Source organism: Sulfitobacter sp. (genome assembly GCF_041552635.1).
GTDB lineage: Bacteria > Pseudomonadota > Alphaproteobacteria > Rhodobacterales > Rhodobacteraceae > Sulfitobacter.
Genome location: NZ_JBFEKM010000005.1, coordinates 1 through 46,603, shown reverse-complemented (window position 1 = coordinate 46,603; position 46,603 = coordinate 1). Strand labels below are relative to the sequence as shown.

The following is a 46,603-nucleotide window of genomic DNA, read 5'->3' as shown; positions in this document are numbered from 1 at the left end:
ATGGTGTCGACGTTGCGTTGCAGTGCCATCCGGTCAAGCGTGGCAATCGGCAGGTTTACGAAAATCGAAATCCGGCTGCGTAACATTCTGTAAGTTTCCGCAAAGGCGAGACGCTTGACCGCTTCCGATCCTTCGGCCTTTACCGGATCGGGCACACCCCAATGGGCTGTCATGGGCATGCCAGGCCAGAAAGGGCATTCTTCGGCCGCAGCATTGTCGCAGACCGTAAAGACGAAATCCATTTTCGGCGCATCTGGCCCGCTGAATTCATCCCAGCTTTTCGAGCGTGCAAAGCCGATGTCGTGGTTCAACCCTTCCAGCAGATCCAAAGTATTTGGGGGCGGTGCGGTCCCCGGCTTGGAAACGGCGGAATAGGCTTTGAATTTGCCCGCGCCTTCCTGGTTCAGGATGGCTTCGGCGATGATCGACCGGGCAGAATTCCCGGTGCAGAGAAACAAAACATTATAGCGGTCTTTGGTCATGATAGCGTCCTAACAGGCACAGGCGAGTTCATTGATGACCGGTTGGCACAATTCTGGCCGGCCGCCGCAGCAGTCCTCCATCAGAAAGGCCAGCAAGCCGCGCATGCCTTCCATGTCAGCAAAGTAGCGGATGCTGCGGCCTTCGCGGGTGCTGCGGATCAGACCGGCGCGGTGCAAGATCGCAAGGTTGGCCGACATGGTATTCTGGCGCACGCCTAAGGAATCGCTGATATCGCCGGCCAGCATGCCGGCTTCCCCGACCTTGATCAAAAGGCGGAAGACATCAAGCCGGGTGTCTTGGCTAAGCGCGGAGAAAGCGTTGAGAGCGTAATTTTTATCCATAAATCGAGAATTATTGATATAAAGGGCGTCGGTCAAGTTTTTTCCGGCGTATTCAGTCGCAAATGATGCGCTGACCTCGGCCGTCTTGTGGTCCCTTCATTCTAGGGTCCGCCCTGACGGGGGCCATCGCAGCAGTGTTAGCCCAAGTAGATCTGCCCGGCTGGGTATTTCACCCTTGGCGTGCTGCGTGTGGCAAGGAAAAAACCAATCGCGAGCGGCCCGACCCGACCGATGAACATGATGGCCATAATGATTGCCCGCCCGATACCGTCAAGATCGCCGGTGGTCCCGCGCGACAGACCGACCGTACCGAAGGCCGAGGTGACCTCGAAAGCGAGGTCGATAAACGCGCCATCGTGGTTGATCGAGGTGACGAATATTCCAGACAGGACAAGCAGCATCGAAATCGTCGTCAGCGCGAGGACTTTCATGACCTCATCGACCCCCAATGACCTGCCAAAGGCATGCAACGTCGTTTGCCGCTTGAAAAACGCAACCGTGGCAAGCAGCAACACGCACAGCGTGGTGACCTTGATCCCGCCGGCCGTCGACGTGCTGCCGCCGCCAACCAGCATCAGCGTCATTGTCAGTATCGTGGCGCTGTCGTGCATCCCGCCAATCTCGATCGTGTTGAAGCCGGCAGTGCGTGGCGTGACGCCTTGAAACCAGCTGGCCCACAGCTTGTCACCCGTGCTGAGGGTGCCAAGCGTCTCCGGGTTTGACCATTCCAAAGCGCCAAACATTACGGTGCCCCAGACAATCAAAATGGCTGTCCCCACCAGCATCAATTTGGAATGGAGGGTCAGTTTTCGCCATTTCCGTTTTTGGTAAATGTCCCCGACGACAACGAACCCAAGCCCGCCCAGAATAAAAAGCGCGGGGATCACGATGTTGATCACCGGATTGCCGACCCACCGTGAAAGACTGTCGGGATGGAGGGCAAATCCTGCGTTGTTGAAGGCGGAAATCGAATGGAAAACCGCTTGCCAGACACCATTCCAGCCAAATTCAGGCACAAAGACAAAGGCCAGCAATGCGGCACCGATCCCTTCGCAGATCAGGGCAATAATCATGATGATGCGGGCAAGGTAGGTCAGATTTGACAGCGAGGTCTGGTTCAGGTCTTCGCGCAGGATCAGGCGCTGCGGCATGCCCACCGGAATGCCAAGCGCCCCCAGCAAAAGCACCGCAAAGGTCATCAAACCCAAACCGCCGAGCTGGATAAGCACCGCAATCACAACCTGTCCGAAACCTGTGAAAGCGGCCCCCGTATCGGCCAACACAAGACCCGTGACGGTGACGGCAGACGTCGACGTAAACAGCGCTTCGCCCAGTCCCATGTCGCCGGTATGAGCGATGGGCAACCAGAGCAAAATGCCACCCAAGATAATGAACGAGATGTAGAAAATGGCCAGTACGGCGGGGGGCGACATTCGAAGCGTTCTTATATGTTTGACCAGTTTAGCAAGCGGAAACCCCATGATCAAAGGCTGGCTGCGAAGCTGCGCAGATCTTTGCGTTGTCCCAGCAGCAACAGCAGATCGTCCCGCTCCAGCTCGCAGCCTGTCGAATCCTGTCCGATATATTCGGTGCCCCGCATGACCCCGATACAGCGCAGGTTGAACTTTTCAGCATGTGGCAAATCCTTGAGGCGTTTGCCCTCAAGGCTTTGGGGAATGCGGAAATTCACAACGTGATACCCGTTACCCAAACTGACATAGTCGCGCACAAGCGGGTTGTGCAGAACTTGCGCAATATGTTGGCCAACTTCGACCTCGGGGTGAACAATCCGGTCAACGCCTAGCTTGCTTAGGATACGGTGATGGGTTTTGGTCGTGGCCTTGGCCCAAACAACCGGAACCCCAAGAAGTTTCAGGTTGATGGACGCAAGAATACTGGCCTCTAGCTCTGCGCCAATGGCCACGACAGCAACATCGCATTCCCCAAAACCGGCTTCGCGCAGTGCAGCATCATCACGCGCATCGACGATCATCGCCTGCGAAAGCGTATCGGCAAGGTTTGCGACGCGGGCTTCGGAAATGTCGATGCCTATGACGTGGTTGCCAAAGCGCTGTAATTCCTTGGCGACCGTGCTGCCAAAGTTCCCCAGACCTACGACGCCAAAAGTGCGGTTGCCGGTGTTAGCCATACTTCAACTTTCCGATACGCTTAGATTTTAGGGACCTTTGCTAGATTGCAGAACGTTGTCAACAAGGGGGCGCGGATGCCGGTACAGGTCAGTCAGCTGCGCGCGCATTGGCCCGTTACCGCTTGGGATCAGCCGGACGTTTCAGCGCCTGAGCGAGCGCCGAGCCCAAAGCACTTTCGCTGTGCGCAGGGGATCGCGGCGCTGCCGAAGATGGGGCCTTGCCGCGCGGCTTTTGCTTTTCCGGGCTGCGCGCGCCTTGCGGTTTCTCATGGCTGTTGTCCTTGCGCATGGTCAGGCCGATGCGCTTGCGCGGCACGTCGACTTCGGTGACGCGGACACGGACCACATCACCGGCTTTGACGACCTCGTGCGGGTCTTTGACAAAGCGGTCGGCCAGCTGGCTGACATGGACCAGCCCGTCCTGATGTACCCCAATGTCAACAAATGCACCAAACGCGGCGACATTCGTGACCGTGCCTTCCAGCGACATGCCGGGTTTCAGATCAGTGATGCTGTCGACGCCTTCGGCAAAGGTTGCAGTCTTGAAGGCGGGGCGGGGATCACGGCCGGGTTTTTCCAGCTCGGCCAGAATGTCGCGGACCGTGGGCAAGCCAAAGCTGTCATCGACAAATTGCGCGGCGTCCAGACCGGCAAGTGCCGCACTATCCCCCATAATTGCGCGCACATCGCGTCCGCAGGCTTGCACGATCTTGCGCGCCACGCCGTAGGCTTCGGGGTGGACAGAGGACGCATCAAGCGGTTCTTTTCCGTCGGTAATACGCAAGAAACCGGCGCATTGCTGAAACGCCTTCGGGCCCAGACCGGCGACTTTCAGCAGCGCTTTGCGCGTCGCAAAGGCACCGTTTTCATCGCGGTGCGTCACGATATTTTGCGCCAACGATGGCCCAAGACCCGCGATATGCGACAGCAACGGGGCAGAGGCCATGTTCACATCAACCCCGACAGCGTTCACCGCGTCTTCGACCACGGCGGCCAACGACAAGGCCAGATGACGCTGGTCAACGTCGTGCTGATACTGACCAACCCCGATCGCTTGTGGTTCGATCTTGACCAGCTCAGCCAGCGGGTCCTGCAACCGCCGCGCAATGGAAACGGCCCCGCGAATGGACACATCGACATCGGGAAACTCTTGCGATGCAAGTTCCGAGGCGGAATAGACCGAAGCCCCGGCTTCGGAGACAATCACCGGCGTCGGGCGGGCAACCCCCGCTGGCAGGCGCTTGAGAACATCCGCGATCAGGCGTTCGGATTCCCGGCTGGCGGTGCCGTTGCCAATCGCGATCAAGGCAACGCCATGCTTGCGGATCAAGTGCAGCAACGTTTCTTCGGACCCGCGCAGATCGTTGCGCGGCTGAAAAGGATAAATCGTCGCTGTGTCCAACAGCTTGCCGGTTTCATCCACCACAGCGATCTTGCAGCCGGTCCTGATCCCCGGATCCAGGCCAAGCGTGGCGCGCGCACCGGCAGGGGCGGCCAACAGCAAATCACGCAGATTGCGGGCAAACACCTCGATCGCGGTGGCATGGGCGCGGCGGCGCAAATCGGTCATCAGATCGACGAACATGCTCAGGCTCAGCTTGATGCGCCATGTCCACGCTGCCGCATCATGCAGCCAAAGATCACCCGGACCTTGCCCCGGTATCCCGATCTCGGCCGCAATCATGCCGATGACACGGGGCAGGGTGGTGTCCTCGTCAGGGCCGATGTCGACGCTGACGATGTCTTCTTTCGCGGCCCGCAGAATGGCAAGGGCACGATGCGACGGGATGGTCGCCCATTCCTCCCGATGCGCAAAATAATCCGAGAACTTCGCGCCGACCTCTTCCTTGCCTTTGTTCACCCGCGCCGTGATCAGCGCCTCTTGCTGCATGACCTGCCGCAAACGTCCCAACAGGGATGCGTTTTCCCCCAGCTCTTCGGCCAAAATATCGCGGGCACCGTTTAACGCGTCTTTCTGCGTCGGCACAGCCTCTGAAAGATAGCCCTGCGCCAGCACCGACGGCTCAGCGCTCCGGTCTGCAAGAATACCGCGCAACAGCGGCTCCAATCCGTTTTCCCTTGCAATCATCGCCTTGGTGCGCCGCTTGGGTTTGAAGGGCAGATATAAATCTTCAAGCACAGCTTTGGTATCGGCGGCCGTGATGGCGCGGGCCAGCGCATCTGTCAGTTTTCCCTGACCCTTGATTTCCCCAAGTATACTGGCGCGGCGCTTTTCCAGCTCGCGCAGATATCCCAGCCGCTCTGCCAGCAGACGCAACTGCGTGTCATCCAAGCCGCCGGTGACCTCCTTGCGATACCGCGCGACAAAGGGAACGGTATCACCCCCATCCAACAGAGCGACCGTTGCAATCACCTGCGCAGGACGCGCGTCAATGTCTTTGGCAATCGTGTTTGCAATACGATCAGAAACGTCGGTCATGGTGGGGCTCCCTAAGGTGACAGAAAGGCCGTGATAGCGCCGTTGCCCAAGCAGGCCAAGCCGTATTCCAACCTGTCAGCCGATGTCATGTTTGCGCTCTAAAAACGTCACCAAAGCGGGCAGCCATGATCGAACTGGTTCCTGTTCACCAAGGCTGGATTATCCAGCCAATGAGACCTCAAATCATGCCCGTTCAAGTCCCAAAAGATCAATCCGCACTGTGAGGGGTACAATTCCAAACAGTCGCCAGCCGAGTATTTCCAACGCACGTGCCACAACTTTTTGGCGAATATCGATAGGTTACGGAAAGGGAACTTTAGGCACCCCACAGTGATCAAACGAAAGTTGGATAAAATCTAATATTAACATTTGCGATACAATTCAAGATTGAGTAAATTTTTGTTAATTATAAGTTTATGAACAAGGTTTCTATTTTAATGACGAAAATTGACAATGTAGATGCGCCTCAGACGAGTGTTCCCGCAGGTCAGGCTGATGCCGAAACCCTCAAGAAAATAGCGGCCCTTCGTGCACAAGTGCGCGAGAGCTTTGGCAAAATCGTGATGGCAATGATGGGTCTGCCACGCTACCGCCACCAGTCCTTGATGGACCTTCAACACCTTGTCCTGGACCCATTGATTCGCGATAGGGTTGCGATCGCGCATCCCTCTGACCAAAAACAGGGGCCTCTGACAGATATTTCTGGACTCGCCATATGGGCCAGCGTGTCCGAAGAGGTCGACGCGAAACTGCGCGAGCAGATCAAGGCAGGCACATGGCCCGTCCGCTTGCAGGCCGAAGATTGGGCCAGCGGCGACATCAACTGGTTGATCGACGTAATTGCCGCAGATCAAAAGACGACTGTATCTGTTTTGAGCAATTTCAAACAGGTAGTTAAAGAGGGCGACCTGCGGTTGCACCCGCTTATTGGGCGTTTGGTCGATAAAGACACTCTTGCGAAAATGACTGTAGCCAAGCAAGCCGACGAATAGGTTGAATTCGACCTACGGTGGCCATCTGTAAGTGAAACGATTTATGGCTCCCGATTAAAGCATATCGTAGATGGTATCGGTGGTGATCTTTTTAAATGAGATTTGAGCTTGAGGGGCGTGACCGGTGACTAAATTGAGATGTATTCTCTTGCTTGGCTTCTCAGTCATGGTTGCCACATCTTTTTGGTATCTAACGGATACGACCGATACCTGGCAGCAAGAACTGTCCCTTTACATTTCGACGCCTCAAAGTGAAGTTGTGGCAAGCTCTGTTGTTGCTATTAATGTTTCAAAAAGCCGGTCCGATTTTCTCAATCATTTCGGCGGCAAGGAATGGCTCCTAGAAGGTGAAGGCATCGTTTCTGACCTTGGGGATGGAAAATTTATTTTCTCGCTAATTTATCCACAACGAATTCTTCTGATAGAAGCTATGCAAGACGCGGGCTTGATTTCTGTTGGATCTCACGAGGAAAATATGGATGCTATTCGAAAATCTGATCAAGTAGTGGATGTCGCACTGATCAAGCTCCCAAAGCTAATAGCATTTATGGATATAAATGATCCTTCTTCTGTTGTGGAAGTTCAGCCGAATAACTTGGAAAAAGTATTTGGCAAAGGGTATTTCCTGACCCGAGCCACAATCGAGAAAACAAGTAAAGCGCCCACTCGAGGGCAGCTTGCATATACGCTTCCATGGTGGAAGGAATATCAAAAAAGCGGACGTCATTTTGACGGTGAAATGCATAAGTTAACATTCGTGCATAGTACTCTTCCTCAAATTTTAACTACAAGTGCATTTGCAGCGGGTAGAAAATAATGACAATTTCAAAAGAGCTGTTCCTTGCGATCCTTTCAGTGGATGCCTACAATCGCAGTTACAATTCAGGCATTAATTTGAATAAAGACAAGGTTGGATCTGCAACTAAGTTTAGTGAATCTGCCACCCAAACTGATTTCGAGAGCAATGCAAGTGCTCAAGGCGGTTTCTACGCGGTGTCCTATACTGTTGATGGTGATGTAGAAGGGCTGGCTAGTAATTCTACTATTATTTCTTATCGAGGGACAGACCAAGGACTGCCAGAATTAATATTCGACGATTATAATATCGTGAATGGCAGGTATATTGTTGACCAACTTAGCTTTGCTGGCGAGTTTTTTAGACTGGTGGATGACCTTCGACCTGTAAATGCAGTCACTGGCCATTCACTTGGCGGCGCTCTTGCCGGATTTACGGCTGGTGTCAATCAGACCTACGCATATCTGGTTGATCCAATTGGCTATGGCCAAAGTCTGAATAACTTGGCAACTGACTTCTTGGCAATCCGGAACTACCTTGACTTCGACGACGTGGTAGATGCTCGAACTCAATATTTCGCAGACGGCGGAAGTGTATACTTTTCTATTCCGCAGACATCCTTTGATATTTCGTGGAATACGATGAGAGCGCTTGGTCTTTCGGCGTCCGACGATTTCAATTTTTCGCAAGTCAGTGAGTTTATTAATTCACGTCAGAACGTTGATGGCGCTTTCCTAGAAGGAACCGTCGTTGATGTTTTTGGCTATCGAAAGGCGCTGGATCCAGAAGTCAGAAACTACTTAAATAACGTTTTTCCTGATTACAACGCCATTGGTGTCGGAATGACGCCAGCGCATGATGTTGGGTTGGCTGCGGTACTTCAATTTGGCGAAGACTATTTTGAATTAACTGGTGCAAGTAATAAACTTGGATTTATCGGTGAAGAGATGATGGCGGCATATTTTAATGCCGATATTGCTGTCGCAGCCGGATTTTCCCCAATTTCTGCGGACGGTCGGTTTGACCCCTTGCCGGCAATGAGCCACGCGCTTGCGTATTCGGCGCTTGATGGTCAAGTGGGGCTGGTGTTTGGAAACTCTGCGGTGCGCGCGCTTTTCGATGACGCAAATGAGCTTGGTGCAGTAGTTGAAGCAGATGCGTTAGACGATGTTGTTATAAACGGAATAATGCAGCTGGTCACGCAGTTTGCCGGACAGATGGCCGCGCAAGAAGTCGACTATATCGAACTAAAGAAGAATGCCGAGGCCGACGTAGAGCCTGCAGAAGGTATATTGTCTTTCATCAAAGCTGGAGAATTGGTTCCGAAAACTGAAGGTCTGGATGGCTTTGCTGGTGCCGACATCCTGGTCGTTGATTTATCTCGTGATCTTTGGCTTCTTGAAGGCCGTGCTGCTGACAAGGTCGGCGATCCTGACAGGAAGATTGATTTTGTTGGTGTCCGGACTCTGATTGTCGACCTGTTCAAAACTTTGAATGGCGTGGATAATCTGCCGGGAATTTGGGAAGGTCTATATTTTGCAGATCAAGACCTTCAGGAATTAATATTCGAATGGTATGGCGACCTACCAGATTTTGGCGGCACCGCCGGGCCTGATTTCCTTGACAAAATAATTGATAAAGTGATTGTCCCGCTCGAAATCGGCGCGGATGAACTAACCATTGAGAAGGCTTTCTTGACGCCCCCGCAGCCCTCAGATGAGGACAATCGCGAGGTTACGTTAACCATCAATGCGAACGGTGCCGATGGTTTCTTGGGGTCGGCATCTGATGACATCCTCTTTCTTAAAGGTGGCGAAACCGCGGCACCCGGATTGGGCAGTGACTTGGTATTTGGGGCCAAGGATGCGGACAATCTTATTCAGGATACAATTGCCGGTGCATTGACGGGTGCTGCGGCGGGTGAAGCGACCTCTGCCAAGTATTTTGACGACGTCTATGTCGGGGTGCGTGATAAATTCGACTGGCTTCCAGATTTCTTGATGTGGTGGGTCACGGAGAATGACGGCAATACGGTTGAGTATTCCGCTCTTGCGGATTTGCAGGACCCCGAAACGTTGCGTGCAAAAGGCTTTGATGTTGAAAGGCTAGACGTCAGGAAGCTGTCGCAAAACGCACAAGCGTCCATTGTTGATCTCGGGGTTCGCGATACGAATGCGGGGCAGGTTAGCACGGATAAACTGATGAATATCGACCGCGTGTTGCTGACACAGCGTGCAGACAAAGCAGCGGTTCAGGACGGTTGGCTTCAAGCGCCGTTGTTGTTGGATTTCAACGGGTTCGCGCCCGGCAGCGTGGGCAAGGCCGATTTCGACGAAATCTCGTTTGCTGGTCTGACCAAGGGCATTGATCTGGTCAACGGAGCGATGCAACTGACCGAGGCAAACGCCAAAGACAGCAGCCGCAGTTTCGCGGCAGCCGTAAGCGTCGTGGTGTCGCCCAGTTTGCTGCCGGTCTTGCTTACCGGGTTTTCGCCCGTTGGGGACAAATCGCCGCTCAAGGTTGGGGGCTACGAAAAGGTCATCGGGTCGGACTTTGCGGATAACATGATTTTCGGCGATGTCGGACTGATCAGTTCGGTCTTTGGTGGCTGGCGTGCAAATGACAACCCGCTGCGGTTTGGCGAAATTGACGGGGGCAAAGGCGAAGACAATCTGGCCGTTTACAATGCGCAGTTCATCGAAGCCGGGTCTGCGATCCCGATCGAGTTTCTGGCCGATCCGGAGAAACCGGCGACCGCAGCGCAGGACCTTCGGGTGCAATTGTCGGGTGGTGATGGCAATGACTGGGTATTTGCCTTCGAGGGCGAGAAAGTCATCACGATCGGCGGCAAAGGCCGTGACTGGATCTATAATACCTCCGAAAAAGGCGAGATTTACGGCGACACCTTTGAGGGCGGCGGTGCGAAAGACGGGTTGCCCGGGTCCGAGAATTCGGACCTGATCTGGTGGTCGCCCGGCGTGACCCTGTGGGACCCCGCCAAGAACGATCTTTTGAACTATTTCAACATGCCTTTGGTGGGCGGCGCGCAGAACCTGCCACTGGGATTTCCGGTGACCTTGCTGCTGGATTCTCTGGTGTCAGTGTCCAACCTCGCGACCTATAAACTGCCGTATTATTACGACTTTTTCCTGCCCTTTATCAAATATCAGCAAATCGGCAGCGACCTTTACGTTATCAACCGGATTGATGAATTCTTTGGCAAAGGCGACGGTGAAACCTGGGTGCCGGGCGGGCCAAGCGTGGGCAGTTCCATGCGGCTTAAGAACTTTGATCAGGAAACCGAACTTTGGGGTGCGTCTTTTGCCGCCAACGAGGGCGGCGATATGGGCATGGTGTTCAAGGACTCCAACCCTATCCCTGACCTCGTTGCGATCCTGACCAGCGGTTTTGGCGGCGTCACCGGGGGCAGGTTCCGGTTGTTGCCTATTTTGGAAACCATTCGTGTGCAGCTTTCTGCGGTTGAACGCGCTGCCAAGGCCGCCAAATGGGACGCGGGCGTTGACCCGCTGATCCTTGATCTGGATGGCGACGGGATAGAGACGATCGACATCAGCGAAACTGATATTTCGTTTGATTTCGACGATGATTTCTTTGCTGAACGCACCGGCTGGCTGGGGGCTGACGACGGCTTTTTGGTGTTGGACGCAAATGGCGACGGCAAAATTCTGGGCATCGACGAAATGTTTGGCGGCATCGGCACGTCCGGCTTTGGCGAATTGGCAGAACATGACGACAATGGCGACGGTGTTATCACCATTGACGATGCGATCTTTGGCGATCTGCAAATATGGCAGGACCGAAATCAGAACGCTATTACCGACGAGGGCGAATTATCCTCGCTTGCTGATTTGCAGATCGCGTCGATTGATACGGCGGGCGAAAGCCTTGGGGATTTCGTCACGCCAACCGGTACGCAGTTGCTGCGCAAGGGTGGATTCTCGTTTGAAAACGGATCCATCCGTGATGTCTATGATGCGATTTTCAATGCAAATCAGACCTATACGTTCTTCCTTGGGGAAATTGGCGTAACCCAAGCCCCGGCCATTCAGGCGCGCGGCTATGGCAATCTGGTCAATCTCGAAGTCGCCATGGCCAATGATCTTGAGCTGTCAGAGGCCGCCAAACAGGCCGCCGACGCCATGACCGTGGCAGAAATCCGCAGCTTGCGCGGGCTTGCGGGCGACACCTTGGCGCAGTGGTCCTATGTTCAAAGCGACACGCTTGAACTGACGCCTGTGCAGTTGGTCGATGTGGATGGCATCAGCACCTTGGCAGACCGCGCGATTTGGGTGGAAGACGGCCAAGGCGGCTATTGGACGCTGAACAGTGGCGCACTGGTGTTGGACAGCGAAGGCGTCGACATCGCGCGGCCAACACTTGCCGATATTCTGGCGCAAGGTGACGGCTGGCAGGTCGCGCAGACGTTTTCACCCGCGACGCGGGCTGAACCTTTGGCGGCGCGCAATGCATTGCCGTATCTGGTCGACGTGGTCGACGGCACGGCCACGGTTTTGGATTGGGGCGTTGAGCAGCCCGACGGCAGCTGGACGCTGGCCAGCGGTGCGCCCGTCACCGACGCGGACGGGGCGCTGATCGAACAAGCCACACGGCAAGATATTCTGGCCATGGGCGCGGCTGAAAACCAGTTCTGGCGCGAGGAAAGCTTTGGCCACAACCCCTTGGCCGATCTGCCGGTTGCTGAAATCGGCATCAAGCAGATTGACGGCTTGGTTGTGGATTACACTGTGCAGGTCACAGACGCGGACGGGGCATTTTATGTCTGGGCGCGCAATGTCGATCGCGCGCTGGAACTGCAAACGAAATACGGCACGGCGCGGGACTTTAACCTGCGCAATTACGAGGTCGATTTTGAGACCCTCGACGAGGTGAATTCGACCGATGACAGCCAGTTCCGCGTCGAGCTTTTGACGCCGGGGCAGTTCAACTTTGCGATGGCTTTTGCGGGGCTTGAATTCCAGCCCCAAATGCTGGGCGCGACCCTGGACAGTGCGACGGGTGTCTTGTCCTATACGGTCAGCCCCCTTGAGGATACCGGGATCGTCGGGCCGAACGGTTATGTGTCGGGCATCAACAAGATGATCGACCTGCTGGATTCAGTGCTGATCCAGTACATCGAAACCGCAAATGCCTTTGCCGTGCGCATGGCGTTACAAGGCGGGTTGTCGTCCTTTGCCGAAGGCATCAGCTATGACACCGCCGATGACGCCTATCGTAGCACCACCGACCGGGAATTGATCCCGCTGTTCGAAGCAATCTTCGAGGCGATGCCCGCAGACTATAACAGCGCCGTTGAGTACATGGCCAATTGGGCCGAGGTCGTGGCCCAGATCAAACCGGATTACGTCACAGAATCCGCTGAAACGGCGGGCAGTGTCGGCGTACGTGTCGATGATGTGTTCATGTTGCAGAACGTGATCCCCGCACTAGAGGCCGTCAGCACGCCGCTGGACTTGCGCGCGGTCATGTATGCGATGCGCATCGACGAATCCCGGCTGCGCACCCACGAGGCGACCGATACCGAAGCCGGCGGCACCTCGGGCACTGATTATTTCTATATGACCGACGGTGATCAGACCTATCGCGGCGGTGGTGGCACGGATGTGTATTTCGCCGGGGGCCAGATCGGCCAAGACCGGATCGTCGACTATGATGACGGCAAGCATGACGACCTGCGCCTGACCGACGTGAACCCCGAAGATGTGACGCTGGAACGCGACGGATCAGACCTGATCGTCAGTTTCACCGGTCGTACTGATACGATCCGCGTCGTTGACCAGTTCCTTGGGGAATTGAACCCGATGCTGAGTAAGGGCGGATATCGGGACAGTGGCGTCAACCAGATCGTCTTTGGCGATGGCACGATTTACAACCGCTTCACCATGGCGATGGAAGTCAGCAAAGAGCTGGACAGCAACGACGTGATTGTCGGCTCGGGCTCGGGCGATGTGCTGCGCGGCGGCAAAGGCAATGACGTGATGCGCGGCGGCGCGGGCGGGGATTACTATTTCTACGGTCCCGACGGTGGGCAGGATGTGATCAACGAAGAACTCGGCTTTGGCGATACGTTCGCCCAGCTGGGGATTGGCCCCTTCAAGGCAGGCATTGATTTCCTGTTCTTCCAGGAAGGCATCGACCGTAGCGACCTGCGTCTGGTGCGCGAAGGCGAATCCAATGATCTGATCATCGAAATCATGGACCAAGACGGGCTGGCAACGGGCGACAGCCTGACCATCGTCAACCAGTTCGATGGCATCCGGAATCCGATTCCGGGCTTCTTGGGCGAAATCGATGCCAGTCTCGAATTCGACTTTGTCTCGCCTTACATGATCGAACGGTTTGTCTTTGAGAATGGCAGCACCATGGATCTGCCGCAGATCCTGAGCAGTGTTATTGCATCGGCCAAAACCGACGGCGATGATGCGATTTATGGCTTTTTGAACGACAACCGTCTTGACGGCGGGTTTGGCAATGATTTCCTAAGCGGTCGGGCCGGGTCGGATACCTATGTCTTTGGTGCGGGATATGGCGCGGATCAAATCCGCGACAATGACAACAGCGTGACATTCTTTGGCGAACATGCGCCTGACCAGCTGATATTCCAGGATGACCTGCGCTGGACGGATTTCGATTTCCTGCGCGACGGTCCCAGCGATACGCTGCGCCTCGAAGTCGCGGGCACGGCGGATGCCGTTATTCTCGAAGAGTTCCTCAAATACGCAGACTTTATTGGCTATTATAATCGGATCGAGACCCTTCAGTTTGGTGACGGCACGGTTTGGACATGGGATAAGCTGCTACAGCACTATGTCGATCTGGCGGGCACGGATGGCGATGATACCGTCTATGGCTTTACCGTTGCAGACCGCATAGATGGCGGTGCGGGCGACGATTTTCTTGTCGGGTCGGGCGGAAATGACACCTATATTGTGGCTCCGGGCAAGGGTTCGGACACCATCCTTGATTTCGGGATCAATTTCCTTGGAGATCTGGAAAGTGGCGGGTTTGAACACGTTGAACTGCAAAATGTCGCCTCGACGGATGTTACCTTTGGCCGCACAGCCCTTGATCTGATCATCACGATTGATTCCACCGGTGAACGGATCGTCTTGCAAAACCAGTACGTCCGCGCCGCAGTGCAGGCCTACGCGATCGAGGAGTTCGTTTTTACCGACCGCGTCATGGTCTTTACCGATCTGAATCCCGAAGACATCGACCTTGTCGGCACGTCTGCCGATGAAACCATACTCGGATCCAACTTTGCCGAAGTCCTTGACGGGCGCGGTGGCGATGACCTGCTGATTGGCCGCGATGGCGGGGATATCTACAAATTCGACGTGGGCTATGGTGCCGACGTGATCGTCGACAAACAAGAACAGTCGTCATGGAAAGACCGTCGCTTTGTCATCGATCCGGTGCTGGATACGGTCGAATTTGGCGGTGGTATTACCCGCGAAACCATTGAATTTACCAAAGACGGCAATGATCTGGTGATTACGGTCGACAACCGGCCTGACAGCTTGCGCATTCGTGACCAATTCGCCGAAACCACATCTGGGATCGAAGTTTTCCGCTTTTTTGACCAAAGCGAGATCACGATTTTCGACATCGAGGAATTGTTGCAAATCGAAGGTGGCAATCGCGGTGATAACCTGATTGTGGGCATACCGGATCAGCCCAATGTGCTGGACGGGCGGCAGGGCGATGATACCCTGCGCGGTGGCACACAGGATGATATCTATGCTTTCGGTGCGGGCTATGGCCTTGACCAAATTGAAGAAACCACAGATGTGGCCGGTGTCATCGACCGTGTCGTGTTCGGATCGACCGTGCATCAGGAAACGCTGCTTTTGCGCCGTAATGGCGATGACCTGCTGATTGATCTGGGCAATGGCACAGATGTGTTGACCATCGTGGACGGGCTGGGATCAACCACCGTGGAACGGTTCAGCTTTGCCGACGGCTCTGATCTGACGCTTGAGGAAATGCGCGACCGCTTGTTGATCGGGACAGACGGCGACGATCAGTTGATCGGCTTTGAAGGCCGCGCCGATGTGCTTTCCGGCGGGGCCGGGTCCGACGCGCTAGAAGGGCGCACCGGCGATGACAGCTACCGCTTTGGTTACGGCGATGGTGCCGACAGTGCGCGCGATACCGGCGGCATCGACAAGGTGGTGTTCGGGATAGGGATCGGGCAGGGCGACGTGACCTTCTCCGAGGTCGAGGATGATCTGCTAATCACCCTTGCCGGCACTGACGAGACGCTGGTGATCTTGCAAGGCGCATCTGCCGATGCTTCGGCGTTGATCGAAAGCTTTGAGTTTGAAAACGGGACGGTCCTCAGCCTTGATGACGTGAAGTTGCAGATTTTGAACGGGCGCTCGAACAGCGGCATGGATGTGCTGGATGGCACCGCCTTGGACAGTGATGCGACCTTGCTGCCGGGCGCGGGTTTTGACGCGATCGTGATGGGGCCGGACACGGCGATGGCCTTTGGGCGCGGCGACGGCATTGACCGCGTCACCCCCCCGACCGAGGCCGGTAGCGCCGAGATCATCTTTGACAACCTGACCTCTAGCCAAGTCGCCGTGCGCGTCACCAGCCTGCAAAGTGGCGATCTGGCGTTGGATTTTGCCGAAACAGGCGACCAGATCATCCTTGTGGGCGGCCGTACCGCACCGATTTTGCCGGTGCTGCGTTTTTCCGACGGTATGGTCTGGCAGCGCGCCGATATTTTCGCAGCGTTGATCGCGACGCAGCAGACGGCTGATAGTGATGTGATCTTTGGCTCTGTGCTGGGCGATACGATCGCCGGTGGCACCGGTGATGATGACATGCGCGGCGATGCGGGCGACGATCGCTTTGTCTTTGCGCGCGGTGACGGGCGCGATGTGATCGCGGATTCCGCAGGGACCGACGTGCTGGAAATTCGCGGCTATCTTGCCTCTGAAATGATAGTGCGGTTGCCTGTGGCATCAGCCAGCAGTGGCAGTTGGAATACGGCGGCGCGCAGCGAATTGGTCCTTAGTTTTGCGGGCAGCGACGATGAAATCACGCTGCGCTACGATGCGGATCTGAACGGGGTGGAATCCGTCTTGTTTGGGGATGGCACCACCATCACCCGCGAGACGCTGATTGCACAGGCCGTGGGGCAAGGCACCGATTTTGACGACGATATTTCCGGCACCGCAGGTGACGAGACGTTGGCAGGCGGGCTGGGTGACGACACACTGCGCGGCGATGCAGGTGAGGACACCTATATCGTGCGCCGGGGTGAAGGGCGCGATGTCATCATCGACACGGGCGACCGAACCCAAGAAAACCGTTTGATCCTGCCGGATCACCTGTCATCACAGGTGCGGGTCGTCACGGAACCCTCAAGCTATGTCCCCGATGCGACCCTTGATCTGGGCAATGGCGATCAGGTTGTTCTGGCCAATGCGCTGAACGCGTCGAATGGCCGTGTCACGGTTATTCAGTTTGCCGATGGCAGTGAATGGCGCGCCAGTGATTTGCTGGCTGCAGCTGCACGCGCGACCGTGCAGACCGAACCGGGGCGCGTTGCAGGCACGACGGGCAACGATGTGATCGACGCTACTGCCGCCTCGGAATTTCTGGAAGGCGGGACCGGCGACGACAGCTATGTCTACAGTCGCGGCGACGGCATTGACCGGATCGCGGATGAACCCAGCAGTCGTTTCTCGAACACGCTGCGCATCCAAGGGTATGACAGCAGCACGGCCCAGTTCGCACAATCTGACGCGGACCCAACCGATCTGGTCATCACCTTTGCGGGCAGCGATGACCGGCTGGTCATCAACGATGCGTTCTTTAACGCGGCATATTCATCAGGGTCGTCGGGCGGTGTTTCCTATTTGACCCGCTGGCGGACCATCAAAGAGATCACATTTGATGATGCGGTGATGACCCTCGAGGCGATCCATGCCGGTGTCATGGCGGCGCAGCAAACCGATGGTAACGATCAGATCACGCTGACCGAAATCTTTGAGACGGTCGAAAGCGGTTTGGGCAATGACAGCATCAGCGGCGACATGCGCGGCGATACCATCGTGTTTGAACGCGGCGACGGTCAGGATGTCATTTATCCGTCAAGCGGCACGCGCGGGTACTTTTTGAACCGCGAAGATACCATTCTCGATATCCGTGGTTATTTGCCCGAAGACGTCACCGTTACCCGCGATGTCTATGCGCAGCGCGGCTATATTTTGACGTTTGCGGGCACGGATGACCGGATCGAACTGCGCGGCGACGGCCGCAGCGATGCGGGTGGCATCACGGATGTCCGCTTTATCGGTGAACAATACTGGTCCTTCGCACAGCTTGAAGCCCGCGCCATTTCGCCCTTTGGCGACGCAGGCGGGGCGACCTCTGGCAATGATACGCTGGTGGGCACTGACCAAGCCGAGAGTTTCGAGGGCGGGCGCGGCGATGATGTGATCGAACCGGGCTATTACTATAATGCCACTGACACCATCGTGTTCGCGCGCGGTGACGGGCAGGACCTTGTGTCTGAAGGCGACACTTATTCCTTGCGGCTCCGGCTAGAGCTGACGGGCATCAATCCCGAAGACATCCGGCTGGTGAACGCGCCGCAAAACGCGGACTATGTTATCGTCGAGGTGTTGGGCAGCGATGACCGCATTCTGATTGAGGGTGGCATTGGCCGGCTGACCGAAATTGAATTCGGCAACGGTGATCTTTGGACGGCAAGCAACATTTATAACGCGGTCGAAGATTATCCCGATCCGTTTGGCACTGTAGAAAACGTCAACATTTCACGCTACGGCGGCGTGATCGAAATGGGGCCGGGCGACCAACGCTATACGCTGCCGATGTTTGAACCCATCGGGGCGGCCGATGATGCAATCTCTGCTGCCGGCGACACGCCGATTGAATTCCGCTACGCCCAAGGCGGCGGGCATGACCTGATTTCCGCCGACACGTCACCTTATGCGTCGCCGGTCGATGTGCGGGTGGTTCTTACGGATGTCGCCTTGGCGGATGTGACCCCTTGGCTTGTCACGCTGCAGGCTGATTTTGCCCCCTTGTCCGCTGCATTGGTACTTGATTGGGGCACCGCCTCTGACAGCGTGACCATCACATCTGCACGGGATTCCGGAAACGGGACCGAAGTGCGTATTTTCGAATTCGCAGGCGGCGAAACCCGCAGTCTGGACGAATTGCTTGCCCTTGCCGACGGGGCCGAACAAACCGAGCAACGCAGTTTCAGCGGCAGCTTTGATTTCGCGCGTGGGCTGCAGTCTGGTCGGTATGTGGTCGACTACGAGGCGGATATTCTGGGGCCTGATACCCCCGGTGATCTGGGGGGGCCTTTGCCTGGCAGGCTTGACGGACCCTTGGAGCCGCTTGATCCGGCACCGTCATTCTATCCACTGGGCTATACCGGGCCGGTGCTTGTCATAGATCAGGGTATGGTGAGTTATCCTGACCTTTACGAGGGTCCGATCTTTGACGTTGGCCCCGATGGTCCGGTTTATCCGGTGGGCTATACCGGACCCTATATTCTTCTTGATATGGACGGCCCGATTTACGCGCCTGATTATGACGATATTTACCTTGTGCTTGGCCCCGAAGGTCCGGTCTATCCTGACGGGTATGCGGGTCCGTTGTTTGACGCGACCTATTTTGATCCGACCTATCCGGCGGATTATACCGGTCCCTATTTGCTGGTTGACGGGCTGGGCCCGATTTACCCCGATGGCTATGATGGCCCGATCGAATTTGCCCGCGCCGATGATACGTTCGGCCCCGGCGACCCCGGCGATCCGCTGGATCCCGGCCCGGTTGCGGGGATTACCATCAGTCTGTCAGGGGTCACGGTCGATGAATTGGAACTGGTGCAGCGTTGGGACCGCAATATCCTTGTGGTCGAAGCGCGTGCCGAAGACGGGTCTGACGCGGTTGAAATCTGGCTTGGCTCTGCGTATGACCTTGAGATTACCGCAGTCACCTTGATCGATTCAGGTGTGGTTCTGGAACAGGCCGAGTTGTTGGGTTTGATCCGCCAACCGCAAGCCACGGCGCAGGATGATGTTCTTGAAACCGGCAGCGCTGACGGTGCCCCGGTTACGATCAACGGCCTTGCAGGCGATGACGTGCTAACGTCGCTTGGTGCGAATGCGACCTTTGAATATGCGCGCGGTGATGGCCATGATCTGATCACGGCCCCTGCGGCATATGGTGGGCAGTCGGGCACTGTTATTTCATTGACCGGGATCGACCCCGATGCGGTGTCGCTGGTCTTGCAAGACACAAGCGTGTTGGTGCGCATTGATGAAAGCACCGCAGGGGCCGGTGACGGCGGCACCATCAGGTTCTTCAATGGCTATAGGCTTGCAGACGGGTCGGCGGGCTTGCGGTTGACGTCGATCAGCTTTGCCGGTGGCACGGTGTGGGACACGGGTGATCTGACCGCGCGGCTGGTGCCTGACGTGGCGACAGACGGCAACGATCTTGTCGAAAATCCAGTCACGGCAAACACTTATGAGCTGGGGCTGGGCGATGATGTGATCATCACCTCAGGCTTTGCCGACGTCTATGTCTACAACAATGGTGACGGGCATGATGTGATCGCCGAGGGCGGTTCGGATGGCATCGACGGCGACCGCCTGCGCTTGCCTGATCTGACCGCGCAAGACATCCGGTTCGCCCGCGACGCGGATGACCTGCTGATCGTGATTGACGAAAATGCGACGACAGGCGCGGTTGCGGGCAGCTTGCGGCTGGTGGATGCATTCCTAAGCACCAGCAGTGACAGCACGCTGATCGAGCATATTATTTTCAGCGACGGCAGCATCCTGACCATTGAAGCCGTGATGCAGGGGCTGGTGGATGCCGCTGCTACATCCGCCGATGATGTGATTGCGGGCACGCCGTTTGATGATATCATTTCGGGCGGCACTGGCGACGATGTTCTGGCGGGTGGCGCGGGTAATGATCTCTACCGGTGGCAGCACGGTGATGGCGACGACCGCGTGCTTGAACAATCCTCGGCTAGTTCCGTTCTGGACCGTCTTGAGCTGGTCGGCGTTTCCGCCGCTCAGGTCAGCATCGGGCAAAACACCGAAGGCCTGTTGATCCGGATCGCCGAAAGCGCGCCGGGGGTGGGCGATGGCGGCGATATCACCATCGAGGGCATGTTCACCGGACCCGAGACACCCTATCGCGGCACCTCGATCGGCACGGGGATCGAGACCCTGCAGATTGGCGCGGATACAGTGCTGGATCTTGGCGGAATACGGTCACGTCTGTTGCAGGCGCAGGCCACGATTCTGGATGATATGCTGGTTGGCAGTCAGGGCAACGACACCTTTGGCGGCGGTATTGGCGATGATGTGCTGGTGGGCGACCGTGGCAGCGACACTTATCTTTACACCCGTGGTGACGGCAACGACCTGATCTATGACGCGGTCAACAACAGCGGCTCTGATACCTTGCGGCTGATCGGCATTGCGCCGGGCGATGTGACGCTTAAACCGGGCTACGGCGGCGACCTCGAGATCGTGATTGCGCCAAGCACCCTTGGGGCTGGCGATGGCGGGCGTCTGACGGTCACGGGCGGGTTCAGTGCGAACGGTGCCTACGGCGTTGAACGCATTGTCTTTGATGATGATACTATATGGCTGCGCACGGATTTCCCGACTATGGCCGCCGCAGCCGGGGCCACGGCGACGGCAGGCGATGACCGCTTGGTCGGGTCCGAATTGGCCGACACCATCGCGGGTCTGGAAGGGGATGATCTGTTGCTGGGCAACGGCGGTGCGGATTTGTACCGCTATGCCCGTGGCGATGGGTCTGACGTTATCAATGACGCTGACGGCGTCGGGAATATCATCGAAATCTCGGGCTATACGGCGTCCGAGGTCACCTTTGCCCGCCGGGGCATTGACGGGCCGGACCTGATCATTCGATTGGCCGGTGCGGGCGATGAAATCGTAGTGATCAATGCGCTCAAGGTTGGGGCAACGGCCCTTGCCACGCTGACATTGACCGATGGTGGTGATCTGTTCACCATGGCTGAAATCGCGCGCGACATTGTCGCGGCGCAAGCCACCGAGGGCGATGACATCGTGGTGGGCACGGCTGGCAGCGATACGCTGTCTGGTGGGCTTGGCACTGATCTGATTTCGGGCGAGGGCGGCAGCGATACTTATCTGTTTGCCAAAGGCGATGGCGATGACCGCATCGTTGATACCGGCAGCGATACCGACGACGTTCTACGCCTTGAGGGGTTGAACGTGACCGATCTGGCCTATGCCTTGCGCGCAGGGGCCAACAGCGACGATCTGGTCTTGGTCTTTACCGGTGGTCGCGACCGGATCATCCTGGAAAATGCCCTCGCGACCAGTGATGGCACCGTCTACAACAATCCGCCAACCCGCGGTGTGGACAGCATACTCTTTGCTGACGGCACGGTGTGGAACCGCGCTGATATGCGCGCCCAAGCCTTGGAGCACGCGCAAACCTCCCGCTCGGAATCCGTCTTGGGTTTTGGCGGCAGCGACAGTTTTTCGGGCAGCGCCGGGGCCGATACGCTTGAGGGCGGCTTGGGGTCGGACACCTATGTGATGGCGCGGGGCCACGGCCATGACCGGATCATCGAAATCGCCCATGCGGATCCTTTTGTGGACAATGTCGAATTCCCTGATTTCGTATCCACCGAAGTGTCGGTCACCCGCCTGTTCAAGGGCAGTGACAGCATCCGGTTGACTTTTGCCTCGTCTCCGGATGACAGTCTGATCATTGTGGATGCCTTGGCCGGCAACCGGGCCGGGATCGAACGTTTCGTGTTTTCTGACGGTGTCGTCTGGACGGCTGCCACCTTGGCTGAGCTGCTGTTGAACAACGCGCCTGTCGCCACGGATGACGGTTATTTCAGCGTGACCACAGGCCAAAGCATAACCCTGTCTGCGCAGGCGCTGCTGCGCAACGATTTTGACGCAGATGGTGATGCGCTGTCGATCATCGCAGTTGAAGGCGGCGACGCTGGGTTTGCGGAATTGGATGCCAATGGCAACGTGGTCTTTACCCCGACGGACGGGTTCTTTGGCCCGACACGGTTGATCTATACCTTGTCGGATGGCCGCAATGGTCTGGCGACAGGCAGCGTCGATATGCGCGTGCGCCCCGTGGCCGAAGCCCTTGATGACACAGGGTTCATTGTCGCCGAAGACGATTTTCTTACGATCCGTACTGAACGGCTGCTGTCCAATGATGTGGACGGCGACCGGATGATCGTGGCCCAGGTCAAGGATGCCGTGAACGGCACCGTTAGCCTAAGCAGTGCAGGCGATGTGATCTTTACGCCTGATGAGAATTACAACGGTCCTGCGGGCTTTACCTATGTGGCCAACACGCCCGATGGTGGTGTGGACGAGGCGCGCGTGACCCTGACGGTAACCCCCGTTAACGATGCACCGTCCGCACGTAATGACGGCGAATACGAGACACCCGAGGATCAACCGTTCCTGATTGCGGCCTCCGTTCTGCTGCAAAACGACTATGATGTCGATGGCGATACCCTTCGGCTGGTGTCTGTGACCGGGTCGGAAAACCTGTCCGTCACCCTGACTGATGACGGCTTTGTTCAGGTCACGCCTGCCGCGTATTATTTCGGCACCTCCAGCTTTAGCTACACCGTTGCCGATCCCGATGGGCTGCTGTCTGCGGGCACAGTCACGATCAAGGTTCTGCCGGTTAATAATGCCCCGCTGACCACGGAAGACATCTATACGCAGCGCGAAGACATGCCGCTGGTCATCAGCGTTGCAGACCTGCTTGCCAATGACTTTGACCCCGACGGCGATCCGATGACGATCGTGCAGGTCAGCTCAAGCAGTTTTGTCGGTAACGGCTTTGGCGGCGCGGCAGAACTGCTGGAAAACGGCACAATCCTGTTCACGCCGAACCAGAATTTTGATGGCACAGCGTTCTTCAGCTATGTCGTCGATGACGGGCAAGGTGCTGTCAGCAGCGGCCGCGTGACGATCCAGATGGAACCGGTCAATGACAACCCGATTGCACAGGACGACCGATATTACCCGACCGTTTTCACCGCAGGCAATGAACGCCTGATCGGGACAGAAGACACGCCGCTTGAAATCTCGTTGGTTGATTTGATGCGCAATGACTTTGATGTTGAGGGCTTGGCATTGAAGTTTGAAAATGTGTCCGAGGCGGCGAATGGCACGATTGAGATCACCGACCATGGCACGCTGATCTTTAACCCGGATCAGGATTTCTGGGGCGAGGCCACGTTCAACTATCTTGTGTCCGACCCCGAAGGTGCAGTGGATGATGCGATCGTCACGCTGTTCTTTGAAAACGTCGATGATGCGCCGCCCGTTGCGGGGGATGATGTGGTCGAGGTGTACGAAGATGTGGTCACTATCATTCCACAAGCGCTTTTGCTGGGCAATGATACAGACATCGACCGCGACGTGCTGACCATCACCGGCGCACGCTATCCCGGCCTGTCCGAGATTTGGATCCCCGAGTTCAAAGGATCGCTTGTCCGCAACGAAGACGGCGATTTCGTCTATACGCCGTTGCTGAACAACACCAAGGAATCTGGGTTCTTTTATACTGTCACCGATGGCATTCTGGGCAGCGACGAAGGGTTCGTCGATATCCGGATCATCGCCATAAACGATCAGCCGACGGCGGTGGCCGATACTGTTGCCTCGACCAAGTTGGGCGTGCCTTTGGTGGTGCGGATTTCCGACATCATGGCCAATGATTTCGATGTTGATGATGATCCCTTAACGGGCATCCGTTCGATTTCTTTTGTGGGGATCGATTCCACATCTGTGGGTGTCGCCACCGTGCGCGATGGATTTATCGTGCTGCGGGTGCCCGAAGGTTATTCCGGTCCGGTGGAAATGACCTACCGGATCACCGACACTGATAATGTGCAGGACACGGCCAAGATTACAGCACTGGTCACGGACAGCCACGATCTGGTCATTCAGGGCACCAGCAAGGTCGATCTGTTGATCGGCAGCGCGCAGGGCGAGGCGATTTTTGGCCTGGCCAGCGATGACATTATCGAAGCCGAGGCAGGTGATGACCTGATCGATGGCGGCGATGGTGGTGATGAAATCGACGGTGGCGACGGCTTTGATACGGTCACATTTGACGGGTCAACCATTGGGGTGCGCGCCGATCTGGGCAGCCGGATCGGGCAGGGCGGTTTTGCCCAAGGGGACGTCTATACCAATGTCGAAGCGTTAATCGGCACGGTCTGGAATGACACGCTGGGCGGTGACGAAGGTGCCAACCTGCTTGAAGGTCGCGAAGGGCGCGACCTGATCGAAGGGCACGGCGGCATCGACACCTTGCTGGGTGGTTTGGGCGATGACAGCCTTGTGGGCGGCGCGCAGGGCGATCTGCTGGATGGCGGCGATGGCACCGATACGGCGGATTACCGTGGTTCGGCGCAGGCGGTCACCGTGTCCTTGGCTGATGGCACTGCCTTGGGCGGCGATGCACAGGGCGATACGCTGGTGTCGATCGAAAACCTCAACGGGTCCGATCTTGACGATCAACTGACCGGCAATGACGACGGCAACCGGCTAGATGGCGGGCGCGGGGCCGATACGCTGCTCGGCGGGCTTGGGGATGATACCTTGTCCGGTGGGCGCGGTGCGGATGTGCTGCGCGGCGGTGACGGCGTTGATATTGCGGATTACACGTTCTCTCTGGATGGGGTGCGGGTCGATATGGCCGACGGCGTATCCGGCGGCGGCGATGCCGAGGGCGACACCTTTGAAGACATCGAGATCGTCCAAGGGTCGTATCACGGCGACACGATTTTGGGCAGTGACGCTGACAACATCCTGCGTGGTGGGCGCGGTGCGGATGTTCTGGACGGGCGCGGCGGTTTTGACACGGCTGATTTCTCGACCGCAGATGAAGGCGTGGGCGTTGATCTGTCCACCGGTATGGGCACAGCGGGCGAAGCCCTTGGCGACACCTATGCCGGGATCGAAGCGGTGCGCGGGTCGGTCTGGTCCGATACGATTACGGGCAGCGCCGGTGCCGAAACATTCGATGGCAATTGGGGCGATGACACGGTTGCAGGTGCAGCTGGGTCCGACGCCTATATCTTTGGCTATGACAGCGGCAATGATCTGGTGATCGAGGCCGGTCTTGCCAGCGATATCGACCGCGTAGAATTGACGGCTGAAATCGCCCCCAAGGATATCTCGGTCATTCGCGATGGCGATGATCTGCTGCTGGAACTTGAACGCGGCGACGGTTTCCTGATCGACACGCTGCGCGTTACCGATCACTTTGTATCAGCGGAACTGGGCATCGAAGAAGTCGTCTTTGCTGATGGCACGATTTGGGACCGCGACCAAATTGATGCGCTGCAACGTCTGGGCCGTTTCAACGCGCTGGACGATGTGTACCGCCTTGCGATTGAAGACATCGAGGCGCTGATTGACCCAGCGGATCTGATCGCAAATGACGCCGAAGACGTCACCGGCATCAACGTCATTGCCGTTGAAAATGCTGTGAACGGCACGGTTCGTTTGACGGAAGACGGTCAGATCGCCTTTATCGGGGATCAGGATTATAACGGCGATGCGTTCTTTGACTATGTGCTGCGCGACCAGTTTGGCCGCGAAAGCAGCGCGCGGGTCGAGGTCAACATCGCCCCGGTCAATGACCGTCCCGTCGGCGTTGACGACGGCGTCTTTGTCGGGACCGAGGATACGGTTCTACGGATTTCATATGCGCAACTTGTCGGCAATGACATTGACGTGGATGGCGATAGCCTGACACTTTTGGGCGTGACGCCGATTTACGGCGACGACGGAGAATTTCTGTACCAGATTTTGCCGACCAACAGCGATTTTCCCTACACCAATGACGCGACCAAAGGGATCATATGGCTTGACGGAACCAATGTGAATTTCCGCCCTGCTGCGGATCATTTCGGTTTTGCGGGCTTTGAATATACGCTGGCAGACCCCGACGGGCTGACCAGCACTGCCGAAGTCGAACTGTACTTCACTCCGGTAAACGATGCGCCGCGCAGTGGCGTCAGAAACACGGATCAATTTGAGATCCGTTTCGGTTTGACCACCGACATCTCGTTGTCCAGCTTGCTGGCCAACGATTACGACGTCGAAGGCGATGCGTTTGATATTGATGGCATTCATTCCGCCTTTGGCGGGGCAATGGTGTTTGACCCCGATACGGGTCTTGTTTCCTTTACGCCGAATGCGGTGGGGGATGCGGGCTTTAGCTATGACCTGGAAGACATCTATGGCGCGCGCAGCACGATTTTGGTCGATCTGAACGTAATCCCGTTGAACGACGCGCCGATTGCGCGCGATGACGGTCCTTATGTCACGGATGAAGATACGATCCTTTATCTTGATCCGGCGCAACTGCTGGCCAATGACACGGATAATACCGACCCGCTGGACGAGGTGTTGTTTATCTCGGGGCTTGACCGGTTTGCTGAAAATGGCCGTGTCGAATTGCTGGCCGACGGGCGCATTGCCTTCACGCCGCGTGCGGATTATAACGGCGCTGCCGGCTTCAAGTATCAGGTGGCCGACGGCAATGGTGGCTTTGACATCGGCTATGTCAGCGTCACGGTGCTGCCGACGAATGATGGTCCGGTTTTGCGCGATGACATCGCTTTGGGTTTTGAGGATCAGCCGATCACGATCATTCCGGGCGAAGTGTTTGGCAACGATCTGGACCCCGAAGGCGATGTGATTTTCTATGACGGTCTGGAAATTCTGGGTGTCATCGACGGCGATTATACATCCCGCGATCCGGTCGAGATTTCATACGGCTTTGACATGGCGCGGCTTGACGCCGGGGTTGTCGCCACGGCAACCTTGGCCGATGGGTCTGACCTGCCCGACGGGCTGCTGTTTGATGCGCAAACGTTGACCCTTAGCGGGGCGCTGCCCGCCGGTCAGGTCGCCATGTTGAATGTGCTGGTGACGCTGACCAACCCCCAAGACGGGTCGGTGCATCAAGAACAGGTTGCATTGGCGCTTGAGGATGATCTGGCGGCTGGTGTTACGGTTGTGCCGCAGGTCGCCCTGTTCGAGCTGGGTGCCGGCGATTGGAGCTTGCGCCCCGCAGGCAATCAACCGCTGCCCAATTGGTTGGAATTCAACGCAGAAACCCTGACCCTGACCAAAGTCGGCGATGCCCCAGAGGGCGAAACAGACGCGCTGCGCCTGCAATTGCGCTTTGAGCCAGAGCCGGAACAACTGCCCGACGGCACCTTTGCCTTTGGCCGCGCCGGTTTCACAATCGAGGTGCTGATTGATCCACAAGCGGACATCCCGGATGCGATCAATGCGTTGTTTGCCAATGATGATTTCTTTGCGGGTCAGGGGCTTTATGCCTTGCCGATCAGCGCAGGTGCGTCGGTGCAGGCGCAATCCGAGAACGGCGCGCCGCTTGCCGATTGGCTGAATTTTGACGCCGGCGATCTAAGCTTTGCGGGCACGCCGCCGCCGGTCTTTGTCGGTACGCCGCCCGTCCGTGTGAACGTTTCCGAAGGCGATTTGACCTATAGCGTGCTGACTGAACTGCCCGTTGATGCGACCTACAGCTTGCTGTCCGATCTCGAAGGGTTTTCTGTCAATCTGGGCAGTGACCGGTTCAATTTGGTCACGCCCGAAGACTTCTTTGGTCAGGTCGTGCTGAGCTATACCGCGAAGGATGAAAAAGACGGTATTTCTCTTCAACCTGCTGAAATCGTTGTTAATGTTCTGGATACGCCAGAGGCCCCCGAGGCCGTGGATGACGTGTTCCAAACCCTCGAAGATACGCCCATTACCATCGCGCTGGCGGATCTGCTGGCCAATGACTTTGACGCCGAAGGCGATGCGATCCGAATGATCGCCCTGCGCCATGGTGGCGCGATCGAGGTCAGCCGCGGCGGGCTGCGTCTGATTGATGCGGTAGGCGACGGCACTGACGCTGTTGCGGATACAATCGCTGCGGAAACCGGCGTTGATGCGGGCACCGGCCAAGCCAATTGGGCTTATACGTCCATGACGGCGGGCGCGCAAAGCGGCTTTGGCTTTGCCACGTCGCAGGCCTATAGCACCCATGACGAAAATATCTTTTGTCCGTGCTGCGATTGCGCTGACCACGGCATTGATCCGGAAAATGCGGCCAACGGCAACTTTGCCCCGATCCCCGGTCTGGCGGGTTTTGGCACGCTGGAAACGATGACCGATTTTGTTACCACCGGGTTCTGGGGCACCAGCCCGCGGTTCCACAATGTCACCGACATCGGGCGTGACCCCAATGACGGCGTGATTTTGTACAACGTCACCGGCTGGGAAAACGATGCCGACGGCATCACCGAAGAACGCGCCGAACTGGTGCGAGAGGCCTTTAAGCTGTTCGAGGCGACGCTGGGCATCCAGTTCCGCGAGACAACCGATACCGATCAATCCGTGACCGACATCTTCTTTGGCGACAATGGCGAAGGGGCCAATGCGGCGTCTACCCTATTGGGCGGCGGCGAGATCGGGTATTCGCGGGTCAACATTGCGGCGGATTGGTCGGGCGGCACGTCGACCTATGGCGATTATACCTTGCAGACGATTTTGCACGAAATCGGCCACACCTTGGGTCTGGGCCATCAGGGCCGCTATAACCTGACCGCAGATTACGGCACTGAAAACCAGTTCGATAATGACAGTTGGCAGGCGACGATGATGTCGTATTTCAGCCAGTCTGCAAATTACAACATTCTCTCGGATTTCGCGCTGCTGCAAACACCGATGGCGGTGGATTGGCTCGCCCTCGAGGATATCTATAACCCGCAAGGCTATGGCACGTTCAACGCGTTCACCGAAGACACGGTGTGGGGCTTTAACACCTCTGTCACGTCCGAGGTCAGTGATATCTGGGCCAATTGGTCCGACTGGGCCGATGTGACGGCCTCGACGCTGGTGGATGGCGGCGGTTTGGACACGCTTGATCTGTCAGGCTATGCCAACAACAGCCTGATCAGCCTTGCACCGTCGCTTAGCGCGTCAACGGCACCGTCGTTTTCGAACATCGGGGGATGGTTCGGCAATCTGACCATCGCGGCGGGCACGATCATTGAAAACGCCATCGGTGGGGCCGGGGACGAAGTGTTCTATGGCAACGGTGCGGATAACGTGTTGATGGGCAATGGTGGCCAAGACACGTTCATCGACAGCGACGGCAATGATACCTATATCGGCGGGCTTGGCACCGATCTGGTCGTGTTCACCAAATCCATCGGTGACTATGCCTTTAACCTGTTCGAAGGCGCATTGCAGGTCATCGACGATGCGATTGATCTGGTCGAAAGCTCGGTTGATTTCCTGTCCTTCCTCGATCGCACCCTAAGCTGGCAAACGCTTGTGTCGGAATTCCTGCCGGACAGTGGATTTGTCGCACCGCGCGAGGCCGCCGAGGCGCAAGGCGCGCAAATTGGCGTCACGGCTGACGGCCTGCCAACGCTTGAGGGCGGCGTTTATCTGCTGGCGATGACAGACGGCAGCGACCTGCCTTTCTGGCTGAGCATTGACCGTGACACGGGCGTTATCAAAGGTGATGTGCCGTTCAACCTGGCCATCGATTTGTCGCTTGATGTGACCGTGACGGACGGTGCGCAAAGCTATACCCAGACCATCGCTGTCGCGGCGGATGGCAATGCGGATGCCTATCTGACCTTCACGCCCGAACCCGGCTGGAACGGCACCTATTCCTTCCGCTATGTCATCACCGATGACGCGCAGGGGACCGCCGAAGGTATCGTGGCCATCGAAGTCATTGCCGTGAATGATCCCCCTGAGGCGGTTACCGACCGGGTCACCGCCTATGAGGATCAGGTTCTGGTGTTGACGCCGCGGGATTTGCTGGCCAACGATATTGATATCGACGGGGATACCCTGACGCTGCTGACGGTGGGCAACGCCGAAAACGGCACGGTCGTGTTCGAGAATGGCGAAATCCGCTTTACGCCGACGCTCAATTTCGACGGGGCTGCCAGCTTTACCTATGTGGTGACGGACGGCACCGATGGCGCGTCGCAGGGTCGGGTCGAGGTCAACGTGATTTCGACCAACCAACGCCCCGTTGCGGGTGCCGACCGGTTCACCGGTTTCGAAGACGAACCTATCATCTTTACCCTCGCCGATCTGCTGGCCAATGACAGCGATCCCGATGGTGATGATTTCGGATTTGTCCGGTTTAACAGCAGCATTGAGGGCGGGTCGATCTTTGCCCTGCCCGGCGGGCGTTTCCAGTTTGTCCCTGATCAGAACCTGTTTGGCGCATTCACCACCAGCTATACCATCAACGACGGACGCCTTTCCACGACCGGAACGGTGATTTTTGATCTGGCGGCGGTCAATGATGGCCCGTTGCTGAACGCTGACCCGACGATACTGGCGCGCGAGGACGAGGTGATCACCGTCGTGATGGCTGATCTGCTGGCCAATGACGTCGACATCGAGGGCGACAGCTTTGCCGTGACGTCGGTGTTTGACCCTGAAAACGGTGCCGTCACGCTGGTGGACGGGATTGCGACCTTCACACCGCGGTCGGACTATTTTGGGAATGCAGGCTTTTTCTATCTGGTCGAAGACGCAGGCGGGGCCGTGTCCCAAGGTTTTGTGAACATCACGCTGAACCCCGAAAATGACAAGCCGTTTGCGATCACGGACACGCAGTTCACCACCCTCGAAGATACCCCTCTCGAGATTGATCCGGCGCTCTTGCTGGCCAATGACATTGACCCTGACGGCGATACGCTGACGGTGCTTAGCGTTTACGAAACCCTCGTTGATTTCTTTTCAGGTGCCGTGACCGAAATCCCGTTGGAGCTGCTTGAAAACGGAAATTTCCTGTTCACGCCGTATCAGAATGACTTTGGTGACAGAAGTTTCAGCTACCGGATTTCCGACGGCAAGGGCGGCACGGCCACGACGTCGTTTACCATCGACGTGATACCGGTGGATGACGCGCCGATGCCGCGCGATGACGACTATACCGGCACCGAAGACGTGGCCCAAACGCTGCTGATCTCTGATCTGTTGTCCAATGACGTCGATCCCGATCAAAGCGGGCTGATCTTTACCGGCTTCTCGAACGAGAACGGATTGATGGTGACGAATGACGGTGCGGGTCGGTTGTTGATCACACCTGATGCAGAACGCTATGGTCCGGCGCGGTTCGACTACACGGTGCAAAACGCCAGTGGCTTGACGGCAACGGCGCAGGTTGAAATCATGTTGGCGGCTGTCAATGATGCGCCTGTCATTCCCGTGATCGAACTGGTGGGCGTCGAAGACGAGGTGTTCACCGCAGCGCTTGATCCGACCACCTTTAACGATGCCGAAGGCGACGCGATCACCATTTCGGTACGCGCGCCTGATGGGGGCACATTGCCGGGCTGGCTGGTGTTTGACCCGCTTACCTTGACCTTTACCGGTGAACCGCCTGCGAATTTCAACGGCACCATCATGCTCGAAGTCGTGGCCTTTGACGGCACTGCGGAAACAGTGCGCAGCGTGCCGCTGACCTTTGCTTCGGTCAACGATGCGCCTGTGATTGCGGCGATCATGCTGACGGGAACCGAAGATGCGATGCTGACTGCGGTGTTGGACAGTGCGGCCTTTAGCGACAGCGATGGCGATACGCTGACGATCAGCCTGCGGTCGGCGGGCGGTGCAGCACTGCCTGCGTGGCTTGGCTTTGACGCGGAAACGCTGACCCTGACGGGCCAGCCGCCTGCGGATTTCAACGGTACCGTGATGCTTGAGGCGGTCGCGTTTGACGGCACGGTCGAAACCATCCGCGCCGTGCCGCTGGTTATCGCGCCGGTCAACGACGCGCCTGTGGCCTTCGGGGAAAGCTATGACGCGGGCCAGACCTTGGTGTTTACGGTGTTGGCGGCTGATCTATTGGCCAATGATACCGATGTGGACAGCACAGGTCTGACGATTGTGTCGGTTACCGGTGTGCCGGGCGTACAGGCCATCTTGACGCCAGAGGGCGATATCGCGATCTCGCGCGAGCGGGATCTGGAAGGGCTATTTTCGATCACCTACACCCTCAGTGATGGTGTGTTGACCGATCAGGCCACCTTGGTTGTCGAATTGGAAGCCGCCAACCTTGCACCTGACATCGCGGCCTTTGGCCCGCTGGACGCGGACGAGGACAGCACGATTGATCTGGTGATCCCTGACGGCGCGATCACCGACCCCGAAGGCGATGCGCTGGTGATCAGTGTGACCCGCGCAGGCGGCACGGCCTTGCCCGCGTGGTTGACCTTTGATGCCGCGACCCAACGGTTGTCGGGCACGGCACCGTTGAACTTTAACGGCACATTGGCGCTTGAGGTAACGGCGGGTGACGGATCGTTGCAGACGACACGCGGCTTTGATCTGGTGATCAATCCGGTCAACGATATGCCGACCCTTGGTGCCCCCTTGTCGGACCGCTCCGCGATCGAGGACACGCCGTTCAGCATTCAGTTGCAGCAGGGCATCTATTCAGACGTGGACGGTGACACGCTTGGCTTTGCACTGGTGCAGGCCGACGGGTCGGCGCTGCCTGACTGGATCAGTTTCGATGCCACGACCCTGACGCTAAGCGGGCAGGCACCGCAGGATCTGTTTGGCGATGTGGGGCTGCGGTTGCAGATCTCGGATGGTCAGGCGACGATCTCGGATGATTTCAACCTTGCCATCACGGGCACGCCGGATGCGCCGGTTCTGTTGGCGGCACTACCGGATGTCGCCGCAGACGACAGCGGCGCGGCGTTGGGCACGGGCGCGGCCTTTGTCATCACAGCGCCGACGGCGAATTTCAGCGATCCCGATCAGGTGCCGCTGTCCTTTGCGGCCCGTCTGGCAGACGGATCGGCGTTGCCCGCTTGGTTGGTCTTTGATGGCCAGACCTTTAGCGGGACAGCGCCGCGTTCGGCAGCGGCCAGCCCTGTGCAGATCGAATTGCTGGCCAGCGATGGCACGACCACCGTGTCGGATGTGTTCGAACTGAGCTTCGAGATGCGCAATGACGCGCCTGTGGCTGTCGATGATGCCTTTGATGTCACGGTGCCCAACACGCTTAGCATTGATGCGGGCGTTCTGCTGGCCAATGATGGTGACCCCGATGGCGATGCGCTGGCGGTCACCGCCGTCGGTGCGGCGCAACACGGGACCACGACATTTGAAAACGGCGCGGTCCTGTACAAGGCCGATTTCGGATACAAGGGCAGCGATCAATTCACCTATACCATCAGCGATGGCGTCGACACCGCCGAAGCGACCGTGACCGTAACCGTCGATAACCCCTTTGATCAGGTTCAAGAGGGCGGCACGGGCACAGATTTCTTGTTCGGCGGGCGCGGCGATGATCTGGTCATGGGCGGTGCGGGCAAGGATCACCTGTTCTCGTCTGGTGGCAGCGACTACCTTGATGGCGGCGCGGGCAGTGATGTCCTGTCCGGCGGGCGCGGCAACGATACGCTAAGGGGCGGCGCGGGCGATGATCTGATCTTTGCCGGTGGCGGCGATGATGTGATTTCTGGCGGGCAGGGCAATGACCGCATGTTCGGCGGCAGCGGGCAAGATCGGTTTGACTTTGCCAGTGGCGACGGGTCCGACGTGATCTATGGCTTCCAGACGCCGCGTGGCGGGCGCCGGTTCAGCATGCCGGGCGACGAATTGCGCCTAAGCATCGACGGGATCGACAGCTTTGCGGATCTGATGGCCCATGCCTCGCAATCGCGGGGGGGCGTGCTGCTGGATCTGGGCGGCGATGATCAGATTTTCCTTGCAGGAACGCGGCTTGCCGCACTGGATGAAGACCAGTTTACGTTCTACTAAGGGCGCATTGCGATAGGGACCGATCTGAATGGCGAATGATACCGAAGCCGTGGGCACGATCTACAAGCACGCCCTTGGGCGGTTGCGCAGGACCTTTGTGATGGTGGCGTTTTTCAGCGCTGCGGTGAATATCCTGATGCTGACCGGGCCGATGTTCATGCTGCAGGTCTACGACCGGGTCTTGTCCTCGGGATCCTTGCCGACGTTACAGGCGTTGTTTGGCATCGTCGTGGTCTTGTTCCTGTTTCTGGGGCTGTATGATTTTCTGCGCACGCGGCTGTTGTCGCGCGCGGCGTACCGGCTGGATCAGGCGGTGGGGCCTGCGGCGCATGATCTGTGGATGCGGTCGGCGCTTTTGGCAAAGCCTGTGACGGTACGGCCATTGAATGACCTGTCGGTGGTGCGGGGGTTCTTGCCCGGACCGGCCATGTTGGGGATGTTCGACCTGCCGTGGATACCGCTGTATCTGGGCGTTGTCTTTGTCGTGCATGTCTGGCTGGGCTGGCTGACGGTGGCGGGGCTGGTCGTGGTGGCGGCGCTGGCGTTGGCCAACCAGTGGACGACGCGCAACCACCACGCCAAGGCCATGGGCATGGACGGTTCCGAGAGTTTTTTCGTCGAACAAAGCCGGCGCAATGCCGAAAGCTTGGTGCCGCTTGGCATGGCGGGGCGTGTGACAACGCGGTGGGACAGCATGCACCGCGAAGGTCTGGCCGTGGGGCAGGTGGGCGGCGACCGCGCCGAAGGCTTTACCGCCGCGTCCAAGGCGTTCCGGCTGCTGCTTCAATCTTCGCTGTTGGGCTTGGGCGGGTATCTTGCCTTGCAGCAGGAAATCTCGGCGGGGATGATTGTCGCGGCGTCGATCATTGCGGGGCGCGCCTTGGCCCCGGTGGATGCGGTAATTGGCCAGTGGCGCAATGTGGTGCGTGCCCATGAGGCGCATAAACGCCTGCATAAAATATTCGCTGACGCGCCCAAAGCGCCGCCGCGGATCAATATGCCTGACCCTAAGGGGCAATTGACGGTGGCAGGGGTGACGAAATATGTGCCCGGCCTGCGCGCAGGCGAACGCCCCCCGATTTTGGATATGATCAACTTCCAGCTTGAACCGGGGGATGCCGTGGGCGTGATCGGGCCGTCGGCCTCGGGTAAATCGACGCTTGCGCGCATTCTGGTGGGCGCGATGCAGCCTGATCACGGCGAAGTCCGCCTTGACGGTGCCACCTTGGCGCAATGGTCTGATACGGATCTGGGGCGTCATCTGGGCTATCTGCCGCAAAAGCTTGAGCTGATCGCAGGGTCAATCCGCGACAACATTGCCCGTTTTGACCCCGACGCAGATGACAATGCGGTGATCGAGGCGGCGCGTATTGCGGGCGTCCATGACATGATCCTGCAACTGCCGGACGGCTATGCCACGTCCTTGGGCTTTGACAGTGCTCAACTGTCCGGTGGGCAGTTGCAGCGCGTGGGCCTTGCACGTGCCGTCTATGGCATGCCGCGCTATGTGGTGCTGGACGAGCCGAATTCGAACCTTGATGCGGCGGGCGATGATGCCTTGTCTTCGGCGATCATGGCCTTGCGCGAACGCGGCAGCACGGTTGTTGTCATGGCGCACCGCCCCTCGGCCATCGCCGCAGTGAACAAGGTGCTTGTTCTGCACGGCGGGCGTATCGCCGAATTCGGCCCCAAGGAAGATGTCTTGCAAAAATCTGTGCGTCCGGTTGCCGGGCTGCCCAAGGAAAAGGTCTGACCGATGGTGGCATTGCCCAACCAAGGCCCCACACTGCGCACCGGTCTGCGCTGGACTGGTGTGCTTGGCGTGGTTGCGACGATCGCCCTTTTGGGGGGCGGTACGTTTTGGGCGGCCACGACCCAGATTAGTGGCGCTGTGATCGCGTCGGGCAGCGTCGAGGTGATAGGCCGCCCCAAATCCGTGCAGCATCTGGACGGCGGCATCATCGACGAATTGCGCGTGGTCGATGGTGATTTTGTGACCCAAGGTGATGTCTTGGTGCGTCTTGATGACACCAATCTGCTGGCCAACCTGTCGATCTACCGCACGCGCCTGTCCGAGGTGCTGGCGCTGAAGGATCGGCTGGTTGCCGAACAACGCGAGGCGGCGACCATCACGCGCGCGCCCCTTGATCTGCTGATCGGCGATGTCGACTTTGCCCTGCACCAGATCGGCCAAGCCGAGATTTTCGAGGCCCGCCAAGAATTCGAGCAAGGCCGCAAAGAACAGCTGGACGAGAAAATCCGCCAGTTCGAGAACCAGACCATCGGCGTGAATGCCCTGATCGACGCCAAGCAACAGCAGCTTGCCCTGCTGGAAGACGAGTTGGGCGCGCAGAAAACGCTTTTTGACAAGGGGCTTGCGCGGTCCAGCCAGCTTTTGTCGCTGCAAAGGTCACAGGCGGATTTGCTGGGGCAGATTGCCGAACACCAGTCCGAATTGGCACGCATTCAGAATTCGGTCCGCGATACCGAACTGGAATTGCTGCAAGGCGCGCGCCAAAAGAAAGAAGAAGTCGTGACCCAACTACGCGAGGTCACGACCAACATTCAGGAACTGCGCCAGCAGATCGTATCAACCGAAAAGCAGCTTGACCGTGTGGCGATCCGCGCGCCCAACACCGGCCGCATTCACGAGATGGCGTTTACGACCATCGGCGGGGTCATTCCGCCGGGGGGCACCATCCTCAAGATTATTCCGCAGGGCGAAGGGTTCGGCATACGCACGCGGATTGATCCGGCTTCGGTCGATCAGGTCTATGTGGGGCAGCCTGCCAAGGTGCGGTTTCCGGCCTTTAACCAGCGCACCACGCCGGAATTGCTGGGCAGCGTGCATGATGTGTCTGCAACAACCTCGGTGGATGATGTGACGGGTCAAAGCTTTTACGGGGTGGAAATTACCGTGCCCGAAGCGGAACTGGCGCGGCTGGCGGACCTGCAACTGGTGCCCGGCATGCCGGTCGAGGCCTATATCACCACCACTGACCGCACCGTGCTCAGCTATTTGCTCAAGCCCTTGCGCGACCAGCTAAACCAAGCTTTCCGCGAGGAATAGCGCCTTTTGGCACGCTATCTCGGGGTCAGGTCAAGTTCATGTAACTCTTGAAGTAAATCAAGCAGTCGTTCCATTTTCTCCGCGCCAAAGCGGTCTTGCAGATCGGCTGTGATGTTGGCGGACCGACTGGCGTGATCTTTGATCAAGGCTTGCCCTTTTGGCAGCAGCGTTACGATGGATTTGCGCCGGTCTTGGGTGTCGGGCTGGCGGCGCAGCAGGCCGTCTTTTTCCATCGCCGTCAGGATGCGCGTGAGACTGGGCAGCATCAGGCAGGCGGCGCTGGCAATCGCTGTTTGCTCGGTCGGGCCGGATTCCGACACCACCCGCAGCACCCGCCATTTCTGTTCGCTGATCCCGCTGACGCCCAGCATCTCGCGAAACGGCTCCATCACCGTTTCGCGCGCGCGCAGAAGGGCGATGGGCAACGACCGGGCGGTCTGGGTCAGCTTTGAAATATCGTCCGTCATCGATGTCATCCGGCCTAGGAATTTAATTGACATGTTAAGTAATTTGCTTAACATGTCAATTAAATAGAGCATGTAGCGGGGGGCTATGCCACATTTTCAGATCGATTATTCGCCCAATCTTGAGGCGCGGCTTGATGTTGCAGCGCTTTGCCGGGCTGTCGCGCAATGCGCTGCGGATACCGGTGTGTTCCCCGTTGCGGGCATCCGTGTGCGCGCCACTGCCTGCACCCATGTGGTGATCGCTGACGGCAACCCGGATCATGCGTTCCTTGATCTGTCGGTCCGATTGCGGACAGGGCGCACGGACGCTGTCAAACAGGCGGCAACCGCAGCGATTTTCCAAACACTCGAAACATTCTGCGCGCCAGTCATGCAAAGCACATCCTTGATGCTGTCAATGGAGATGCGCGACATCGACCCCGCGCTAAGCCCCAAATCCAGTTCAATCCGCCAATATCTGTCAAAGGATTTACGATGACCGATCTGACCACCCATCTTGCCGCGCTTGAAACCCATCTAGCGCGATACCGCGAGAAAGGTATTTTGAACCTGATCAACGGTCAAAATATTGCAGGTCTGGAAAGTTTTGAAACAAGGTCGCCCGTCGACGAAAGCCTGATTTGCACCGTTGCAAAGGGCACTGCGGGTGACATCGACGCGGCTGCCAAAGCGGCCAAGGCGGCGTTTCCCGCATGGGCGGCGCTGGACGGGGCCGCGCGCAAGAAGATCTTGCACAAGATCGCCGACGGGATCGTCGCACGGGCGGATGAAATTGCGCTTTGCGAATGTTGGGATACGGGCCAAGCGTTCCGGTTCATGTCCAAGGCCGCCCTGCGCGGGGCCGAGAATTTTCGCTATTATGCCGATATGGCTCCGATGGCGCGGGACGGTCAATCGCTACCCACCAACAGCCATATGAACGTAACCAGCCGCAGCCCGATCGGCCCAGTCGGTGTCATCACGCCGTGGAACACGCCGTTCATGCTGTCCACCTGGAAGATCGCGCCTGCCTTGGCCGCGGGCTGTACCATCGTGCACAAGCCCGCCGAATTCAGCCCTTTGACCGCCCGCATTCTGGCAGAAATTGCCCACGAGGCAGGGCTACCTGCTGGCGTTTGGAATTTGGTGAACGGCATGGGCGAAGACGTAGGGCGCGCGTTGACGGAACACCCTGATATCAAGGCTATTGCCTTTGTGGGAGAGTCAAAAACCGGATCGATGATCATGAAACAGGGGGCCGATACCCTGAAACGCTGCCATTTTGAACTGGGCGGCAAGAACCCTGTCGTGGTGTTCGACGATGCGGATCTTGACCGCGCGTTGGATGCGACGATCTTTATGATCTATTCGTTGAATGGCGAACGCTGCACGTCCTCCAGCCGCTTGCTGGTGCAAAACACAATCGCCGATGATTTCGAGGCGCGCCTGATCGAGCGTGTGAACAACATCCGTGTCGGCCATCCGCTGGACCCCGCCACCGAAGTCGGCCCGCTGATCCACAAGGTGCATTTCGACAAGGTGTGTAGCTATTTCGACATCGCGCGCGCAGACGGTGCCACCGTGGCCGCAGGGGGTAACGCGCCAGCGGGCAAAGGCTGGTTCGTGAAGCCCACGCTGTTCACCCATGCAACGCCCGACATGCGGATATCTCTGGAGGAGATTTTTGGCCCTGTCCTCACCTCGATCCGGTTCAAAGACGAAGACGAGGCCCTGCAAATCGCCAATGATGTCGATTACGGTCTGACCGGCTATGTCTGGACCAACGACGTCACCCGCGCCTTGCGGTTTTCAGAGGCGCTTGAGGCGGGGATGATCTGGGTGAATTCCGAAAACGTGCGCCACTTGCCGACGCCGTTTGGTGGCACCAAAGCCAGCGGGATCGGCCGTGACGGCGGGCAATGGTCGTTCGATTTCTATATGGAGCAGAAAAACGTCGCCTTTGCCCTTGGCCAGCACAAAATCTCCCGTCTGGGTGCCTGAAAGGACAAGTCATGCCAATTCCCGCCGCCAACCTGAACCCGCCCTTTAACATTGTCCGCCTTAGCCACGTTGAACTGCGCGTGACCGATCTGGCGTGGAGCCGCACGTTTTACGTCGACACCCTGGGCCTGCAAGTCACCCACGAGGACGCCACCCACATCTATCTGCGCGCCATGGAGGAACGCGGCCACCACTGTGTGATCTTGGAAAAAGCCGATGCCGGATCGGTGGGCGTGCTGGGGTTCAAGGTCTGGAGCGAGGATGATCTGGATCGCGCCGAGGCATGGTTCAAATCCCGCGATCTGCCAACCGCATGGATCCAGCGCCCCTTTATGGGCCGCGTGTTGTCGACCCGTGATCCTATGGGCATTCCGTTAGAATTTTACGCGCAGATGGATCGGTTGCCGTCGATCCACCAAAAATACAAGCTGTACCAAGGGGTTAAGCCTCTTCGCATCGACCATTTCAACATGTTCAGCCCAAACGTCGACGCATCGGTACAGTTCTATGGCGACATGGGGTTTCGCGTCACAGAATACACCGCAGACGAGGAAACCGGCCGCACATGGGCCGCGTGGATGCAGCGTAAGGGCGGCGTGCATGATGTGGCGTTTACCAACGGCACCGGCCCGCGCCTGCATCACCTTGCGTTCTGGGTGCCGACGCCTCTGAACATCATTGACCTGCTCGATCTGATGAGCACGACAGGCTATGTGACTAACATCGAACGCGGGCCGGGGCGGCACGGTATTTCTAACGCGTTCTTCCTGTATATCCGCGATCAGGATGGGCACCGGACCGAAATTTACTGCTCGGACTATCAAACAATCGACCCCGATATGGAGCCGATCAAATGGGATCTGAAAGACCCGCAGCGCCAAACCTTGTGGGGCGCTGCAGCACCGCGTAGCTGGTTTGAACTGGGATCAACTTTTGAAGGGACAGACATCATGGAAAGCGACCTGAACGCCCAACCGATTGTTGCGCCATGAATTGGGATGAATACACGCTTTGGGCCAAGCGCATCGCCGATTGGGGTTCTGACTATCACAAGACCTTGGCCGATCGTCCGGTACGTGCCCAAACAGCACCCGGAGAGATCACCGCACAACTGCCCCAATCCCCGCCCGAGGGGGCCGAAGGCATGGATGCCATCATGGGCGATTTTGAGCACATCGTGATGCCCGGCATGACCCATTGGCAGCATCCGCGCTTCTTTGCCTATTTCGCGGCCAACGCCGCACCGCCGTCGATGCTGGCCGAAATGTTGGTGAATACGGTGGCGGCGCAATGCATGCTTTGGCAGACCTCGCCTGCGGCCACCGAAATGGAAGGCGTGATGGTCGATTGGCTGCGTCAGGCCATGGGGCTGCCTGAAGGGTTCTCAGGGGTCATCCAAGACAGTGCATCGTCGGCGACGCTGTCTGCTGTGCTGACCATGCGCGAACGCGCGACGGCGTGGCGCGGCAACCGCGAGGGGTTAAACGGGCAGGGGCGCTTGCGCATCTATTGTTCAACGCATGTGCATTCCTCGATTGATCGCGCGTGTTGGGTGGCGGGCATCGGGCAGGACAATCTGGTCAAGATCGGCACGCGCAGCGACGGCCATTTTGCGATGGATACCGATGAACTGGCCGCCCGGATCGCCAAGGACCGCGCGGCAGGGTATATGCCCGCCGGGATCATAGCGATAACAGGGGGCACCGGCATTGGGGCCTCTGATGATCTGGTGCCGGTGCTCAAGATTGCCGCACAGGAAGGGCTTTATACCCATCTGGATGCCGCTTGGGCCGGATCGGCGATGATCTGTCCCGAGTTCCGGGCGCAGTTCTGGGGCGGGGTCGAAGGTTTTGACAGCATCGTGTTCAACCCGCACAAATGGCTGGGCGCGCAGTTTGATTGTTCGATCCAGTTCCTGAAGAACCCGCAAGAGCAGATCAACACACTGAAAATCGAACCTGAGTACCTGAAAACCTCGGGCGCGGAGGTGACGAATTATTCCGAATGGACGATCCCGTTGGGGCGTCGGTTCAGGGCGCTGAAGCTGTGGTTCCTGATCCGCAGCTATGGGTTGGAAGGGTTGCGCACGCGCATCCGCAACCATGTGCTTTGGGCGCACGAACTGTGCGAGGTGATCCGCGCCATGCCCGGTTTCGAAATCGTGACAGAGCCGATCCTGAGCCTGTTTTCGTTCCGCTGTGCCGGTGACGATGCCATGCAGCAAAGGTTGGTTGACGCGATCAACGACGACGGGCGCATCTATATCACGCAAGGCATGCACGAGGGGGCCAAGGTCATACGCTTTCAAGTGGGACAGTTTGATACGACACGCGATCATGTGATGATGGCGGCGCAGGTGATCGACGAAATACGGGGGACCCTTACATGAGGTTTGCAACCTTCACAGCGGACGGTCGGCAGCACTACGGTGCCGTCGCCGACGGTGGTATGATTGGGCTGTCAGATGATTTTCCACAGTGGAAGACATTACGAGATGTTATTGAGAACGATGGGTTTTCAACGCTTGAAGATGCAGCGAAGGGTCGGGCGCTTAGCCATCCCGACGGATGTTTTCGCTGGGATATCCCCGTGCCTAACCCCGAAAAAATCATCTGCGTCGGGGTGAATTTTCCTGATCGCAATGCCGAATATAAAGACGGACAGGACGCGCCGCCGAACATGTCCTTGTTCATCCGGTTTCCAAGGTCCTTTGTCGGCCACGAGACCCCTTTGACACGGCCCCCCGAGACGCCTCAGCTGGACTATGAGGGCGAGATCGCGATCGTGATCGGCAAAGGCGGGCGGCGCATCGCGCAAGCTGATGCGTTGGATCATATAGCGGCCCTAACCCTATGTAACGAAGGTACTTTACGTGATTGGGTCCGGCACGCAAAATTCAACGTTACACAAGGAAAGAATTGGGATGGATCAGGGGCAATGGGGCCTTGGCTGGTGCCGTTTACCAACCCTGATCAGATCGTTGATGTCGGTCTTGAGGCGCGGGTTAACGGTGACGTTCGGCAAAAGGACCGCACGGGCCGGATGCTGTTCCCGGTTGCGCGCCAGATCGCGTATATCTCGACCTTCACGACGCTGGTGCCGGGCGATATCATCGTGACGGGCACGCCCACAGGCGCGGGCGCACGGTTCGATCCGCCAATCTGGCTGGTCCCGGGCGACGTGGTCGAAGTCGAGGCCCAAGGTATCGGTATCTTGCGCAACGGAGTGATCGACGAATGACGCCTGACCAGATCACAGCCGCCGCCGATATGTTGTTTCAAGCCGAAATCTCGGGCCAGCAATGCGGTCTGCTAAGCCTCGCTTTTCCCGACATAACCCTTGATGATGCCTATGCCGTGCAGGCTGCGTTGGTGGCACAGAAACGTGCTGCGGGTGCTAAAATTATTGGCTGGAAGATAGGTCTAACCAGCCGCGCAATGCAACAAGCGTTGAACATCACCACGCCTGACAGCGGTGTTCTGTTGGATGATATGCTGTTTCAAACGGGCGACACTGTGCCCAAGGGCCGGTTCATCCAGCCCCGGATCGAGGCCGAGATTGCATTCGTGATGAAATCGGACCTTTCGGGCGCGGATGTCACCCGTGACGGCGTGATTGCCGCGACAGATTATGTCGCACCGTCGCTCGAGATTCTTGATACCCGCGTGCTGCGTGCTGATCCGGCGACTGGTACGGCGCGGGTGATCTTTGACACTGTGGCCGATAATGCCGCAAATGCAGGCATAGTTCTGGGGCGCGAGCGTCATGCGATAGACGCGCATGACCTTCGGTGGATCGGTGCCGTGGTCAAGCGCGACGGTGTGGTCGAGGAAACAGGCCTTGGCGCAGGTGTGCTGGATGATCCGGTGATGGGAATTGTCTGGCTGGTTCAACGGCTTGCAGCCTATGGGATGGGGCTGGCCGCAGGCGACGTCGTTCTTTCAGGATCGTTTATCCGACCGATAGAAGCCACGCCCGGCAGCGTTTTTGACGCCGATTTTGGCGCGTTCGGCAAGGTCTTGTTGACCTTTGCCCCAGCCACACCATCGGGCTTGCCTGAAATATAGGCAGGTGGCGCTGTGATCGAAATCCAAATGCAGTGGCTGCGGGGTGACTTGACCATTTGGTAAAAGAACACTTGACCGGTCCCCCGAATACAAAGCACGATCTGCCTAAATAAACACCACAGGGGGTCACTTTGATGAAAAAAACACACAGTTCACTGAGCCGGCGCGGCTTTATGGCGACCACGGCAGCCACGGCTTTGGTTGCGGCAACGCTTGGCACGCCTGCGTTAGCTGCGGATCCGGTCAAGGTTGCGGGCATCTATACCGTGCCCGTTGAACAGCAATGGGTCAGCCGCATTCACAAGGCGGCGATGGCGGCCCAAGAACGCGGCGATATCGAATATGTCTATTCGGAAAACGTCAGCAATACTGATTATGCTCGCGTGATGCGCGAATACGCCGAGGCCGGCAATACGCTAATCATTGGCGAAGTTTTCGGCGCAGAGCAAGAGGCACGCGAGGTCGCAGCGGACTATCCCGAGATTGCGTTCCTCATGGGGTCCAGCTTCAAAGAAGATGCAGCGCTATCGAATTTTGCAGTCTTTGATAATTACATTCAAGACGCCTCTTATCTATCTGGTATCATTGCAGGTTCCATGTCCGAGACCGGAAATATCGGCATGGTCGGGGGTTTTCCAATTCCCGAAGTTAACCGCCTGATGCATGCCTTTATGGCCGGTGCCAAGGAAATGAACCCGGACATCAAATTTCAGGTCAGTTTTATCGGGTCGTGGTTTGATCCACCCAAAGCCAAGGAAACCGCCTTTGCGATGATCGAAAACGGGGCGGATATGCTGTATGCAGAACGCTTTGGCGTATCGGATGCGGCCAAGGAAAAAGGCGTGCTGGCGATTGGGAATGTGATCGACACCCAAGCCGAATACCCCGAAACCGTGGTTGCGTCGGCCATCTGGAACTTTGAACCAACCTTGGACAAAGCGATTGCAGAGGTGCAGGCAGGGACCTTCAGCGCTGCGGACTATGGCATGTATTCGTTTATGAAAGAGGGCGGCACCGTCCTGGCCCCCTTGGGCACGTTCGAAGGCAAGGTGCCCGAAGCAGCGCTTGAGCTTGTGAAAAAGCGCGAGGCCGAGATCATGTCAGGCGATTTCGTGGTAGAGATCAACGATTCCGAACCCACATCGTCCTAAATCATGAATGGCACCAGAGAGGTCGTTCTAAGCCTTGACGCCATCACCAAACGCTTTGGCAAGCTGGTCGCGAATGACGCGATCAGCTTGTCCTTGCGCCGTGGAGAGGTCGTGGCGTTGCTGGGTGAAAACGGCGCAGGAAAAACGACGCTGATGAATATCCTGTTCGGCGGCTATACTGCTGACAGCGGATCGGTTCAGGTGTTCGGCCAAACCCTGCCGCCGGGCAATTCGCGCGCTGCATTGGATGCGGGTGTCGGAATGGTGCATCAGCATTTCACATTGGCCGACAATCTGACGGTGCTGGAAAATATCGCGCTTGGCGTGCAGTCACTGAAAAATGTACGTTTAAGAAAGTCAGAAATATACAATAAAATCAGATCACTGTCAGATGAATTTAATCTGAAGGTTGACCCCTCGGCACGGGTCGGCAGCCTGACCGTCGGGGAACGTCAGCGGGTAGAGATCCTCAAGGCGCTGTACCGTGATGTGAAGATCCTGATCCTTGATGAACCCACGGCGGTTTTGACACCCCAAGAAGCAGACGATCTGTTTGCCACCTTGCGTCTGGCGATTGCGAACGGGTTATCGATCATCTTTATTTCTCATAAGTTACATGAGGTTATGGCGATCTCCGATCGTGTCGCCGTGCTGCGCCACGGCAAGCTGGTGGCGGAAACCAAAACGGCCGATACGGATAAGAATGCGCTGTCATCATTGATGATGGGTACAGCAGCCAAAGCGCCTGATATTGCTGTGTCAAACCCCGGCAAGCCTTTGCTTTCGTTTAAAAATGTTAGCACACCTTCGATCGCTAATATGCCCGGACTAAAGTCCGTCTCGCTTGAGTTGAAAGCGGGACAAATCGTCGGGCTGGCGGGTGTGTCTGGCAACGGGCAAGCGGCGCTGGCCGATGTGGTGGGCGGGATGCGTATGCCGTCGCAAGGGGTGTTGGTGCTAGGCGACATCCCCTTGAAACAGTGGTCGCCAAGGATCGCTGTGCAAAACGGCATCGCCCGCATTCCCGAAGATCGTCACAAGACCGGTACCATCGGCGATTTTGACCTGACCGAAAATACCATCCTTGAGGGGTATTCAAATGCGCCATTCAGCAAGGGGGGCTGGATGTCTTGGTCAAAGGCAAGGGCGTTTGCCACTGATATCATTCAAAAATATGATGTGCGCTGTCCGGGGCCCGACACTCGGATCAGGGTGCTGTCGGGGGGGAATATGCAGAAACTGATCCTTGGGCGTGTGCTTGAGGCTGATCCCCAGATTGTGCTGGCCAATCAGCCTGTGCGCGGTCTTGATATCGGGGCGGTGCACTATGTGCATAGTCAGCTTTTGGCGGCGCGCGATCGCGGGGCTGCTGTCTTGTTGATCTCGGAGGATCTGGACGAAATCATGGGGTTATCAGATGTTATTCACGTCATTTCCGGCGGGCGTTTGTCGCCGCCCTTTGCCCGTGGCACCATGACCCCGTCGGAACTGGGCATCTGGATGGCGGGTCAGGGATTTGATGCGCAGGTTGCCCATGCGTCTTGAACCCATCGCCAACCCGTCTTTGGCGCGCAGCATCACACCGCCTGTGATTGCAATTATTGCGACCGTAATGATTGCGTCCCTGCTGGCGATGATCGCGGGGGCGAACCCGTTTTCGGTGCTCGGGCTGATCCTGAAAGGCGCGTTCGGATCACAGTTTGCGCTGCTTGAAACCTT

Annotated in this window: 19 protein-coding genes and 1 pseudogene; 14 read left to right on the top strand and 6 right to left on the bottom strand. The window is 57.5% G+C overall.

Annotated elements, in window-relative coordinates; all coding sequences use genetic code 11:
- From ABYT07_RS01250 to ABYT07_RS01230, 5 genes are all read right to left on the bottom strand, one after another.
- Positions 1-482: arsenate reductase ArsC (locus ABYT07_RS01250; protein ID WP_372988793.1), on the bottom strand; the 482-nt coding region annotated here is incomplete at its 3' end.
- A gap of 9 nt (positions 483-491) precedes the next feature.
- Complete coding sequence (locus tag ABYT07_RS01245) at positions 492-824, bottom strand: ArsR/SmtB family transcription factor (RefSeq protein ID WP_372988794.1); 333 nt, start codon at positions 822-824, stop codon at positions 492-494.
- 137 nt (positions 825-961) lie between these two features.
- Positions 962-2,257, bottom strand: coding sequence for a TrkH family potassium uptake protein (locus tag ABYT07_RS01240; protein ID WP_372988792.1), 1,296 nt, complete (start codon positions 2,255-2,257; stop codon positions 962-964).
- A gap of 50 nt (positions 2,258-2,307) precedes the next feature.
- A complete protein-coding gene (locus ABYT07_RS01235) occupies positions 2,308-2,973 on the bottom strand; it encodes a TrkA family potassium uptake protein (protein WP_372988791.1) in 666 nt (221 codons plus the stop codon).
- 115 nt (positions 2,974-3,088) lie between these two features.
- On the bottom strand, positions 3,089-5,413 hold the full coding sequence (locus ABYT07_RS01230; protein ID WP_372988790.1) for a Tex family protein: 2,325 nt from the start codon (positions 5,411-5,413) through the stop codon (positions 3,089-3,091).
- Positions 5,414-5,850: 437 nt separating this feature from the next.
- Here ABYT07_RS01230 and ABYT07_RS01225 point away from each other — a divergent pair, with 437 nt between their 5' ends.
- The 5 genes from ABYT07_RS01225 (at position 5,851) to ABYT07_RS01205 (ending at position 37,219) form a co-directional block, all read left to right on the top strand.
- Positions 5,851-6,405, top strand: coding sequence for a toxin-activating lysine-acyltransferase (locus ABYT07_RS01225; protein ID WP_372988789.1), 555 nt, complete (start codon positions 5,851-5,853; stop codon positions 6,403-6,405).
- A gap of 124 nt (positions 6,406-6,529) precedes the next feature.
- Positions 6,530-7,222 carry a hypothetical protein gene (locus ABYT07_RS01220; RefSeq protein WP_372988788.1) on the top strand — a complete coding sequence of 231 codons (693 nt, stop codon included), beginning with the start codon at positions 6,530-6,532 and terminating at the stop codon, positions 7,220-7,222.
- Between the two features lie 821 nt (positions 7,223-8,043).
- Positions 8,044-34,149 carry a tandem-95 repeat protein gene (locus tag ABYT07_RS01215; protein WP_372988787.1) on the top strand — a complete coding sequence of 8,702 codons (26,106 nt, stop codon included), beginning with the start codon at positions 8,044-8,046 and terminating at the stop codon, positions 34,147-34,149.
- A gap of 28 nt (positions 34,150-34,177) precedes the next feature.
- On the top strand, positions 34,178-35,902 hold the full coding sequence (locus tag ABYT07_RS01210; protein WP_372988786.1) for a type I secretion system permease/ATPase: 1,725 nt from the start codon (positions 34,178-34,180) through the stop codon (positions 35,900-35,902).
- A gap of 3 nt (positions 35,903-35,905) precedes the next feature.
- On the top strand, positions 35,906-37,219 hold the full coding sequence (locus ABYT07_RS01205) for an HlyD family type I secretion periplasmic adaptor subunit (RefSeq protein WP_372988785.1): 1,314 nt from the start codon (positions 35,906-35,908) through the stop codon (positions 37,217-37,219).
- A gap of 14 nt (positions 37,220-37,233) precedes the next feature.
- Here the strand turns inward: ABYT07_RS01205 and hpaR are convergent, their stop codons facing one another.
- Positions 37,234-37,686, bottom strand: coding sequence for a homoprotocatechuate degradation operon regulator HpaR (hpaR, locus tag ABYT07_RS01200; RefSeq protein WP_372988784.1), 453 nt, complete (start codon positions 37,684-37,686; stop codon positions 37,234-37,236).
- 85 nt (positions 37,687-37,771) lie between these two features.
- Here hpaR and ABYT07_RS01195 point away from each other — a divergent pair, with 85 nt between their 5' ends.
- From ABYT07_RS01195 to ABYT07_RS01155, 9 genes and pseudogenes are all read left to right on the top strand, one after another.
- Positions 37,772-38,164 carry a 5-carboxymethyl-2-hydroxymuconate Delta-isomerase gene (locus ABYT07_RS01195; protein WP_372988783.1) on the top strand — a complete coding sequence of 131 codons (393 nt, stop codon included), beginning with the start codon at positions 37,772-37,774 and terminating at the stop codon, positions 38,162-38,164.
- Positions 38,161-39,666: a 5-carboxymethyl-2-hydroxymuconate semialdehyde dehydrogenase gene (gene hpaE, locus ABYT07_RS01190; RefSeq protein WP_372988782.1), complete on the top strand. Its 1,506-nt coding sequence runs from the start codon at positions 38,161-38,163 to the stop codon at positions 39,664-39,666. Before ABYT07_RS01195 ends, hpaE begins: the two co-directional genes overlap by 4 nt.
- Before the next feature lie 11 nt (positions 39,667-39,677).
- Entirely contained in the window at positions 39,678-40,658 is a 981-nt protein-coding gene (hpaD, locus tag ABYT07_RS01185) for a 3,4-dihydroxyphenylacetate 2,3-dioxygenase (protein WP_372988781.1), read from the top strand.
- Entirely contained in the window at positions 40,655-42,055 is a 1,401-nt protein-coding gene (locus ABYT07_RS01180; protein WP_372988780.1) for an aspartate aminotransferase family protein, read from the top strand. Before hpaD ends, ABYT07_RS01180 begins: the two co-directional genes overlap by 4 nt.
- Positions 42,052-42,906, top strand: a complete 855-nt coding sequence (locus ABYT07_RS01175) for a fumarylacetoacetate hydrolase family protein (protein WP_372988779.1) — start codon at positions 42,052-42,054, stop codon at positions 42,904-42,906. Before ABYT07_RS01180 ends, ABYT07_RS01175 begins: the two co-directional genes overlap by 4 nt.
- Positions 42,903-43,733 carry a 2-oxo-hept-4-ene-1,7-dioate hydratase gene (gene hpaH / locus ABYT07_RS01170; RefSeq protein ID WP_372988778.1) on the top strand — a complete coding sequence of 277 codons (831 nt, stop codon included), beginning with the start codon at positions 42,903-42,905 and terminating at the stop codon, positions 43,731-43,733. The genes ABYT07_RS01175 and hpaH overlap by 4 nt, the downstream gene beginning before the upstream one ends.
- A gap of 134 nt (positions 43,734-43,867) precedes the next feature.
- The gene (locus tag ABYT07_RS01165; RefSeq protein ID WP_372988777.1) at positions 43,868-44,884 is read left to right on the top strand and encodes a BMP family protein; all 1,017 of its coding nucleotides are present in this window, start codon (positions 43,868-43,870) and stop codon (positions 44,882-44,884) included.
- Between the two features lie 3 nt (positions 44,885-44,887).
- Positions 44,888-46,429 carry an ABC transporter ATP-binding protein gene (locus ABYT07_RS01160; protein ID WP_372988776.1) on the top strand — a complete coding sequence of 514 codons (1,542 nt, stop codon included), beginning with the start codon at positions 44,888-44,890 and terminating at the stop codon, positions 46,427-46,429.
- Positions 46,419-46,603 (top strand): annotated as a pseudogene (locus ABYT07_RS01155) (ABC transporter permease); the annotation flags it as partial. The gene ABYT07_RS01160 and the pseudogene ABYT07_RS01155, both read left to right, overlap by 11 nt.

Bases quoted from the DNA above. Each gene is read 5' to 3' on its own strand.
- ABYT07_RS01195 (WP_372988783.1), top strand. From the start codon at position 37,772: ATGCCACATTTTCAGATCGATTATTCGCCCAATCTTGAGGCGCGGCTT.
- ABYT07_RS01215 (WP_372988787.1), top strand. From the start codon at position 8,044: ATGACGCCAGCGCATGATGTTGGGTTGGCTGCGGTACTTCAATTTGGC.
- hpaD (WP_372988781.1), top strand. From the start codon at position 39,678: ATGCCAATTCCCGCCGCCAACCTGAACCCGCCCTTTAACATTGTCCGC.
- ABYT07_RS01175 (WP_372988779.1), top strand. From the start codon at position 42,052: ATGAGGTTTGCAACCTTCACAGCGGACGGTCGGCAGCACTACGGTGCC.
- ABYT07_RS01245 (WP_372988794.1), bottom strand. From the start codon at position 824: ATGGATAAAAATTACGCTCTCAACGCTTTCTCCGCGCTTAGCCAAGAC.
- hpaH (WP_372988778.1), top strand. From the start codon at position 42,903: ATGACGCCTGACCAGATCACAGCCGCCGCCGATATGTTGTTTCAAGCC.
- ABYT07_RS01205 (WP_372988785.1), top strand. From the start codon at position 35,906: ATGGTGGCATTGCCCAACCAAGGCCCCACACTGCGCACCGGTCTGCGC.
- ABYT07_RS01165 (WP_372988777.1), top strand. From the start codon at position 43,868: ATGAAAAAAACACACAGTTCACTGAGCCGGCGCGGCTTTATGGCGACC.
- ABYT07_RS01240 (WP_372988792.1), bottom strand. From the start codon at position 2,257: ATGTCGCCCCCCGCCGTACTGGCCATTTTCTACATCTCGTTCATTATC.
- hpaR (WP_372988784.1), bottom strand. From the start codon at position 37,686: ATGACGGACGATATTTCAAAGCTGACCCAGACCGCCCGGTCGTTGCCC.
- ABYT07_RS01235 (WP_372988791.1), bottom strand. From the start codon at position 2,973: ATGGCTAACACCGGCAACCGCACTTTTGGCGTCGTAGGTCTGGGGAAC.
- ABYT07_RS01160 (WP_372988776.1), top strand. From the start codon at position 44,888: ATGAATGGCACCAGAGAGGTCGTTCTAAGCCTTGACGCCATCACCAAA.
- hpaE (WP_372988782.1), top strand. From the start codon at position 38,161: ATGACCGATCTGACCACCCATCTTGCCGCGCTTGAAACCCATCTAGCG.
- ABYT07_RS01180 (WP_372988780.1), top strand. From the start codon at position 40,655: ATGAATTGGGATGAATACACGCTTTGGGCCAAGCGCATCGCCGATTGG.
- ABYT07_RS01230 (WP_372988790.1), bottom strand. From the start codon at position 5,413: ATGACCGACGTTTCTGATCGTATTGCAAACACGATTGCCAAAGACATT.
- ABYT07_RS01210 (WP_372988786.1), top strand. From the start codon at position 34,178: ATGGCGAATGATACCGAAGCCGTGGGCACGATCTACAAGCACGCCCTT.
- ABYT07_RS01225 (WP_372988789.1), top strand. From the start codon at position 5,851: ATGACGAAAATTGACAATGTAGATGCGCCTCAGACGAGTGTTCCCGCA.